This is a genomic window from Vibrio sp. B7, from assembly GCF_963888765.1.
Lineage (GTDB): Bacteria > Pseudomonadota > Gammaproteobacteria > Enterobacterales > Vibrionaceae > Vibrio > Vibrio anguillarum.
Genome location: NZ_CAWPKR010000036.1, coordinates 173,015 through 227,500, shown reverse-complemented (window position 1 = coordinate 227,500; position 54,486 = coordinate 173,015). Strand labels below are relative to the sequence as shown.

70 protein-coding genes (2 of these 70 only partly in view) are annotated in these 54,486 nt (G+C 45.0%); 17 read left to right on the top strand and 53 right to left on the bottom strand.

Annotated features, from left to right (window positions below):
* A protein-coding gene (tkt, locus tag AACV32_RS13455) for a transketolase (RefSeq protein ID WP_306690528.1) crosses the window boundary here: on the top strand, nt 1-162 show its 3' end. It extends 1,833 nt beyond the left edge of the window; 162 of the gene's 1,995 nt are visible here — the last part of the coding sequence; its start codon lies off the left edge, out of view; the stop codon is at nt 160-162.
* Nucleotides 163-275: 113 nt separating this feature from the next.
* Here tkt and AACV32_RS13450 read toward each other — a convergent pair whose 3' ends face one another.
* On the bottom strand, nt 276-893 hold the full coding sequence (locus AACV32_RS13450) for an OmpA family protein (protein WP_013867846.1): 618 nt from the start codon (nt 891-893) through the stop codon (nt 276-278).
* 154 nt (nt 894-1,047) lie between these two features.
* Here AACV32_RS13450 and AACV32_RS13445 point away from each other — a divergent pair, with 154 nt between their 5' ends.
* Both AACV32_RS13445 and AACV32_RS13440 read left to right on the top strand, forming a co-directional pair.
* The gene (locus AACV32_RS13445) at nt 1,048-1,674 is read left to right on the top strand and encodes a thioredoxin domain-containing protein (RefSeq protein ID WP_170895269.1); all 627 of its coding nucleotides are present in this window, start codon (nt 1,048-1,050) and stop codon (nt 1,672-1,674) included.
* Nucleotides 1,675-1,693: 19 nt separating this feature from the next.
* Entirely contained in the window at nt 1,694-2,167 is a 474-nt protein-coding gene (locus AACV32_RS13440; RefSeq protein WP_017046439.1) for an FKBP-type peptidyl-prolyl cis-trans isomerase, read from the top strand.
* Nucleotides 2,168-2,194: 27 nt separating this feature from the next.
* Here the strand turns inward: AACV32_RS13440 and AACV32_RS13435 are convergent, their stop codons facing one another.
* A complete protein-coding gene (locus tag AACV32_RS13435; RefSeq protein ID WP_017046438.1) occupies nt 2,195-2,800 on the bottom strand; it encodes a beta-phosphoglucomutase family hydrolase in 606 nt (201 codons plus the stop codon).
* Between the two features lie 194 nt (nt 2,801-2,994).
* Between AACV32_RS13435 and AACV32_RS13430 the strand changes: the two genes are divergently transcribed.
* Complete coding sequence (locus AACV32_RS13430) at nt 2,995-4,767, top strand: methyl-accepting chemotaxis protein (RefSeq protein ID WP_170895268.1); 1,773 nt, start codon at nt 2,995-2,997, stop codon at nt 4,765-4,767.
* A gap of 96 nt (nt 4,768-4,863) precedes the next feature.
* On the opposite strand, the gene AACV32_RS13425 is transcribed toward AACV32_RS13430, so the two are convergent.
* From AACV32_RS13425 to AACV32_RS13305, 27 genes are all read right to left on the bottom strand, one after another.
* Nucleotides 4,864-5,433 carry a YceI family protein gene (locus tag AACV32_RS13425; protein ID WP_013867851.1) on the bottom strand — a complete coding sequence of 190 codons (570 nt, stop codon included), beginning with the start codon at nt 5,431-5,433 and terminating at the stop codon, nt 4,864-4,866.
* Complete coding sequence (locus AACV32_RS13420) at nt 5,430-5,969, bottom strand: cytochrome b (protein WP_170895267.1); 540 nt, start codon at nt 5,967-5,969, stop codon at nt 5,430-5,432. The genes AACV32_RS13425 and AACV32_RS13420 overlap by 4 nt, the downstream gene beginning before the upstream one ends.
* 1,087 nt (nt 5,970-7,056) lie before the next feature.
* Nucleotides 7,057-7,254 (bottom strand): hypothetical protein, encoded by a 198-nt coding sequence (locus tag AACV32_RS13415; protein WP_094164595.1) that lies wholly within the window; start codon nt 7,252-7,254, stop codon nt 7,057-7,059.
* A complete protein-coding gene (locus tag AACV32_RS13410; RefSeq protein ID WP_170895266.1) occupies nt 7,254-8,846 on the bottom strand; it encodes a hypothetical protein in 1,593 nt (530 codons plus the stop codon). Before AACV32_RS13410 ends, AACV32_RS13415 begins: the two co-directional genes overlap by 1 nt.
* A complete protein-coding gene (locus AACV32_RS13405) occupies nt 8,843-9,316 on the bottom strand; it encodes a baseplate complex protein (RefSeq protein ID WP_170895265.1) in 474 nt (157 codons plus the stop codon). The genes AACV32_RS13410 and AACV32_RS13405 overlap by 4 nt, the downstream gene beginning before the upstream one ends.
* A 10-nt stretch (nt 9,317-9,326) precedes the next feature.
* Nucleotides 9,327-10,214 (bottom strand): hypothetical protein, encoded by an 888-nt coding sequence (locus AACV32_RS13400; protein WP_170895264.1) that lies wholly within the window; start codon nt 10,212-10,214, stop codon nt 9,327-9,329.
* Nucleotides 10,215-10,217: 3 nt separating this feature from the next.
* Nucleotides 10,218-10,742, bottom strand: coding sequence for a phage tail protein (locus tag AACV32_RS13395; protein ID WP_249339498.1), 525 nt, complete (start codon nt 10,740-10,742; stop codon nt 10,218-10,220).
* Nucleotides 10,742-12,721, bottom strand: a complete 1,980-nt coding sequence (locus AACV32_RS13390) for a phage tail-collar fiber domain-containing protein (protein WP_249339497.1) — start codon at nt 12,719-12,721, stop codon at nt 10,742-10,744. The genes AACV32_RS13395 and AACV32_RS13390 overlap by 1 nt, the downstream gene beginning before the upstream one ends.
* Nucleotides 12,718-13,374 (bottom strand): phage tail protein, encoded by a 657-nt coding sequence (locus AACV32_RS13385; RefSeq protein ID WP_170895263.1) that lies wholly within the window; start codon nt 13,372-13,374, stop codon nt 12,718-12,720. Before AACV32_RS13385 ends, AACV32_RS13390 begins: the two co-directional genes overlap by 4 nt.
* Entirely contained in the window at nt 13,374-14,579 is a 1,206-nt protein-coding gene (locus AACV32_RS13380; RefSeq protein WP_170895262.1) for a baseplate J/gp47 family protein, read from the bottom strand. The genes AACV32_RS13385 and AACV32_RS13380 overlap by 1 nt, the downstream gene beginning before the upstream one ends.
* The gene (locus AACV32_RS13375) at nt 14,572-14,910 is read right to left on the bottom strand and encodes a DUF2590 family protein (RefSeq protein ID WP_170895261.1); all 339 of its coding nucleotides are present in this window, start codon (nt 14,908-14,910) and stop codon (nt 14,572-14,574) included. The genes AACV32_RS13380 and AACV32_RS13375 overlap by 8 nt, the downstream gene beginning before the upstream one ends.
* Nucleotides 14,900-16,888, bottom strand: a complete 1,989-nt coding sequence (locus AACV32_RS13370) for a phage tail tape measure protein (RefSeq protein WP_249339496.1) — start codon at nt 16,886-16,888, stop codon at nt 14,900-14,902. Before AACV32_RS13370 ends, AACV32_RS13375 begins: the two co-directional genes overlap by 11 nt.
* A 16-nt stretch (nt 16,889-16,904) precedes the next feature.
* Nucleotides 16,905-17,039, bottom strand: a complete 135-nt coding sequence (locus AACV32_RS17820) for a DUF6890 family protein (protein WP_445285788.1) — start codon at nt 17,037-17,039, stop codon at nt 16,905-16,907.
* Between the two features lie 50 nt (nt 17,040-17,089).
* On the bottom strand, nt 17,090-17,371 hold the full coding sequence (locus AACV32_RS13365) for a putative phage tail assembly chaperone (RefSeq protein ID WP_170895260.1): 282 nt from the start codon (nt 17,369-17,371) through the stop codon (nt 17,090-17,092).
* Nucleotides 17,368-17,670, bottom strand: coding sequence for an Rz1-like lysis system protein LysC (lysC, locus tag AACV32_RS17815; RefSeq protein ID WP_306690508.1), 303 nt, complete (start codon nt 17,668-17,670; stop codon nt 17,368-17,370). Before lysC ends, AACV32_RS13365 begins: the two co-directional genes overlap by 4 nt.
* The gene (locus AACV32_RS13360) at nt 17,579-17,920 is read right to left on the bottom strand and encodes a hypothetical protein (RefSeq protein ID WP_170895259.1); all 342 of its coding nucleotides are present in this window, start codon (nt 17,918-17,920) and stop codon (nt 17,579-17,581) included. Before AACV32_RS13360 ends, lysC begins: the two co-directional genes overlap by 92 nt.
* Nucleotides 17,895-18,485 (bottom strand): lysozyme, encoded by a 591-nt coding sequence (locus AACV32_RS13355; RefSeq protein WP_170895258.1) that lies wholly within the window; start codon nt 18,483-18,485, stop codon nt 17,895-17,897. The genes AACV32_RS13360 and AACV32_RS13355 overlap by 26 nt, the downstream gene beginning before the upstream one ends.
* A complete protein-coding gene (locus AACV32_RS13350) occupies nt 18,472-18,681 on the bottom strand; it encodes an HP1 family phage holin (RefSeq protein WP_094150658.1) in 210 nt (69 codons plus the stop codon). The genes AACV32_RS13355 and AACV32_RS13350 overlap by 14 nt, the downstream gene beginning before the upstream one ends.
* Nucleotides 18,682-18,686: 5 nt before the next feature.
* Entirely contained in the window at nt 18,687-18,890 is a 204-nt protein-coding gene (locus tag AACV32_RS13345; RefSeq protein ID WP_148636139.1) for a TraR/DksA C4-type zinc finger protein, read from the bottom strand.
* Nucleotides 18,891-18,898: 8 nt separating this feature from the next.
* Nucleotides 18,899-19,351, bottom strand: a complete 453-nt coding sequence (locus AACV32_RS13340) for a phage protein (RefSeq protein WP_170895257.1) — start codon at nt 19,349-19,351, stop codon at nt 18,899-18,901.
* Nucleotides 19,348-20,451, bottom strand: coding sequence for a DUF2586 domain-containing protein (locus tag AACV32_RS13335; RefSeq protein ID WP_170895256.1), 1,104 nt, complete (start codon nt 20,449-20,451; stop codon nt 19,348-19,350). The genes AACV32_RS13340 and AACV32_RS13335 overlap by 4 nt, the downstream gene beginning before the upstream one ends.
* Before the next feature lies 1 nt (nt 20,452).
* Nucleotides 20,453-21,133 carry a phage virion morphogenesis protein gene (locus AACV32_RS13330; RefSeq protein ID WP_170895255.1) on the bottom strand — a complete coding sequence of 227 codons (681 nt, stop codon included), beginning with the start codon at nt 21,131-21,133 and terminating at the stop codon, nt 20,453-20,455.
* The gene (locus AACV32_RS13325; RefSeq protein WP_170895254.1) at nt 21,130-21,612 is read right to left on the bottom strand and encodes a phage tail protein; all 483 of its coding nucleotides are present in this window, start codon (nt 21,610-21,612) and stop codon (nt 21,130-21,132) included. The genes AACV32_RS13330 and AACV32_RS13325 overlap by 4 nt, the downstream gene beginning before the upstream one ends.
* Complete coding sequence (locus AACV32_RS13320; protein ID WP_170895253.1) at nt 21,609-22,070, bottom strand: head completion/stabilization protein; 462 nt, start codon at nt 22,068-22,070, stop codon at nt 21,609-21,611. The genes AACV32_RS13325 and AACV32_RS13320 overlap by 4 nt, the downstream gene beginning before the upstream one ends.
* A 110-nt stretch (nt 22,071-22,180) precedes the next feature.
* Nucleotides 22,181-22,897: a phage terminase small subunit gene (gene gpM, locus AACV32_RS13315; protein ID WP_170895252.1), complete on the bottom strand. Its 717-nt coding sequence runs from the start codon at nt 22,895-22,897 to the stop codon at nt 22,181-22,183.
* Between the two features lie 14 nt (nt 22,898-22,911).
* A complete protein-coding gene (locus AACV32_RS13310; protein ID WP_170895251.1) occupies nt 22,912-23,928 on the bottom strand; it encodes a phage major capsid protein, P2 family in 1,017 nt (338 codons plus the stop codon).
* A 2-nt stretch (nt 23,929-23,930) separates the two neighbouring features.
* Complete coding sequence (locus AACV32_RS13305; RefSeq protein WP_170895250.1) at nt 23,931-24,839, bottom strand: GPO family capsid scaffolding protein; 909 nt, start codon at nt 24,837-24,839, stop codon at nt 23,931-23,933.
* A gap of 170 nt (nt 24,840-25,009) precedes the next feature.
* On the opposite strand from AACV32_RS13305, the gene AACV32_RS13300 reads away from it, so the two are divergent.
* From AACV32_RS13300 to AACV32_RS13275, 6 genes are all read left to right on the top strand, one after another.
* Nucleotides 25,010-26,824, top strand: coding sequence for a terminase large subunit domain-containing protein (locus tag AACV32_RS13300; RefSeq protein WP_170895249.1), 1,815 nt, complete (start codon nt 25,010-25,012; stop codon nt 26,822-26,824).
* Nucleotides 26,821-27,864, top strand: a complete 1,044-nt coding sequence (locus AACV32_RS13295; RefSeq protein ID WP_249339495.1) for a phage portal protein — start codon at nt 26,821-26,823, stop codon at nt 27,862-27,864. The genes AACV32_RS13300 and AACV32_RS13295 overlap by 4 nt, the downstream gene beginning before the upstream one ends.
* A gap of 27 nt (nt 27,865-27,891) precedes the next feature.
* Nucleotides 27,892-28,269: a hypothetical protein gene (locus AACV32_RS13290; protein WP_148636128.1), complete on the top strand. Its 378-nt coding sequence runs from the start codon at nt 27,892-27,894 to the stop codon at nt 28,267-28,269.
* A gap of 23 nt (nt 28,270-28,292) precedes the next feature.
* A complete protein-coding gene (locus AACV32_RS13285; RefSeq protein WP_170895247.1) occupies nt 28,293-28,910 on the top strand; it encodes a hypothetical protein in 618 nt (205 codons plus the stop codon).
* Nucleotides 28,910-29,200, top strand: coding sequence for a hypothetical protein (locus AACV32_RS13280; RefSeq protein WP_170895246.1), 291 nt, complete (start codon nt 28,910-28,912; stop codon nt 29,198-29,200). Before AACV32_RS13285 ends, AACV32_RS13280 begins: the two co-directional genes overlap by 1 nt.
* 90 nt (nt 29,201-29,290) lie before the next feature.
* Nucleotides 29,291-29,542, top strand: coding sequence for an ogr/Delta-like zinc finger family protein (locus AACV32_RS13275; RefSeq protein WP_094150695.1), 252 nt, complete (start codon nt 29,291-29,293; stop codon nt 29,540-29,542).
* Nucleotides 29,543-29,552: 10 nt separating this feature from the next.
* Here the strand turns inward: AACV32_RS13275 and AACV32_RS13270 are convergent, their stop codons facing one another.
* Entirely contained in the window at nt 29,553-29,804 is a 252-nt protein-coding gene (locus AACV32_RS13270) for a hypothetical protein (RefSeq protein ID WP_094150697.1), read from the bottom strand.
* 237 nt (nt 29,805-30,041) lie between these two features.
* On the opposite strand from AACV32_RS13270, the gene AACV32_RS13265 reads away from it, so the two are divergent.
* A complete protein-coding gene (locus tag AACV32_RS13265; RefSeq protein ID WP_170895245.1) occupies nt 30,042-30,374 on the top strand; it encodes a helix-turn-helix domain-containing protein in 333 nt (110 codons plus the stop codon).
* 31 nt (nt 30,375-30,405) lie between these two features.
* On the opposite strand, the gene AACV32_RS13260 is transcribed toward AACV32_RS13265, so the two are convergent.
* The 14 genes from AACV32_RS13260 to AACV32_RS13195 form a co-directional block, all read right to left on the bottom strand.
* Nucleotides 30,406-30,798, bottom strand: a complete 393-nt coding sequence (locus AACV32_RS13260) for a hypothetical protein (RefSeq protein ID WP_170895244.1) — start codon at nt 30,796-30,798, stop codon at nt 30,406-30,408.
* Nucleotides 30,798-31,073 (bottom strand): hypothetical protein, encoded by a 276-nt coding sequence (locus tag AACV32_RS13255; protein WP_170895243.1) that lies wholly within the window; start codon nt 31,071-31,073, stop codon nt 30,798-30,800. The genes AACV32_RS13260 and AACV32_RS13255 overlap by 1 nt, the downstream gene beginning before the upstream one ends.
* A 2-nt stretch (nt 31,074-31,075) precedes the next feature.
* Nucleotides 31,076-31,288 (bottom strand): hypothetical protein, encoded by a 213-nt coding sequence (locus AACV32_RS13250; RefSeq protein WP_094149793.1) that lies wholly within the window; start codon nt 31,286-31,288, stop codon nt 31,076-31,078.
* A gap of 12 nt (nt 31,289-31,300) precedes the next feature.
* A complete protein-coding gene (locus AACV32_RS13245) occupies nt 31,301-34,255 on the bottom strand; it encodes a replication endonuclease (RefSeq protein WP_170895242.1) in 2,955 nt (984 codons plus the stop codon).
* Nucleotides 34,252-35,085 (bottom strand): DNA adenine methylase, encoded by an 834-nt coding sequence (locus AACV32_RS13240; RefSeq protein ID WP_170895241.1) that lies wholly within the window; start codon nt 35,083-35,085, stop codon nt 34,252-34,254. The genes AACV32_RS13245 and AACV32_RS13240 overlap by 4 nt, the downstream gene beginning before the upstream one ends.
* Nucleotides 35,086-35,185: 100 nt before the next feature.
* Entirely contained in the window at nt 35,186-35,716 is a 531-nt protein-coding gene (locus AACV32_RS13235; RefSeq protein WP_170895240.1) for a DNA methyltransferase, read from the bottom strand.
* A complete protein-coding gene (locus tag AACV32_RS13230; RefSeq protein WP_272870180.1) occupies nt 35,713-35,847 on the bottom strand; it encodes a hypothetical protein in 135 nt (44 codons plus the stop codon). The genes AACV32_RS13235 and AACV32_RS13230 overlap by 4 nt, the downstream gene beginning before the upstream one ends.
* Before the next feature lies 1 nt (nt 35,848).
* Entirely contained in the window at nt 35,849-36,121 is a 273-nt protein-coding gene (locus AACV32_RS13225; RefSeq protein ID WP_170895239.1) for a hypothetical protein, read from the bottom strand.
* 1 nt (nt 36,122) lies between these two features.
* Nucleotides 36,123-36,527, bottom strand: coding sequence for a hypothetical protein (locus AACV32_RS13220; protein ID WP_170895238.1), 405 nt, complete (start codon nt 36,525-36,527; stop codon nt 36,123-36,125).
* On the bottom strand, nt 36,527-36,817 hold the full coding sequence (locus AACV32_RS13215) for a hypothetical protein (protein WP_170895237.1): 291 nt from the start codon (nt 36,815-36,817) through the stop codon (nt 36,527-36,529). Before AACV32_RS13215 ends, AACV32_RS13220 begins: the two co-directional genes overlap by 1 nt.
* The gene (locus AACV32_RS13210; RefSeq protein ID WP_170895236.1) at nt 36,814-37,440 is read right to left on the bottom strand and encodes a hypothetical protein; all 627 of its coding nucleotides are present in this window, start codon (nt 37,438-37,440) and stop codon (nt 36,814-36,816) included. The genes AACV32_RS13215 and AACV32_RS13210 overlap by 4 nt, the downstream gene beginning before the upstream one ends.
* A 109-nt stretch (nt 37,441-37,549) precedes the next feature.
* Entirely contained in the window at nt 37,550-37,834 is a 285-nt protein-coding gene (locus AACV32_RS13205) for a hypothetical protein (RefSeq protein ID WP_170895235.1), read from the bottom strand.
* Between the two features lie 11 nt (nt 37,835-37,845).
* Nucleotides 37,846-38,388, bottom strand: a complete 543-nt coding sequence (locus tag AACV32_RS13200; protein ID WP_170895234.1) for a phage regulatory CII family protein — start codon at nt 38,386-38,388, stop codon at nt 37,846-37,848.
* 114 nt (nt 38,389-38,502) lie between these two features.
* Nucleotides 38,503-38,703, bottom strand: coding sequence for a Rha family transcriptional regulator (locus AACV32_RS13195; protein ID WP_094149797.1), 201 nt, complete (start codon nt 38,701-38,703; stop codon nt 38,503-38,505).
* Between the two features lie 158 nt (nt 38,704-38,861).
* Here AACV32_RS13195 and AACV32_RS13190 point away from each other — a divergent pair, with 158 nt between their 5' ends.
* The 6 genes from AACV32_RS13190 to AACV32_RS13165 all read left to right on the top strand — a co-directional run bounded on the left by AACV32_RS13190 (nt 38,862) and on the right by AACV32_RS13165 (nt 43,863).
* Nucleotides 38,862-39,515 carry a phage repressor protein CI gene (locus tag AACV32_RS13190; protein ID WP_170895233.1) on the top strand — a complete coding sequence of 218 codons (654 nt, stop codon included), beginning with the start codon at nt 38,862-38,864 and terminating at the stop codon, nt 39,513-39,515.
* 24 nt (nt 39,516-39,539) lie between these two features.
* Nucleotides 39,540-40,439 carry an NAD-dependent DNA ligase gene (locus AACV32_RS13185; RefSeq protein ID WP_094151804.1) on the top strand — a complete coding sequence of 300 codons (900 nt, stop codon included), beginning with the start codon at nt 39,540-39,542 and terminating at the stop codon, nt 40,437-40,439.
* Nucleotides 40,440-40,448: 9 nt separating this feature from the next.
* Complete coding sequence (locus AACV32_RS13180; RefSeq protein WP_170895232.1) at nt 40,449-40,928, top strand: hypothetical protein; 480 nt, start codon at nt 40,449-40,451, stop codon at nt 40,926-40,928.
* Between the two features lie 11 nt (nt 40,929-40,939).
* On the top strand, nt 40,940-42,016 hold the full coding sequence (locus AACV32_RS13175; protein WP_170895231.1) for a phage integrase: 1,077 nt from the start codon (nt 40,940-40,942) through the stop codon (nt 42,014-42,016).
* 153 nt (nt 42,017-42,169) lie between these two features.
* A complete protein-coding gene (locus tag AACV32_RS13170; protein WP_026029124.1) occupies nt 42,170-42,805 on the top strand; it encodes a hypothetical protein in 636 nt (211 codons plus the stop codon).
* 266 nt (nt 42,806-43,071) lie between these two features.
* On the top strand, nt 43,072-43,863 hold the full coding sequence (locus AACV32_RS13165) for an EAL domain-containing protein (RefSeq protein WP_013867855.1): 792 nt from the start codon (nt 43,072-43,074) through the stop codon (nt 43,861-43,863).
* 117 nt (nt 43,864-43,980) lie between these two features.
* Here the strand turns inward: AACV32_RS13165 and AACV32_RS13160 are convergent, their stop codons facing one another.
* The 9 genes from AACV32_RS13160 to nrdD all read right to left on the bottom strand — a co-directional run.
* Entirely contained in the window at nt 43,981-45,573 is a 1,593-nt protein-coding gene (locus tag AACV32_RS13160) for an ABC transporter ATP-binding protein (RefSeq protein ID WP_013867856.1), read from the bottom strand.
* Entirely contained in the window at nt 45,570-46,613 is a 1,044-nt protein-coding gene (locus tag AACV32_RS13155; protein WP_017046433.1) for an ABC transporter permease, read from the bottom strand. Before AACV32_RS13155 ends, AACV32_RS13160 begins: the two co-directional genes overlap by 4 nt.
* Complete coding sequence (locus AACV32_RS13150) at nt 46,610-47,695, bottom strand: microcin C ABC transporter permease YejB (protein ID WP_017049590.1); 1,086 nt, start codon at nt 47,693-47,695, stop codon at nt 46,610-46,612. Before AACV32_RS13150 ends, AACV32_RS13155 begins: the two co-directional genes overlap by 4 nt.
* Before the next feature lie 9 nt (nt 47,696-47,704).
* A complete protein-coding gene (locus tag AACV32_RS13145) occupies nt 47,705-49,522 on the bottom strand; it encodes an extracellular solute-binding protein (protein ID WP_249339494.1) in 1,818 nt (605 codons plus the stop codon).
* A 251-nt stretch (nt 49,523-49,773) separates the two neighbouring features.
* Complete coding sequence (locus AACV32_RS13140) at nt 49,774-50,721, bottom strand: exopolyphosphatase (protein WP_038148427.1); 948 nt, start codon at nt 50,719-50,721, stop codon at nt 49,774-49,776.
* A gap of 314 nt (nt 50,722-51,035) precedes the next feature.
* A complete protein-coding gene (locus AACV32_RS13135; RefSeq protein ID WP_017049593.1) occupies nt 51,036-51,656 on the bottom strand; it encodes an ATP-dependent zinc protease family protein in 621 nt (206 codons plus the stop codon).
* 28 nt (nt 51,657-51,684) lie between these two features.
* Nucleotides 51,685-52,866, bottom strand: coding sequence for an amino acid aminotransferase (locus tag AACV32_RS13130; RefSeq protein ID WP_170895229.1), 1,182 nt, complete (start codon nt 52,864-52,866; stop codon nt 51,685-51,687).
* Between the two features lie 62 nt (nt 52,867-52,928).
* A complete protein-coding gene (gene nrdG / locus AACV32_RS13125) occupies nt 52,929-53,396 on the bottom strand; it encodes an anaerobic ribonucleoside-triphosphate reductase-activating protein (protein ID WP_017049595.1) in 468 nt (155 codons plus the stop codon).
* A 23-nt stretch (nt 53,397-53,419) separates the two neighbouring features.
* A protein-coding gene (gene nrdD, locus AACV32_RS13120; protein ID WP_026028505.1) for an anaerobic ribonucleoside-triphosphate reductase crosses the window boundary here: on the bottom strand, nt 53,420-54,486 show its 3' portion. It continues 1,054 nt past the right edge of the window; the window shows 1,067 of its 2,121 coding nt (coding positions 1,055-2,121); its start codon lies beyond the right edge, outside the window; it ends in the stop codon at nt 53,420-53,422.

Genomic DNA, 54,486 nt, shown 5'->3' with positions numbered 1-54,486 from the left:
GAAGCAGGTATCGCGGATTTCTGGTACAAGTACGTTGGTTTTGGCGGCAAGATCATCGGTATGACTACCTTTGGTGAGTCAGCACCGGCGGATCAACTGTTCAAAATGTTCGGCTTTACGACTGAAAACGTGGTGAAACAAGCACAAGAACTGCTTGCTTAAGTCTTCTTATTTTTAATGCAAAAGCCCAGCGAGTCATTCGCTGGGCTTTTTTGAGCTTGTCGCGTGTGAAAAGAGATACATCACTTAAAAGGCATGCCACCAAAAGGCATAACTTAATTATTGGAAACAATAAATAACACTTCCACACGACGGTTACATGCTTTACCTGCATTGGTTTTATTCGTACAAGCCGGAACGTATTCACCATATCCACGGGTAAAAATAGAGTCCATCGCCACATTACTTTTCACTAAAGTGTTCTTTACCGCTTTCGCTCGACGTTCAGACAAACCATCATTAAAAGTTGGCGCTCCACTACTGTCCGTATGGCCATCAATCACAATATCAATACCGGGTTCTGAGGCTAAATAACGTCCCATCATAGTAAGCCAGTCACCAGAACCAGAGGAGACGGTGGACGAGCCCGTTTCAAATTTCACCGTATCTTTCAATTTAACCATAATGTGGTTACCCGGGAGAACCTCGTAATCAACGCCATTCTTCAATAAAAAACTTTGCAAAGAATCATAACTACTCACGCGCTGCTGTCCCATCGGGCCTTGAACACCTGTTGAAGCAATCTTCGGCGCATAGCCCCATTCAGGGTAGAGCACGTCAAAATCACCTTTTGGCGCTGCATCCAATAGATTGTCGCTAAACATCCGATCTGCGGTGGCTAATGTTCCACACCCCGTTAACAACATCAATAACGGTAAGGCTAAATACTTCATTCAAGCATCACTCCATTCTCTTACTACCTAAACTGTATCGGCCAAGACTGTAAAACTTTATATATATTTGGTAGCAATTTCGTCGTTGTTTCTGTTTTCCTTGTCACGGTAAGCCGTTAGAATTCAAGTATTCTTTTTTAACTCAATACTCGTTATGAAAAAAAACACACGCTATTGGTTGGCTCTCATCACAACACTACTGATTCTAGCAGGCTGCGGTGACAACACTACGCCACAAAAAGGGAAACAATATGATGAGCTTCCCGTAAGTCTTGCAACATACCGCCTGCCAGCCGTCACGGAAGTGTTTTCGCTGACTTGCGGACACTGTCGTTCAATGGAAAAGGTCATCCCAGAGCTAGAGAAAATAACAGGCGAAACATTTGGTAAACTGCATGTCACCTTTAACGAAGGCGCACAGATTGGAGCCATGATTTACTATTCAGCCGTGATGCAACTGGGAGCAATTCCCGATCATGCCATGATGGAACAGCTATTTTCGGTCGTGCAAATGGATCAAGAAGTAACGTTAAGTGAGCGTAAAGAAGCGATTGATTTGGCCTTCAGCCAGCGAGGGCTAATCAGCCCGTATTCGTTAGATGATGAGCAGCAAAAACAGTTATTCCAAGAGATTCAGCTCGCTGATGATATTTCAGTAAAAGGCCAAATCAATGCCGTTCCAACCTTTATTGTGAAAGGCAAATATTTAGTCATCACCTCCGGTCATAAAGATGTAGCAGATATCGCGAATACCATCTCATATTTATTGACTCACCCCTAATCCACAAGGCTTTAAAAATATGTCTAAATTTGTATTTCCAATTATTATTTTTTTACTGGCTGGCTTTTTTATCTATCGTACGTGGAATAACCACAAAATTGCCGATGAAAATTTTGCTAAAGGCCAAGCGTTTTTGGCTGAAAATACTCAGCAAGATGGCGTGATAACAACCGAAAGTGGCCTACAATATCTCGTACTCCAACAAGGTACTGGCACCGTTCATCCGAAAGCCAACAGTCGTGTAAAAGTGCATTATCACGGTACTTTACTTGACGGTTCGGTGTTTGATAGCTCGGTTGAACGTAACGACCCGATTGTGTTTGGTTTGAAGCAGGTGATTCAAGGCTGGCAGGAAGGCCTACAACTGATGGTGGAAGGACAAAAAATGCGCCTGTTCATACCCAGTAATTTAGGTTATGGCAAAAGTGGCAGCGGCCCTATCCCACCGGCATCCGTACTAATTTTTGATGTGGAATTAATTGAAATCCAGTAAAGCGGTGTTGAGCCGCATTACGCGGCTCTATTCTTGAGAAGGGACTGGATAAAACACCAGTTTTCCTTCCTCTACCATCACACAATCCATTCCTCCAGCGTGAGCGGCTTGTTTACCCAAATGAGTATCTTCAAACACCACACAATGCTTAGGTTCGAGATCTAATAAAAAGGCTGCACGCAAAAATGTATCTGGATTCGGTTTATGGTTTTCAACATCAGACGCCGTTACTACAGCATCAAAGCGATTTAATAGCCCAGACTTTTTAAGCAATGCGAGTGCACTTTGCCTTTGGCTTCCAGTCCCAATCGCAAGCTTCTTTTTACCATAAAACTGCTCAACAACTTCATGAGTACAAGAAATTACCTCGCCACTATTTTCGATAGAAGAAAATGCCGCCATTTTAAATTGAGCGACCAGCTCTGGCACCAATTTGAGATCGTGCAGCTTATTGATTTGTGAAACGATTTTAGCGCTAGGCATGCCACCTAAACTGTGCAACCACTGTTCTGAGAATGGGAAGCGAAAATGTTGCGCTGTTTTTGACCAAGCCTCTAAATGCGCTGGCATGGTGTCAAGCAACGTACCATCCATATCAAAAATAAGTCCTTGGTAATTTTCTAATTCAATCATGTTTACAGAGCGCCTCTAACAAATTCTATGGGAATCAACAAAATAAAAGTTCCAATATTGTGTCACGATAATGAATGTAATTTATATTTTTACGTTCATTGATATACGCTTCATTTAATCCTAACATTCTAATTAAACATACTAATAATTACATTTTCATCAATTATTGTCATTTTACTTAGGTGTATAATCTCATGAGTATCAAACAAAAATTATATTCACTGGGTGCTATTGCGGTTATCGGGGTTCTGGTAATGTTAGCCACTACCACACATTTTTCCCAAACCACCGAAACGCTCAATCAAGCCATTAACTTAGTCGATAAACTTGAAATTAGACTGCTCAATTTGCGGCGCAATGAGAAAGATTTTCTTCTGCGAAGCGACGTGAAATACCTTGAAACCTTTAAAAAAAACAGCACTCTTTTTTTAGATCTGGAACAGCAACTTTCCCTCATTCTGTTAGATCGAGATCTCCCCTCTAGTAGCCAACTCCGACAAGATCTTTTGGCTTATAAACAAGGTTTTGAAAAATTGGTGCAGGCTTATAGCCTATACGGATTAAATGAAAAATCCGGCCTTTTAGCCACTTATTTACAAGCATTGGAAACCATAAAACCTAATGCTGATGATGCATTACTTTTAGAGCTGATGGCGTTTGATCAAAGCGTGCACGTTGGAGAGCTGCAAAACAGCGCAGTGACTAACCGTTTTCCGGCATTAGCACAGGCCGCCCAACAGCTTGTCGATCAGAAAAAAGTGATTGGTTTGAAATATAATCAAGGGCTACTTGGTGAAGTACGTAACCTTTCTCATAATGTTGAACAACAGTTTGTTACCTTTTCTGAAGTGTTAAATAAAGAGATTACAAGTATTGAGCAAGAACTTAACTATGTGAAACAAGGGCTCAGTGCGTTAGTGATCGTGCTAATCCTTGGCTTTATTCTCCAAATAGCGCGCTCCATTAACGTGCAAGTGAGTAAGTTGTTGTCAGTGATGCAAATGATTTCAAACAGCAACAACATCAGTTTGCGTGTTGAACTGACTGGCCGCAACGAGTTGGTATCGATCGCAACTTATTTTAATACCTTACTCGATAAGTTCGAAACTCTTATCGCTGGCTCTCAAACAAAGTCTCACCAGCTATCGAACAGTACATCAAGTATGCATAACGAATTAGAAGATGTGATTGAACAGTTTCACGTTCAGGCTGACCACACCACGACAATGGCAACGGCCGTTCAAGAAATGGTGTCCACCATCAGCGAAATTTCAGAAAGTACCAGTGTAGCGGTAGAAGGTGTACACAAAGCCGCGCACAATGCTCAGCAAGGGCGTTTGGTGGTGGAATCAACGGTAAAAAATGTCGATGAACTCTCACGAACATTGGAAAAAAGTCAAATCTCCATCGCCTCATTGAACAAGCATGTCGAACAAATTGGCGGTGCTGTTAACATCATTCAAGGTATCGCAGAGCAGACCAATTTACTGGCATTAAATGCCGCGATTGAAGCCGCTCGCGCCGGAGAACAAGGCAGAGGCTTTGCTGTGGTCGCCGATGAAGTCCGCGCACTTGCCAGCCGCACGCATCAGTCAACGGAAGAGATCACCAATGTCGTTTCTGCAATTCAAAGCCAAATGAGCACCGTTGTCACTGATATTGCACAATGCAACACTCAAGGCCATGCGACGCTAACGGCTTCAGGAGAACTGGATAATAGTTTACGTCAGATTCTCTCTGACATGGAAATGATACAAAGTAACTCTGAGCGAATCGCCTCTGCAATTGAAGAACAAGGCATTGTGATGAACCAAGTCAGTGAATCGATCACCGAACTTAACTCTATCTCTGATAATAATATGCACTCAGCCAAACAGTGTTTGATTGAAGTCGATATCGTTTCCAAGCAAGCAAACGACATGGACAACGCGGTCGCCGAATTCCAGACTCAGAAATCCGTCAGTTAGCCAATGTATAGAGATAAAATATAGCGAGAGTTAGTGAAAAGGGTCTAGAGTTAGACCCTTTTATTCATGTTTGCTTAAAGCATAACAAGATGTGGATTACTTTTGTATTCCTTCAACATAGAGTTCCATATCGACATAGCTTGAAGCGCCCATTACTGCAATATTGAAATCCGCGAGTTCGATACGTGTTGTCCCCGAAAAACCAGCGCGTTGGCCACCCCATGGGTCTTTACCTGCACCAATAAATTCTGCATCAATAGTAATGGGTTTGGTTTGACCATGCAGAGTAAGATCACCGAGCACTTCTAGTTTACCATTCCCTTTATCAACCACTTGAGTACTGGTAAACGTGGCTTGTGAATATTTTGATGCATCAATGAAATCAGCACTACGAATATGTTTATCACGTTCAGCATGGTTACTGTCCAAGCTGCGAGTATCCACATTAACTTTCACTTTTGAGCTTGCAAGGTCGTTAGGATCGTAGGAAAACTCACCATCAAACTTGTTAAAGCGGCCCTTGGTAAAGCTATAACCAAGATGGCTGACTTTAAAGTTAATTGAAGCATGCGCACCTTTGGTATCTATAACATAGTCAGCAGCGTTTGCACCTAGCGGCATGAGTGTTGCGAAAGCCAATCCAGTAGCAAGTAACGTTTTCTTCATTTAGAAGCTCCTATCATTTTTCGTAGTGTATCGTCTTTATCAATAAAATGGTGCTTGAGTGCGGCAACAGCGTGCACGCCTGCTAAAATAATCAGCGTCCAAGCTGCGTAAAAGTGAACCGTACCAGAGAGATCGGCTTGTCCTTCAAACAACAAGCCCATACTTGGTACAGTAAACCAATTGAAAACATCAATCCCTCGGCCATCTTCTGTTGAGATCAAATAGCCTGATACAAACAGCGTCATCAATAATAAATACATTAATCCGTGCGCCGCTTTAGCCGCAATGTGCTCATAGTGGCCGCCACCAATGGCAGGAGAGACACTCACCAACTTCCATAGTATGCGGAACAGGGTGACCGCGAGCAGCAACAAACCGACAGATTTATGCCAATGTGGCGCGGTGTTATACCATTGACTGTAATAGGTTAACTCAACCATCCAGATCCCAGCACCAAACATACCGATGATAACGAGTGCGGATAACCAATGGATAAGACGCGTGACTAAGTTGTAATTTTTAACTTCAGTTGTCATAAATTTTCTAAACCAGCAAGTGAAACAGCAACAAAGTGAATTGAATCTATATTCTAGCCTAAATTATTAACACAGTATTTACCATACTTTACATTGTGGACATACTTTAGTACTGATTGAGTTATTCGAAAAAACTGAAGGAACTTATTGTGGATATAGATAACCACGACTTAGGCTCAAACAACTTGAAACAACGGTAGCTTCAAATCATAAGGGTTTAACACCTGTAGAATGCTCGTATTAGAAGAATAGTGTGAAAGATCAAGAACTCGCCATTTGCTGCTCGTGCTTGTTGATAACTGTGGTAATCTTGTTTGGCTTTATTAAAGGAGAACAACGAGTTGCTACTGGACATTATCGAGCAAAACAAAAAACATAATTAAAAATCAACAGGTTATTTACTAACGACTTATCTAATGGCGATGAAGTGGCGACAGATTTATTTTTGCTTACTCTCTTTTATGCTTTTCTATGATTCAACGGAATCGCGCTTTTCGTCTTGCTTTTTTACTTGCGCCCTGCCCTATTTTTAGTTCGTCCGTCATGAACAAAATTGAAAAAATGTTTTCCCATGCAAAATGGGCTTGAGCCCTTGCGGCGTTTGGCTTTGCCTACACAAAAAGAGATCTTCGATTTACTAAACAGATCATCAAAAACCCTCACGGAAAATAAAACAAACTTTGAATTTCAATAGGTTAAAAATCAACACGCGATCTTTTGAGATCGTTGTTTTTTCAATTTACTGAAAATAATTTCATTTATTGAAATTTTTAAACGCCCTTTTTACCCTTATTTTCTGCCTCTTTCCAACACCGCAAGCCCCTTGCTATATAAGGCTTGGCGGTATGGTTTGCCCTTTTCGCTACGGCCTGATTTTTCGCAACTCAAAAACTGTAAAAAAAGTGATCGAAAAAGCGCGCAGGCGGGTGTAGAGGAGCGCGGATTCCGTCCGCGAGAGACTCCTTTACGTGGCGCTGTGCTGCCTGTTTCGGCTGTGGGTGCGTGATACGCGTTTTAGGTTGGTGCGGACATAAAGAAACGCAGCCGACTGGCTGCGTGTGTTGTGGTGGGTTTGGTGGCTAGTGTTTTATAGAATTGACCACTGCCCTGCAGAGCTGCCACTTGTTACGTTCGCTTTAGCATCTCTGTTAATCACTGTTTTCATCGCAGCCGCTATCGCTTCCATAAACGCATCGTTCATTTGATGGTCACCTTTAGTGATGAACCCTCTTGCCTCAAGTTCTTTGATTAACTCTGCTTTAGTCGCTTCTAATGTGACTGCCATTATTTACCTGCCTTAACTGTTGCCGATAAGTCTGAATGCGGCTTGCCTGTGAATGCGCAGATACAATCACCTTGCACTACGCCTTTGCCGCCGTTCATTGTGATTAAGTCAGCGGTAAAGCGCATGTTCTTTGCCGATGCTTCCCAGTCTTTCTCTATCACTTCTAGTCTGTTGCCCATTACTTTTAGTTTGTCGTCTTGCGCTATGACAATGTTTCTTAGCTTACCGATCACTTGAATCATTTCGCCTGCCGTGGCTATGTGCATGTTGCTTAGGCTTCCTAGCTCGATGTTATCACCTGCTAATAACTCAATGGCTCCCAGTGCTTCGATTAGCTTTTTGCCTATGATGTTCTCTTTGCTGTGTTCGTCTACGCTTATGCTGTGTTGACCAAACTCGGCTTGGTATCTATCTGCCTTATCATGCTTTGCAAATGCGGCTTGGGTTTGGCTTTGGTCGGTTTTCTCTGTGGTGTTGCCTGCGGCATCAACACGGCGGCTTACTTCTTCGCGTTGCTGTTGAAGTTGTTCACCTGGTGTTATTGTTGGCAGCGCATATTCACGACCGTACATGCCGCGAATGATTGGCCTATCGTTGCGGCCATAGGCGAAAGCGATTTCTACTAGAGTTCCCTCAAGCGGGTACGCTAACAAGCCTGACTCATGGCCGCTCATGTTAACCGGCAGCGGAACCGACCGATAAACCGGAACGCTGACATCTGGCATCATGTTTTCATCTAAAACTTGAACGTCGATTGCGTAACGTGGCCGGAATGGGTCAGCGGTTTGCCCTACTTTTGCGGTGTCTCTTACTGCTTCTACTCTGCCAAATTTTGGCAAATGATAGCCTGCGGCCAGCTCTGGAAAGCTGTCTAATGTTTCACGCTTTTTTGCTGGCACTTCATTTTGTGATGAAAGCCAGTGCGCGGTCATTTCATCATCAAACAGTTCGATTTTTGTGATGCGATTGCCATTGACGGTTCGACCGGGTCGAATCATCGGGAACGGTACGAATGTAAAGCTGTTCGCGTTTTGCCTTGTGCTGAATTCGCTTGGCACTGACATTGGCTTGTTGTAGAAGTGGCTGTCTTGATATGAACCAAAATAGATTTGTTGGTCTACGTCTTGGAACCACACGCAATCATCAATATTGAATGCTTTGGCGATTTGCTCTAAACATTGATAGCCGTCACCTTGGCTAACGAAATTCGGGATCACCGCTTTGGTGTATTCCGCTTCGGGTAGTTTGAATTCTAAGCCCGTGAGATCACTTAACCGCTTGAGAATGTCTGCAATGGTTGGGTGTTCAATGCTCACCGTCCAACGTTGACTTAAAATACCTGCGTATTCCTTGACGACTATTTTTTGATAGCCATTTGGCGCAGGTTGTATTTTTTCGATGAACCCTTCAAACCATGGCGCGGTATTTTCTTGATAGCCGATATCAAAGCGCACCGCTTGGTTTTCTGCCAATGGCTGTTTTGATTTGATGACAAACACGGCTTTACTGCCAAGCGACAATTTTAAGCTGACTTTGTTACTTGATAGCACTACTTCTTCGTTAGCAATAAACAGGCGCTTGCTTAACTTCATTTTGCTACCTCGTTATTGGCATCAAGCGCTTGCTGTAGCCGTGTATTTTCGCGTTGCTCTGGCTTTGTTTGGTCTTTTGCGCGTTGTTCTTTTTGCTCTGCTACGCTGTTGTGTTCACGCAGTTTGAATGACACCCGCCACGCCAGCGGGTTTTCTTGCTGTACTGCTGAGAATTTACCAACGAATTTCACGTTGCGAACTTTGAAGGCGTTGGCCACATCGTTGACGACTCGGTAAATTTTGCGATCACCGTTTTCGTCTTTGGCGTTGCTCATGCTTTCTAGCAAAGTCAGCTTTTCTAGGTCACGAAATGCAATTAAGCCCGAAATATCAAGCATGGCGGCTTTTTCGCCTTGCTCGGCATCGTCTGTGAATGATGATTGGCCTGACATGTCTTGGCTTTTGAATTCTCGCTCAAAGCTGACCAGCACGTTTTTAATGCCGAAGGTTATGCCGTCTAGTGCGAACATAGGCTAACTCCTAACAAAGTAAGTCCTCAAAAAATGCCAGATGGCGATCACTTAACATCACACTGGCTAAGGTATGTTGATGATTATTGGGTGCGCCCGCTTGAACTAATTGTGTTGCGATGCTTTCTGGCGTTCCGCTGAGTGCGAATGAATACACGCTGCCTTTTAGCTTCTTGAGTGCGTTTATCTGTGCGCTGACTTCACTCAGCTTTTCACTGCGCTTGGCGGCTAATGCGCTGAGTTTGCCGATCACATTCGTGCTGTCACTGGCCAGTGATTCAAGGGTGGCGATTTGCGAACCTTGCAGCGCTAAGTAGTCACGCAACGGGGTGGCGTTGATATTTGCCGATGGCTTAAAGCGTGGCTGAATAATGGCCGCAGGCTGTTGAAACTTGTCGCGTTCATTGGTTGTCATGGCTTGCGCTTGCCTTGCCACTTGGCACCAATCCGGCAGGTTAAAGACACTGACTAGTTCGGAGAGTTGGCTTGCAAAACTCGTCATGCTTGATGCAGTTACCATGATTGCTACGGCGTAAATTTGGCCTTTTGGCCTATGGGTGTCGGAAAGGTCACGCAGTTTGTTAGCTATTATTTTTACGGCGGTTTGCGGGTTTAAGTACGCACCTGAATCTAACTTGCTGCCCACTTGGAATTGATATGGGCCAACTGTTAGCACTGTGCCGTGATTAAGTAGCGATTGCAGATCACCCCGCAACCCAAGCAGTGCTTGCGCCTCAGCACTTAATGAGTGACGCCCGAAATTGGCGTCACTGTTGAGTGGTGTTAAGCGGCTAACCGCCCCATTCATTACCGTGCCGACTTGGCTTGTGACCGCCTCGGCACTGGTTTGAATGGTTTGGGCGCTAGTTGACCATGTTAGCGATGAAGTTTGCCACATGGTTTAGGCCTCTGGCGGGGTTGGCCAAGGGTTTTCAGATCGTATCTTTAGATACAGCGCGTTAGCTTGTAGTCGATATTCTTCTGCTTTTTCTTCGTCACCTTCAATGTCTAGAATGCGCTTGCCTTCGTTAGCAAGACGATCAACATCAAGATAAAGATAAGCGCGCTTATCAGTCACTTGCTGCACTTGCGCTTGATACTGATTTTGTAAGTTCGTTACCCAAGAGTCATCAATCCATTCATCAAATCGAGTTTTTGGATCGTCTAGCGTGTAGTCGTCAGTCACTAGCGTTTTATCATCAAACTCTTTTTTCTTTGTGCAGTCTACTTTTAGATATGCTGTGACTTTTCCGGTGTAAATAATTAGCTCGCCATCTTTTACAAATGCCTTTCGTCCGTCCATTTTTGCGGCTAGAGCGGCGTTGTACTGCTGCTCTGTTATTTCGATTGCGCCGTCACAATATTCAAACATTAACGCATCGTCAAAAGCGAAAAACGTCTGCAATGGAGATTCTTGATTATCCATTAGTAAATCCTCTTATATAAAGGTTGAATAACACCAAAAACTTGGACTCTATCAGCCGTAGGAACGACTGAAGATAAATCGAAGTCAATACGGTTTTTCTTTGCTTCTTGTGCGAAAGTTTCACCAGCTTGTACTGATACTTGCGACGAAGAAGAAAAAACCCCCGTAGCGCCAGATGGGTTAGATTTGTCAGAACCAATAAATGCCCCCGTGAAGTTACGCATAGCATCAGGGATAATCACGCCATAAGTCAGCCCCGGAGTCGGCATTGCTCCCATTGTATTGAGCATGAAAATTTGCTGTCCGTTGAGTGGTGACAGCGTAGAGTTGACGGTCATTTTCACAACTAAATTTGGAGCTGTTCCTGAAATCACTTTGTTATTGAGAAGGCTACCATTGTAAGCATCATCAGCAGTAAGCTTTACAAAGCGAAAGCGCGGGTCATCGGTAGGCGGTGGTGTGTCGAATGCCATTTCAGCGCCAATTGGAATTGAAGCATATTCTTTGTTAAAAGAAACGGCATTAGCAGACTCTTCATCACTCACATCCGGCCAAACTCCGGGAAGTTCGCTACAGCCTACGAATTTGTGTGCTCCGCGGGGGATTCCTAGTTCTATTAATTTTGTAAAATTAATAGAAACTCTTGCTGTCACGCCGTCGGGTCTTTGGGCTACTCCAACACCGTGGGTTGATGCTGGGCCAATAGTTGCTTTGAATACTCTGTTATCGGGCAATTTAATGCCAAAAAATGAATTAACATCTGCAATTAAATCCACATAATAATAACCACCATCGGCGGATAACACTTCATTATCTTTTGCAAAGTTTATTACCTCCTGACCCAACCCAACAAAATAACCAAGCGCAATTTCGGCCCCCGAAGGATAATCCCTCGGCGTCGCATCTGGCAATGGATGCCCAGCTCTGCCCGGTATATTCCAGTTTTGATTGCCTTTGAGGCGGTTTTCGACTTGGTTTAATGCCCATACTGGCTTCCAGTGTGACCAATCTGTGTCTGTTGACGGATTAACAGCGCCGCCGTTGTTTGGGCCGCTGGGTTGGACGGCAACATAGCGTTGGTCGCTGACTAACGCTTGATAACCCGCTGCGTAATTTACAAATGCAGACCACGGTTGTTTTAGTGCTTCCAACCCACCTTTAACCCGCCAATCAACCACTGAACCATTGGCATTAATTCCGGCGAGCTTTGCCACATAGTGCTTACGGCCTGCGGCGTCTACATAGTCATTTAATTGAGTGGTTGAGACTTTAATCGTTAGCGTGTTTTCCCATGCTGACAATGCGGTGCCGTCTCGAACGACATCGATATAAATTCCGTTTGGTTTGGTCGTGATGGTTTGCAGCACTTCGCCGGAAAGTACGGCGCGCAGGCCACCAACGTAGACAACCCCCGGTGTGATTTTGTATTTGTTCGGGTCGGCTTGCTGGGTTACGTCGAAGCCGTCTACAAATGCGGTGTGGCCGTAGTTGTCTAGGCAGGCTAGGCGCAAATCTTCATCCATGCCTTTTAATCGGGCTTGGTAGTCAATTTGCCATGTGGCTGCATCAACTGTAATGCCTGCAATTTGCGCTGCACCTGTATATTGCTGCATTAGGCTTTTAGTGCTTGCCGCACCGGATTCTTTAGTTTCGGTGGCTTTGTGTACAACCATGCCACACGAATTCTGAACATTCTTATCACGCATATAGATTGCGTTAAATGTAAACTCTGGCGCAGACCCCGGAATAACTACTGAATAAACTAAAGCGTTTTCGCCTAGCTTACCTTCCTGATCAATATTTTGTTGGTAAACCCATAAAGACACATCTGGCAGTCCTTGATTACGATCAATTGGCTGGCTCGGGTCTAGGTCTGGGATGTACGCAAAAATCATCTCGTTCATGTCTGGCCCTTGGCCAATACTAATCTGATTTTGCAGATATTTTTCAAACTGAAGTGGAATGGCCGTTTGGCTCATGAGTTACCCCCCAATGTGGCGATAAATAATTGTTGATGGTGCTCAATAGACTGAGGATTAAACTCCACAATTGTCACCTCTTCTGATTTTGCGTAGTAGATAGCTGAACTATGGCTAAACTCTCCATGCTGTATGCTTATCTCGCTTGGGTATGTCACTTGGAAGCGATAGCGGCGGCAGGTTCTGCCGTATTGTTCGATCAGCACTTGCACTAGTTTGCTGTTCTGTGAAATGGCGCTGTCGGTTAGTTCGATGGTGCACACGTCCCACTCGATCACATCTTCACGTTCTTTGAATGACACAATGGCGATGCCTAAGCGCTCAAAAATACGCTTAAATCCTGCCACGCTGCCTGCATCTTTCGCGTTGATGGCCGCGAACTTTACGCGCTTGCGAAATAGCGAAAGCGGTTCGTTTTCAAAGCGGGTTATGTCTCTATCCCACGCCATTAAATTAAGCAGGGATTCGCTGCAGGTTAGCGCGTCCATTTGGCGCAATGGGAATAACAGCCAAGCGCGAACCATTAGCCAAAAACTGAACACTCCTTTCGACAGAAAGTGCGGCTCTTTGAGTTCTTCGGCGGTTGTGCTGCCGTCTTGCCACCATGGGATCACCACCTCTGGCAGTTCTGGCGCGTTGTTGGGTTCGCTCATTACTCGGCCTCGATAACGGAAAGTGATTGTAAGCGTGGCTGCGCAAGTAGGCTCACGATGTCTTTTTGCACTTCACCATCCACGGTGATTCGTACTGATTCGACTTCAAGCATGTTGTTGTGAATTTCGGTACCCAGTTCTGACACGCTAAAGCGGCTTTGCGGCCGTGCTCTGGTCATTTCTTGGTAGGCTTCGGTTTCACGGAACGCGGCGCGAATTCTGTCTTCGACTTCTAGCAGTTCGTTAATTTTTGCCATTTCACTGGTGTTGTTCTTGAACACGACTTCAGCAATGACGACATGCTGAGTTTCATACATCGCTTTGCATGTCAGCACGTCACCGTGGCCGTGGTGTCCTTGCGCCATGATGTGATCATTTAACTGGTCAAGTATGGGCTGTGGCGTTGGCCCCACTTCCATGACAATTAATGCGTTGGCGGTGGCGGGTGTGATGTGGCCTGTGTTTTCAAAGTAGATGTTGTCACTACGAATACCCGCCACGCTTGAAATGATGGAGCGATACACATCATCAATGTGCCATTGGCCGGAACTGGTGAAGGCGTTTTGTAGGCGCAGCGCTAATTCTTCGTCGGTTTCTGGGTTTGCACCTAATGTGGTTATCCATTCGGGCTCGTTCACAGCGGCAATGATGCCGGGGATTTCTTTTTGGATGATGTTGAAATAGCCCGCTGGCAGGTTGTAGGCTTGGCCCTCGCCCACGGCTTCGGTTAATACTTTGCCCGTTGCTTCACCTGCGTTTATCACGGTTTCTTCCAGCACTGCCACTTCATAAACCACGCCGTTAATGGGCAGGGTTTGGATGATGGCTCCGGCTTCTACGGTGACGGCATCGGCGGCATTGGCTTTGGTTAGTGTGATATAGCCTTGGGTTTTTACCGCGCCTTTGGGCGTGATGTTGTATTCCCATGCTTTTAGTTCTAATGCCCAACGCTGCGCGGTGCCAACGAACATGTTGGGCATAACGTAACCCGCGAGCAACACACGAATTAACCAAACACAAGGCGTAACCACGGCGGCGCGAACCCAACGCCAGAACGGTGACATTTTAGAGTCGTTAGAGACTTCACTGCCTGCGCCTGTGACTTCGGTTTTTAGTTTGGCTTCGAACTCGTCTTCAGTAACCGGCACATCTGACTGAGCCAGAATGTCGATAAAGTCGGCGGTTGGTCTTTTACCGTTACTCATTTACGGGTACCTCGATGTTGATAGTGCCGCTGTAGTCGTAGGCTTGCGCGGTGAGTGTGATGTCACCTGCGTTCTGTTCGGTGGCGACTGCGGTACCGGGGATAATGCGCGTATCGCTTTCGGCTTTTTGTTCGATTTGTACTAACACGTCAGCGCGTAGCACTGGGTTGCGTTCTGCAATTAACTTGCGCGCTAGGCCGCTTTCCATGATGTCGTGCTTTACGTCTTGGGCAATGCTGTATAAGTCGCTGCACTTTTGCGGCTGTTGGCCTGCGTCCATTTGCCAACCGCCGTCGATCACTTTGATGTCGACATATCTTTTATCCGGCATCTAAGTCTCTCTTTTCTTCGACGTCTTCAAATGAGAAACCGTTAGTCGTCGTCACATAAATATCGCCATAATTTCTGCTATTCACGGTTTGACGGCTTTGGGTGCTGTTGAGGTTTTGCACCATCGCAGGGTTTAGCGCGGGCGCGTTCTGTGGGTTTTTGTAGTCAATGACGGATGTGTCAGCGTTGGTCACATCAATCGAATTAGATAAAGTTCCGCTGACTTCTGGGATGTCTTTAAGATCACTAACACCAAGGTCAAAGTTAATATCAATGCCGGGGATTTTATTGATTAGTTGTAAGAACTGCTCTAACGCCATCATGACTAACTTGATTGGCATTAAAATGCCCTGAAAAACAGTGCCAATGATGAAACCCACCATTTGTCCTGCGCTTGCGAAAGAGCTTAAACTTTCTGAAGCAGCATCAATCGGAGTCAGTAACTTCACAACCCAATCAAACACCCAACCGATAGCGCTACCTATTAACTTGAATGCTAAAATTAGCGGTTCAAATAATGTCGCAACGCCTGAAGCTTCAATAAACCCGCTAATAAAGCCATCTAAAAAAGCCCCTATGTAATCTTTAAAAACCCAAATGGCGGCGGCGGCCGCAATGATTCCAGCGACTATCCATGTGATAGGGTTTGCCCAAAACGCCGCGTTCAGTAGCCACGTTTTCAATGTGAGCATTTGAGTTGCCGCACCTAACACTTTTAGCGAACTACTCAAACCAAGCATGGTCACGGCCCAGCCGCCGGACATCATTTTAGCGATACCCATTACGAGCGAGAGCGAAGCCACCACACCGCCTAGCGATAGCGCACCGATAGCGGCATAACCGAGGTATTCTGTTAGCAGTGGGTATTCACTGGTTAATGAAGTGAGCCACATCAAATGGTCGGCAATACTTCCAGCAACAGCATTGTAGGCAGGCAACACGTAGCTGAATGCGGCGGCACGAATAGCAAACCATGATGCTTCAAGCCGTTGCGATTGGTCGGTCATGGCTGCGGCCATTTTTAAAGCAGTATCCATGGATGAGTTTTTATCCAACTCAACAATACTATTACCTAGGGATGCCGTTTTATCTTGTAAGTTTTGGATTAACTTAACTGCTTCACCAGAGCCAAAGGCTGTAAACAAAACATCATATTGATCATCCGAAGATAAATGGCCTGTATTTTTTTTAATTGATTCAAGTATGTCTACCATCGGTAGCATCTTTCCGTATGAATCAAAAAATGATAACCCTAATTTCTTTTGAGCTTTGACTGCACCGCCAATGAATGCTGTATATTTTGTCGCCGCCTCTCCGCCTCCCATAGTAGCGGACAGCATACCTAAAACTGACATTTGCTCCGCCATGTCCACGCCCATAGCCGTAGCCGAAGAACCTAAGGAGCTAAATGCTTGAGACATTTTATTACCATCAGTCTTAAACATCTGAACGGCTTGCGCTGTCATTCCGGTAACACGCTCAACCCAATTAGAATTACCTAAGTTAGCGGCGTCTTTTTCGAAAATACCATACATAGTACCCATGTAATCCGTAATGGTTGCGGTATCAGCTTTTGTTGCAGCGGCTAAAATTGCGGAGCTTTTAGTAAAATCAGAAAGCTCCGTTCCTTTTAATCCCGCAATTGCAGATTGAATCTCATAAGCTGCACCAACAAACTCTGTAGATGATTTCCCGTACTCTCCTGAAAAATCTAAAGCTGTCTTTTTTAAATGCTCTAGAGTATCAGCAGCTACATTTAGCGATTTCACCTCACCAATTTTACGGTTGATTTCAATAGCGGGCATTAATGCGTTTTGAATGGCGAAACCTGTTGCAACTAAACCTGCTCCACCTGTCACCATGTCTTGCATGCCGCTTTTACCGACATTCATGGCTCCTTGGATTTCTTTGGTGATGCCCTGCAATGGTTTGGTGATTTGGTCAATCAAACCTATTTGCATGAGTAGTTTTTCATTCATCAGCGTTTAACCATTCTCAATGTTTAAAAAGTTTTGCTATTGCTGTGCCTACGGCTATTTCCATGCGCTCTTTTTCGTGCTTATCAAGCCACAAGGCGCGGGCTAGGTTTTGCGGGTCATCATCTTCGTTTGGGAAGTAATAACGCCGCAGGGCGAACGCTTGTTCTAAGCCGTTTTGTTCAATGCGTTCGACCTTGCTTTTTAGTTTTTTAGCGTGATGGTGATGCCGCCTTTTGAGGCTTCATGCACTTTGCTATGCAGCTCTACCGCTAAACCCGGAACGGTGTTTAATAGTTCAACCAGTTCACCTTTTTTCTCACTTTCAACGGTGCGTTCTAAGTAAGTGCGCGCTGGTGCCACTTTGTTATCTGGCATGACTTCGTTGGTGTAGTTGTTTGCATCGTTCACGGTGGGTTTGAAAATGAATTCAAGGCCGTTGATTTCTACAGTGACGGGTTTGGTTGCGAATGCAGCTTTGCTCATTGTGTTTCTCTCTCTGTTTGTTGTTCGTGCTGTGCACGCCAATTTAAATAGTCTTCAATTTGTGTATGGCACTCGGTGAGTGCGTGTTTTAGTTTTGGAATGTCTTCGCTTACCACTTCTGGCCATGTGCCGATGATTGGCGGCTTATGGCAAGGAACTAACATTCCCGCAGGTGGCAATTTGATGATCACCTGCGTTGAAACGGTTTCAGTAGGGCTCGCGCAAGCGGTCAGTAACAGCACTAGGAATATGGCATTCAACGTTTGCCAACTGGGCTTTAAGTGTTGCCATGTCTGCATTGAGCTTTTCCTCTGCTTGTATCTGTTGCCGCTTGCGCTGCACTAACAGTTGGTTGGTTTGTTCGGCTTCGCCCTTTAGGAGCCCGATGGTTTTTAAGTTGCTTTGGTTATCCGCTTGGGCTTTCGTTAGCTGTTCGTTCAATGCGGTTTGTTTGATTTGGCTTGCGTCTAGCTTTAGCCATAACACCCAAACTGCGACAAGCAAGGCGGCAACGCTTAGGTATTTAATCCACTTCCATGCAGCGAGCATATTCAAGCCCTCGCCTGTTAATTAAACCGGGCAACTTTTTACCACCGCCATACACCCACTTTGGCAGCTCAGCGCAAGCGGCCTGGTAGTTACCTGCAATGGCGTAGCTATAAATTCGCGTGGCGCTGTGGTTTGGGTTGCGCCTAAACCGTTCGCACCCTGTATTGAACGCGAACGAGGTAAGCGCATCGAACTGGCCTTGTGTCATGGGCTTGCCGGATGTGTTTTCCACTTGGCTAATGCAGCGCTCTGCCTCTTGCAGGTTTTTCACCCAATCTTTTGCGACTTGATCAAGGCTTACGGGCTTAGGTGGTACGCCGTGCGTGTTACCAATGCCGTTAGTGACTAGGCCGCTTGGGCAGTTGTACGGGTCTAAACGGCACCCTTCCGCATTGCCTGTCATTTCCAGCGCTTTAGGGCTAATGCGCAGTTCACCTAGGCTCTGCCCTTCGATCACTACTTGACCAACGGGTTTGATGAATTCGTCACCGTAAATGGCTGCGCCGCCAGTGACTAAGCCGATCACCGCTGCGACTGAGCAAATGATTTTGTTAGCTAACTTCATTGAGAAATACTCCTTTTTCTCTGGCGATTTTCTGCATGGCTCTTTTGTGCCAAACGTTAGCCAGTAGCGCCCCCACACCGATCAAAATCGATACGAGGAAGTACCATTGTTCTAGTGTCATGGAACTTAATAAAACGCCCGTTCCTGACATGAAATACGCGATATAACTTGTAAGCCTGTCGTACCAATCTGACATTTGATTCACTCCTGCTCGGCTTGGCATGGGGTGCAATATTGGCACCCTTTTATTTCTTCCTGCCTCGCTTTTGGTATTGGGTCGCCACATTCACGGCAATGTGTCCGGCTTGGCAAATGGGTATTTTGCATTGCCCTTGCCAGTTGGTTGGCCAATGCCATTTGTTGGAATTTGGCGACCGCTTTATCAGCATCATCAATTGCGTCCATGGTTGTCCTTAGCTGATTAGGCCGCGTGTATCTTCTGGAGTGAGATACGGCACGCCATTGATGCGAACAAACAGCGGGCTAGTAACAAAGCCTTTGAGTTTGCGAGTTGATTTATCGGCGCTTTCTGGGTCAATACCGATGATGTCGGACAGCACGAACTTGACACCGAACAGTTCGATTTTGTCTTCGTCTACGCCGTTGTTGGCGTAAAACAACATATCGTCGGGTTTGATGCCTCGGTAACTGCCTGCGGCTTTCGCGGCTTTGTGTACTTTTTTGAACTGACTAAGGTCGAGTTCTAGCTCTACATCACAGCCGACTTTTCCATCTACATAGTCGTCGGTGATTCCACGCGTATAAGCGACTTGCGATTCATCGTTAATAGTGGCGGTCGCGCTTTTTACGTGCACAAACTCACCGAACAATGTTGTGTCGAAGCTCTTTCCTGAGAAACGGCTCATGATGTTGCCCCCTGTTTAATTGAAATGGCGATGGTGATTTTTACGGGGCATTCGTAGGGTTGAACGCTCATGTAAATTTCTACTTCTTCAGTGCTTACCCACTTGATATCGATGTCGCCATCTTCAGGCGGGTAGATTTCACCCGGCACACCCTTTAGGGCCATTTGGCGTAAGTCTTGCGTGAAGTAGAGTTTTGCCGCGGCGATGCTGCCTGGCGTTGAGTTCAATGTTCGATCACCGATTCGAGCGATACCGCGAATGCGAACTTTACGGGCGGCTTTCATGGCGACGCGAATGTGGCGAATGTCTTGGTAGTCACCACCGGGCACATCAAGCGTGCGGCCAGTTGTCCAATATTGACCGGGGTAATCCGGATACCACATTGGCACGGCGATGCGGTTTGATTCCAAAGCGCGCAGGGTGGCTAAGTCTAACGTTTTGCCTGCGCTGTCTTTGGCTAGCTCGGTATTGCCTAATACGCTGCCTGTTTGAACACGTGCGGGTGAGTCGGCTAGTGATACTTCTTGGTTGGCTAAACGGCCTGCGTATTTGCCAAGGGTGGTGCCATCAGCATGGACGTTTGGCACAACGGTGATGTATTCGCTTGCCACGTCTTTGGGGATGTTAACAATAGCGGCTAACCACTGTTCCCATGTTTGTTCTGCGGTGACGGCTGGCAGTTGGCAGATCACCCCAACTTCACGGCCTAACTGGTTTTTCAGCTCGGTGCGAACGGTGATGGCATCTTCAATCATGGCTTTGGTTTCGCAGTCGAAGCCAAGCACAATCATTTCAAAGCTGGATACTTCGTTAGCTTTGTGAATGGCGTCTTGCCAGCTGTCGGCCTCGTCTAAGATCATCACGCCCGCTGTCCATTCACTTTTGCCGTTAAGTTGGGCGGCGGTGATGGTGGCTAACCCTTCTGGGTTGGCGGCGGCGAGTTTATCGGCTAGGTCGGTGGTTGAGTCGACCATAATTAGGTTACGCTCTGCCCCTTGCGGAACGGTGCCGTAAATAACGAAGAGAAAGTGATATTCAACCCCGGCAATGGGGCCGTTCATCAAGTTCAAGATTTTTATAATAACGGTTGGCCATGCCATGTTAGTTGCTCCTGTTTCGTTGCATTTCGCGTTTGATGATCATTGCCACTCGTTTAGGGCTAACGCCTATCAATCGCCGTTCTGGTACTTCAACATCCCAATATTCGGCTGGGTCTCTCTCCCTCAGCTTTCTGATTTGATAACTCGCTCTACCGACTGTAAGGTTTTGAGTTATCCACTTAATTGTTGGTTTTCTACCTTTCTTACCTTTTTTACTGCCCTTTTCCGGCGGCATCCGGTAACCCAATTCACGAAGTAACTTGGCTTGAATTCGTGTCGCTGGGTCGTCCTTGTTGTGCTCTGAACCATCTTTTTTCTTTTTTTTATTTTCGATTAACTTGGCCTTAACACTGCTTTTCTGCCGATTCCCAAAGTGATGGCGGTAAGCGACATATCCCGAAAAACCCAACCAACCAACTATCAATTCTCTGTTGTTATTTTGTTGGCGAAATTTAACTTTGCGCTGCAAGCCCTTCATCATTTTGGCTTTTCCACGTTTACGCTTTTTCCAGTGGTTTCCTTCTGGAGTTCTCTGCTCTCGAATATTTTTCTTAGTCGCTTTGGTTTGATATTTACCTAACGAATTAAGAATTCGTTTCCGCTGCTGTGGCTTGAGTGTTAACAAATCAAGAGTTTCACGAATCCTAAGCAAGCTTTTGGTATCAGCCTTAACCGTTATCATCTGATCACCACGTCACGTAGGTGTTCTGCCACCCAAATTTCGTACTGGGCTATTTTCCAGCGCTTGCCTTGCCAGTAGATATTTCCTTCAAGGTCTTCAACGACTTTGATGGGTTCTTCAAACATGACTTGGATGATCACTTCTGCGCTGCTTTCGTCTTCGACTACCACGTCAATGCTTGGGTCTTTGAGTTCGCCTAGTTGTTCTTCTCGTTCTTGGTCGTAATCCATGAGCCATGCGCCAACGTTGGCGAACAGTACCGCAGGGTCGTATTTCTTGAATGGAAGGCGGTCTATGTAGAATTCAGCCATGTAGCGTTGCTGCGCGATGTCGATGCCGTTGCCCATATTGCGCGGCATTAACACAAGCTCGATGTCGCTCATTTCAACTTCTAAGCGTTTGGCTATTTGCTCGCCTAAGCATTTATCGATGTGCAGCTTTAGCGCGCGCATTTTCTGGCCGACTTGGTATGTGCTCATATCAGCTCCATTGATGAGCGTTTTAGCCCTTGCATGTGGCGGATGATTCGCGCGGATTCGGCTAGCAGTTCGTTTTTGATTTCGGCACTGCGTTCTGCCAAGTGATCACCTTCTTTTTTCTGGTGAACGGTTGAGAAATCTGGCAGTAGGTCGGCTTTTGCTCGAGCAAAGACAGCGGCTTGATATTGAATGACGACGCGGTTTTTATTGCCGATGTACGGGAACGCTTTGATTTCTTCGGCGTTGTTGATGCCCTCGGCCATGTAGCTGGCTTTGAGCATTTCCAGTTCAAGGTTGACGGATGCAATAGCATTGGCGACAGCGTGTGCGATGCGTTCATCGTCTTGCGCGGCGGGTGTTCCTCGCATGCGCTCAAAATCACCGGCATTGACGTTTGGCCAAAAACCATCGTTAGTGATTTCGGTTTCTTGGTAGCTGTCGTTTGATGCTGTGAACATTCTTCACCCTTTTCAAATAAGTGCGCCTCTAGCCACTGGGTCGACGGTTAACAATGAACCACAAAGGTTATTGCAACCTCGCCAGCCGAGGCGCGGCGGCGTAGGAGTCTTTAAAGCTTGCCGTCTTGAATGGCACGAATGCGCATGTCAATTTGGCCTATTTTGGTTTTCACTCCGCACTTGCTGTGCACTTCGTGTGCTTTCAGCAACAGCGCTTTGGCTTTTTCAAGTTGTTCAATGGTGCCGACTTGGCTTGGTTGCGGTTCGCCTTTGCTGTTAAGCAGCAACCCGTAACCTGCGAACTTGAGCCATTCTGCATAGAGCTTTTCAGGTATTACCCACTCTTCTTTCCAAAGCTTTTCAAATACGGTGCTGAAATATGGGTCTACTGAGTTGCAAAATGATTGTTGGTTGGTTGCCCACTCCAACACTTCACGAGCAATGAACGTAGGCCATGTGCACTTGAAGTTTTCCGGCGTTGGCAGTTCTCGCTCAATGGCTTTTTCAACCCATGCCAAAGCGGTATCAAAATCACTGGTATCGACTAACCACACGATCAAGTCGGTGAAGATTGGGTTTTGATAGCGTTCGCCTGCTTCCAAGTACGCTTCTGCCACTGGCTTGTATTTGGGAATAAGCACTTCGCGTTTGTGGTTTACCTTCTGCGCGATTTGAACAAAGCTTTTTAGGGCTTTTTTGTCTTGCTCAAATTCGATTAAGCGAAGGTGTAAGCTGTCCAAACTTGCAGTGGCATCGTGCGCCACTGCGTGGTTGGTTTGCTTGGCTTTTAACAGTGCATCGCGCTGCTGTTTAAGTGGGCTAACCATGTTCAATCACCTTTCTAGGCTGCGGGTGCTTCGGCGATAGTGACCGATTCGATAGCCGCGAACTTATCTAAATCACCCACGGCATAACCTTCCATGCGTAAGTAGGAGTTTTCGAATTGCTTGCGGTCTTCTTCGTTCTTCGCTTTGCGCCACTGGGTGCCTTTTTGCGTAAGCACTTGCAGGTTTTTCAAGCTTGTTACCCACATTGCATCGGCTGGGAAGAATGGCGGCGTGTACGCTGTCATACCTGCGATTGATTTCGCCAACTGCTGGGCGGCTTTGTGCTCGGTCGGTTTATCAGCCGCTTGTAGTAAGCGGTGCTGTTCGAACGTCACTAAGTCGGTACCCACAATGACGACCAAATCAGGTGATGATTGATGCACTTCGTGGATCACGTTGCGTTTTAAGTCGTTCGCTAGTGCATCCAAGTTTTTGTAAGAACCTGCAGTGGCTCCGGTTGGGTCGAGAATGGCAGAGGCAAGTACTTGCTCGGCTTTTTTCTCTTTTGCGAGTTTTAGCCAACCTTTGTTGACATCTTGGCCGAGTGGGTTTGCTTCTGGGTCGGTAGTTTCGGCAATTGAAGTGCCGTTGAAGCCAATTTTTAATACGTCTAACGCGACGTTACGCGTCATGGCGGCGTTCATTAGCTTGGTGAACTCGCCCACGTTGCCGGAGTTCGCCCACTGGGTGAGTAGTTCCCACGTAATGGTTGCGCACGAGTCGGTTTCTGCTAGCTGGTAAGTGTTGCCACCGATGCCTAACGCAGCTCGGAAGCGTTCACCTTTTTTACGACCAGTCAGTAGTTTGCCTGTGCCGACATCAACGACTTGGCCTTGAATTTGGTCTACCGACAGCATGGAGATCATTTTCAAGAATGAATCTGATTCCATAATCGCTTGACGTAGCTTGGTTTCGATAGGTGGCGCAATAGAGAATTTATTGGTTACGTCCACACCTTCGACAGCGGCAGCTTTAGCAACGGCAAAGCTATATAGCTGTAAGAATTTAACGGCTTGATTACTTAGGCTCATTATTACAATGCCTCCACTGTTAGGTCGCCTGCGCCTTCTTCTGCCGGACGTTGGCCACCCGTTTCACCAGATAACGCGTTGAATTTGGTTTCCAGTTCACCGAATTTCTGATCAAAGCCGTTGAATTTTTCAGTGAGATCACCAAGCGGTTTTAGTTGCTTGGTCAGCTCTGCGCTGAATAGCTTCATCGGGTCTTGTTCTTCTGGTGTTTCTGGCTCTTTCGGTTGCAGTTTTAGCGCAGAGAATTTGGTTTCAATCTCATTGCCAATTTCTATTTTTAGATTGCTAAAATATTCTTTCAGCAAGGCTTTTAGTTCGTCGGTCACTTCTGTGTCCCCTTGTTCCGGTTCTGGTGTTTGCTCTGGCGAGCTTGCGCCAGATTGGAAAAAGTTTTTGCACATGGCGAAGAATTTAGAAAAGTCATGCGGTTGATTTGTGTAAAAACCGCTTAGGTCGATTTCTTCTAAAGCGTCCGCTTGTAAGGCGGTTTCTTCACCTTTGCGGCGTGAGAATTTGAGTTGCGTTGTACCTGTGGATGCTGGGGAGTCAGTCGCAGCTAGGCCCATTAAATAACACCGCCCCTCGCCCTTGTAATCGGGATCTGGTTCTATCGAGGTAAAGAGCTTTTGCCCTTCTTTGTTTGCATCAAGCAGGTACTGGTTGGCGGTAATTTTGGCGAATAGGCGTAATTTGTCGTCTAACACTTCGGCTTTTAGTTCTTCAACTACGCCCCAGTTCTTACCTTCAAACGGAGCCCATGAACTACGCCAGTGTTCAGGCCAAACAAGTGCGGTGTATTCGTCTTTTGAATACAGCGCGGCCATGTCGTTTATCCATGGCTTGGTAATTTTGCGGCCGTCTATGGTGCTGCCTTCGGTGGCGATGACAACCCAATCACTGGTTTTTGGCATAGTTATTGGTACCCGTTTTTGCGTTATTACTTCGATTTGTGGCAAACATACGCCTTTGATTTCGTGCTTTCAGCTTGTTTAGTTCGGGTGAATTCGGATATGAGCAAAACTGGAATTTCGAGGAATTTTGGTAGGCGAATCATGGGGTTTTGGCGGCGTATTATTCGGGCATGGCATACTCCCCTGAAATACGACAAGCCGCCCGAGCCCTTTATTTAAAGGCTTGGACGCCAAGCGAAATCGCTACTGAATTGAAGCTAGGTAATGAACGAATTGTTTATTATTGGGCTGATAAATTCGGTTGGCGCGATATGTTGCGCGAACAAACGGTTGATGAAGCTATTTCAAACCGTATTCAAACGCTGCTTGAACTTCAAGAGCCCACCAAGAACCAGCTTGATATGCTGGATAGGCTTATCGGCCACCATGCGAAGCTGAAGAAACAGCGCGCACTTGAAAAGCAGCAAGGTGATCAACCGTTAAATAATGAAAGTGGTAAGCCCGATTCTAGCCGTGGTAAACAAAACGGCCATTCGCACGGCAATAGTGGTAAAGGTTCTGGCCACAATGGCAAACTTCCTGAAAAGCGTGGTAAGAAACAGAAGAATGATGTTAGCGAACTAACGGAAGAATGCTTCAAGCTTTGGCATGATTCGCTGTTTAAATATCAAATTGTGATGCGTGAAAACTTGCATCAGCGTATTCGTAATATTCTTAAATCTCGCCAGATTGGTGCTACTTATTACTTTAGCGGTGAAGCGTTAGAAAACGCGATTCTCACTGGCGATAATCAAATATTCCTTTCGGCTTCTCGCGCTCAAGCGGAAGTGTTCCGGCGCTACATTATTGCGATAGCGAAAGAGTTTTTAGACCTGGAGTTATCCGGCAACCCGATCACCCTATCGAATGGTGCTGAACTGCATTTCCTTTCTACTAATGGCAAAACAGCGCAGAGTTACCACGGCCATGTGTACGTTGATGAATATTTCTGGATAGGCAAGTTTGATGAGTTGAATAAAGTTGCTTCGGCGATGGCGACTCATAAGAAATGGCGTAAGACGTACTTTTCTACCCCTTCGACCAAAATGCACCAAGCCTACCCGTTTTGGACGGGTGATAAATGGCGCGGTGGCAAAGATACCCGCAAGAATATTGAATTCCCCACGTTTGAAGAGTACCGCGACGGTGGCCGTTTATGCCCAGATAGGCAATGGCGCTATGTGGTTACGATTGTGGATGCGGCGAACGGCGGCTGTGAGCTGTTTGATATTGATGAACTGCGCGAAGAGTACAGCGAAACCGACTTCGATAACTTGTTTATGTGCGTGTTCGTTGACGGTGCAAGTTCTATCTTCCAGTTCAACAAGATCACCAAATGCATGGTGGATGTGGCGCACTGGCAGGACTTCGACCCACGCAAGGCGCGACCATTTGGCAACCGCGAGGTGTGGCTAGGCTATGACCCTTCTCGGTCACGCGATAATGCTGTGTTGATGGTGGTTGCACCGCCGATTTTGGAAGGTGAAAAGTTCCGTGTGCTTGAGAAACATTCTTGGCGCGGCTTGAGCTTTCAACACCAAGCGAGCGAAATAAGCAAAGTGTTTAAGCGTTACAACGTTACTTATTTAGGTATTGATGTAACGGGCATTGGTGCAGGGGTTTATGACCTGCTGCATAAAAAGCACCCACGCGAGGCGGTGGCGATTCATTATTCCAATGAAAACAAAAACCGCCTTGTAATGAAAATGATTGATGTAATTGACGGTGAGCGTTTGCAGTTTGATGCCGAATATAAAGAAACGGCAATGGCTTTCATGGCGATTAAGCGCATGTCGACTAATAGCGGCAATATGATGACGTTCAAAGCCGACCGAAGTGAACTGGTTGGCCATGCGGATGACTTCTGGGCGCTTTCGCATGCGTTGGTGAACGAGCCGCTTGATTACAACAACCCCACTAAATCGACATGGCAGATGGCAGCATGACCGAACAAAACACGACACACCACGTAATCAATAAAGAAGACGGCGAAAAGTCTTCCATGGTTGAGTTTTCCGCTATTCCTGAATCTGTCGATAGCAGCAATTGGATGACTCAATATTGTGAGCTGATGTACAACGATGGCGACAACTATTGGGAGCCGCCCATTTCTTTAAAGGGCTTGGCTGACATTGCGAATGCTAACGCTTATCAAGGTTCTATTTTGAAAGCGCGCGCCAATTATGTTTCTGCACGGCTTATCAGTGGCGGCAATATTGCCGATCACTTAATGAATCGGGCATGTTGGGATTACTTCGGTTTTGGTATGTGTGCCTTTTTGATTTTACGCAATGGCTTTAAACAGCCGATTGGTTTGCACCCGTTACCCATGATGCACATGCGCAAGCGCAAGAACGGCGACTTTGTGCAGTTGTTACGCGACTACGAGTTTAAAGACTATCGCGCGGAAGATGTTATTTTCATTAGTCAATACGACCCACAGCAGCAAGTTTATGGTTTACCGGATTACCTAGGCAGCTTGCAAAGCAGTTTATTGAATAAAGACGCAACGATGTTTAGGCGCGCGTACTACAAGAACGGCGCACACATGGGTTATATCTTCTATTCGACTGACCCGAACTTAAGCGCAGATGATGAACAAGCGATTAAAGATGCGATGCGTAATTCACGCGGCCCCGGTAACTTTCGCAGCATGTATGTGAACATCCCCAATGGTAAAGAGAAAGGCATTCAGTTGATTCCTGTCGGTGACATTGCGACTAAAGATGAGTTTGAGCGCATCAAGAATATTACTGCGCAGGATATTTTTATTGGCAATCGCTTTCCCAACGGACAAGGCGGCATGACAACACAAGTGGGCGCAAATGTGCCTGACCCAATGAAGGTGAGCACGGTTTACGATAAATGCGAAGTGGTACCCGTTTGTAAGCTGTTTATGAAGGCGGTAAACGAGCACCCAGAAATCAGCAAGTACAAGCATTTGCACTTGAATTTTGATTTAACGATTGGTTACGACGCGGCTTAATTTTTAGCAATGAACGGAGATAGTGTAATGAACTTGGTTAATTCTTCTAATGGTCAATCTCGGGTGGTTTCTCATGGCTTATCTAAAGCGTTTGAGACAACTATCCCGATCACTGAACTGACGGAAAAGAAATATATTTTTTGTCAGCATGGCAGCAATGGCCGTGTATTTTTGGTTCCCAAGCTAAACGGCGTACCTGTTGCGGCCACTGGCGGCGTGGTTGTTACGGCTCGGCTTGGTGGTGTTGATGAAGCCATTCCCAGCGGTGAAGTTGATTTAGCACAATGCTTTCCCGCAGCTTATGAGAAACCACGTTGGGGTGGCCTTGCTTCCCACGTTGGCGTAATTGCGGCGGGTGAAATTACGGGCGCGGATGAGATTACGTTTATTGTGGAGCGTTACTAATGCGTGATTTTCCTGATGATGAGGTGATCACTGCGGTTGGCGCATCTTCTGGTTTGCGTGGTTTCCCTTTTGATGAGAGCTTGTATTTAAAGCCAAGGTTCGCCCCGTTTTTTGATGGTTTAGCGCAATATGTTCAGTTGAGCGAAGCTATTGTTATTCCGTCGAACGTTGATTTTTATATTGAAGTTAAAATGAGTGGCCTTTCGAATAATTCTTATCAATCTATTTTTTCTGGGCCGACGATCGATAACTTCTATCGAACTTTACCAGGTGGAGAAGGCATTCAATCTTATGCGGGTTCTTATGCTATCACTTGGTCAACATCCGACTTTGACGCTTCCAAAACTCAAACTTACGCTTTGCGCAGAGTTAATAATGTTTTGTCCATAGTCATTGACGGCGAATCAAAATCAAGCCGAAGCAACTCAACTCAACAAGTTGTTTTCGATCGCTTGATGCGAGCTTGGACAACTTCTTCGTACTCTTCAGGAACCCTCGATCACTTTAAGGTTTCTATTGGTGGCACTTTAACGAACTTGATTGAGTTCAACCAAAAAAACCAAGCGGTTCAAGTGCCATCGGTTGGCTCGATAAGCGCGATGATAATAAATCACACGGATGCGATGTGGAGGAACGTCTAATGCTTTATCAGATTTATGCGTATTTAACTGATGCGAGTTGGCATCAATTTGCTCAGCCTCTTTTCCCTGATGCGATTGATGTTGCGGGTTATCGTCTTTGTGTTTTCACTAACCGCGATACGCCTTTTTTGAAAACCTTCGCTTCTGAGCATGGTTTTATTGCTCAGCGGCTTAGTGTTGAGCAGACGATTAAAGCGATGGAAGGCGAAGAGGCTGGCCCGTTCGTGTGCGACTTGGAGATCGCCAAGGCAATCAAGCAACATTTTGAGCCAGATATTCAGAATTATTAATGCTCACATAACACTCTTGCGGAAACTGTACAAAAACACAGCTTATTGACGTATTATTACTGAGTCAGTCAATTAGCTAGGTTTTTGTTTATGCGCGTAATATGCCCAGAGTGCGGATGTAAAAGCCGTATCCACAAGTCGAATAGAATCACCGATAGCCATGCGGATTTATATTGTTCATGCAGTGACCCGGAATGCGGCCATTCTTTTGTTATGAACCTTTCCTACAGCCACACGCTTAGCCCTTCTGCTAAGACAACAAGCCAACTTGCGTTTACTTTGATGAAAGCCTTGCCACCGGAACAGCGGCAAGAACTCAAGCAGCAACTTTCTATGTTGTAGCTTTTTGCTATTACACTTTAAACACTGGGCTTTGTGATTCTGCGGCCATCTCCATAATACTGGTGATGGCCGTTAGCTTTTCTGGTGTGATGGTTCCTTTGCTGTCGGCGATGATTAAGCCTGTTAAATAGGCTCCTGCTTTTTTTGTTGCTTCCGTTGCTTCGCTTACCGACATAGCGTCGATCACTAATTCTAATGCTGCAAGATGTATGCTTTTTTTCTGCGTTATCTTTGCAGCACTAATGGTTTCTAGTTCAGCCATTTAGCCTCCAACCTGACGTGATATACTGTATATTAATACAGTACTTTTTTAGTAACAAATTTATTTATGTGATTTATCGCCTATACTGAACATGGCGATTTGTATCTAGCCGGGGCGAACTATAAATATTCTAATGCTTTGGTATTGCGATCTGCTTCAACGTTCATTTCAACCTAACCTTAGTTGGCATTTATACCGTACATAACCGCCATATGTGGCGATTACGCAGGGGATTTTATGCCAAAACAAACCCGCCAAATTGACCCTATCATGTTGTTTTTTATTCAAGAACGACTGAGACAGCGCAAAACGCAGCGTGTTTTAAGCCGCCTTTCGGGTATTGATTACCGTATGCTTCAACGCCTTGAGCAAGGTGAACGGGTTGTGGATATTGTGCAGATTCGGCGGCTATGTGATGCGCTGAATATTCCGCTTTCTCATCTTTCTTTGTATGAAGGTTATTCAAGTGATGAGCAGGCAATGATTCGGTCATTACCTGCTGAGATTCGTGATCAGCTGTTGAGCTTGGTTGGCGCGATAAGTAAGGAACTGGATAAGCTGAGTGTGTGATAAAACCCACCGAGCGGTGGGTTTTGGGTTGTTACTTGACCGACTCACGCAGGCACTTCACTGACTCAACATTGCTCAAATCTGCAATGTACAAACTCCATCTTTTATGCAACGAAAAACTCATAGATATGCTTCTTGCTCTATTACTCATATCACCGGACGTGATAACAATTGAATGACCGCTATAACCCGCTGTCATTTGCCCTTCTGTTGAACGGAAATCAATTCTCTTACAACAACTACTCAACCCTCTTAAATTGATTCCTGAGTACTCACTAAACATATTTTTTAATACCCAGACATCGACGAATGGCAAGTTCTCTTTATCTAGTATTACATGTAATTTTTCATCTTCTCCGATACTGACAAAGAAAGTCACGATGAATTCCATCGCGTTAACTAGGCTCTTCATTGATTTTTCCATCACATCACCTCTTCCACTTCATAAACTTCAACATTGAGCCAGTGCTGAATGTTTTTGTTTTCATTGAGTACCCAATGCCATTTGGGCTCGGCTAGGTGTTTGGGTAGTTTGATGACTTTTTTTGTTGCGCCATCATTGGCGACTACTTTCTTTGGCTTTTCTAACACGGTAAAGCTGAAGTTCACTTCGTCGAACGTGACGGTTTCACCGTCTAGGTCTTCAAATGAATAAGCCGCTTGATGTGCGTGGTATGTTTTTCCGGTGGTTAGTTGCATGGTTATTTCCCTATTTTGGTTAATACACTGAACATCGCCGCGGCTTGCATTTTTACGGCCATGCTGTTTTCTATCCGTGAAGTGAGGTTTTTTAATACCAATAATTTTTCGAAATCGCTTAGCTCTGCACTCGCGGCGAACGCTTCAAACTTTTCTTCTAACTGACTTGAAACCACATCAACGGTTTCTTGGTCTATTTCATGGTTTTGTTTCATATTTTTAAGCTCCTACGCTAATGGCCAGTCTTCTATCATTTCTTTGTACTCACTCCAGCTTGTTGCGGCAGGAACGTCGTGGGCAAAGATAGATAAATCCGGTTGTGGGTAATCATCATCTTCCGTCAGTTGAATAACTTCCGGCTCTGGCTCGGCTTTCTCGCCTAGCCAACTCAAATCAGGCTTAAATTCATTGCGGTATACAATTTGGTCAGGCCGTCTTTCGCCATCGCCAATGTGCAGCTTGACGCTTTTCTCTTCCGTTACCCTTAACCAGCGCCCTTTCAACAGGTTTTGCCTGAAACTTTCGGTTAAATCATGCTCATTTATTAACCGACTTATTTCATATTCAACTAACGGGCTTAACTCTATATCGTGATCACTATTAACCTGTTCGCTTTGGGGCCGCGTACAGTTATTGACAGAACTCCGAGAGGCGGCAGAGCCGCCAGAAAGAGCAAGAGCCCCCGCTTCAGCTTGGTTTGTCTCATTTGGCTTCAGGCGTTTGCGGCTGATTTTCCACGTGTTTGGGTTCTCAGTTGGTTTGAAAACTTCATACTCTTTTTCAATGCGAGTTTTAGTGGTGGGCTTTTTGGTGATAGTCCAATTCTTAACGCGGGTTTTTACCATCACGCCGGAAGCGTCGAACCCTTCTAGCTTGCGCACGGTTTCGCCATGTGGTGAGGCAAACGGCAACTCTAAATAAACGTTCTTCACTGTTAAGTCTTTGCGCGGCACAAACGGGCCACCTTGGCCCATGATGTAACCTTGAAAATCCCCTTTGTCGGCGGCTTCCATGGCAGCTACGGCGCTGCCGTTTTGGTTCTCTAAACTCGGTTGATAGTTTTCGCTTAGCATCACGAACAGGCGCTTTGCATCAAAACGCTTTTTATCTTTCAATAGAGCATCTGGAATGGGCGGGCCGACAAACTTCTTGTTTGGCTTGCGCTCCATTTCTTTGTAGATCTCTAACATTTCGTCACGCGATAGCTGAGTCAGGTAATCCATAAAGCTGGATTTATCTAAATTGGCGTAGCGGCGCAGCTCGCGGTAAGTCGTCACTGGCGCACCGCCGAAGAACTGGAACTGGCGAATAGCCCAGCGTGATTTCCACGCACAGACGTTTTTCGCCATGTCTTTCACGCTTTTGCCCGTTTCATCTGAAACGAGATCATCCATTGCGTAACCATCAATATTTTTAGCAATGTATTTGGCGATATAGCCTGTGGCTGTGCCTTGGCTTGGGTCGATGAATTTCACATCACAACGGGCTTTGTAATTGATGTTCAGTGACGTGACTTGGTTTTGCATCGTCGCCACTTTGACTTGCTCGGGTATTTCAATTTCTGGGCGCAGGTCAGCCAGCGCGCATGGGTAATGCTTGGCATAAAGTTTGGTCGGCACCTTGAAGCGGTTGGCCTTTTCGATTCTTTCTTGATACGACAGCACGTAGCTTTGCGCGCTGTAGTTAACCGGGTAATAAAGCTCGGCTTTGTCGAATAGCTCCATCGCTTCGGCTTTTACTGCATAACGAATGAAGATGTCGGAAACTCTTAGCGCGTCTTGCGGCCTTACCCACAACAACAAATGCCAGTGCGGTGTGCCGTCATGGTGTGGCTCGGCCACGCGCAGGCCAAACCAACGAATTTCCTCACGCCCAAGTTTTGCGCGAATGCGTTGCCATACGTTGTTTAAGTAGTCTTGGGTTTGCTTTGGGCTTGCACCGTTCCAGTGGCTAATAAAACCACCGTTTTGATAATTGTTGTGGTATTTGCCCGGCGCGGTGAGCGTAAGGAACATGCCTTGCAGGTTGAGCAAGTTACCGATGTCTTCATAGCCACGGCAGCGCGCCATCAATTCATGGCGCAGAATGGCAGGGTTAGAAATGCTTTTTAGTACCATGCCCATGAGTTCGGCTTCTTCGCCTGTTTCTTCTTCAAACAGCATGCCGTTTTTGATGAATTCCCAATTCTTCTCTTTTTGCTCTTTGTGTTCGCGCAGACAATCCCACGAGCAGTAAGCCGATGCACGTTTAGACACTTGCCCCATAGCAATGGCAAGGTGTTCACGCATGATTTTACGCACACGCACTAAGCGATTGAGTATCCACTTTTCATCGCTCATTTTTAGAATGTCGGTCGTGGCTGATAGTGGAGTTTGCTTCTTGTATTTGCGCGCTGGCTTAATGCCAAGCGATCGCACGAACTGGGCAAGCAGTTCGTAAACGATGATTAATGCGGCGTCCACTTCTTCACCCGTTTCTTGTTGATGCTGTTCCATGATCACGCTTTTCTTTTTGTTGATGATGCAGGAAAGCTTGAATGCCATGTCTTTGAGCTCGTCACGCTCAAGCTCTGCAATGATGCGCTCTTTGCTTGGCTTGGCGTTTTGTTCGATACGGTCAAAATCAAAGCCGATTTGCTTTGGTTGCGGCTGTTGAAAATCGCTTTGCTCAAGGTCGTTTTCTTCACTGAGCAAAGTGATTTTGTGTGTGGTGGGCAGTTGGCTGTATTGGGCCAGCACTAAGCGAACGCGCGCTCGTGCGGGTTCCATCTTTTCACGTAGGAAGGTGTTAGCTTCGCGGTTGCCCTCTTTTTTGAAGATGGCAAGGTAGCGGTTAACGAAGTATTTGGTTAAATAATCTGGCAGGTCAGCAAAGTAGCTTCTGTACCATTCAAAATCTTGCTTGTTGGCTTCGTAGAGTTTGCGCTCGATAACGCTGAGGTTTTCTGGCTCTTTGTTGAAGCTAAGCGGCTGCGCGATATGAATGGATTGTGCCGGGGCGTTTTTGTTGCGCGACCATTCAAGAAAGAGTTGGTTTGCTCTTTCTTGTTCATATTCGCTTATTTCAAGTGCGCGAAGTTCGTCGACATCAACGTCTTGATACCAAGAAATCAGGCGCTCACTTTGGGTTAACCCTTTTTCGTGATCGCGCCTGCTTTTTTTGGTGGCGTAGGTGGTGGTCAAAATGGTATCTCGTCATTCAGTGCTTGTTGACACGATGGCGAAATCCATAAGCATTCGACACGCTTACCAGTTCCGCGACCAGCAGAAATTCGAGCGCTCTTTTCTTCTTTTCGCCAACTGGCCAGATAATCGTTATAAAGCTCAGAGTCATAACCTGAAATGATGACCATTCCTTTAAGCTCAAGAGTCGATTTCAATAATGATTCGTGATCTTGAGCGGTCATTTCATGCTGGTAATATCGATTGCCTTTGACTCTGCTTTCTGGCACATATGGCGGATCGAGATATTGAAGAGTTTCTTCACCGTCATGCTTCCTCATGACCTCGATAGCTGGCTTATGCTCGACAAGCACCGATTGAAGTCTCTTGCACACTAATGAGAGATTGTCTGGATATCTTTGCCATAAATGCATTGCAGTGGCGTATTGACGCTTAGTATCAGTTCTGAACCCAGTAGTACCACCTGTCGCTGCAGCAGAGCCGAAGCCCATAGTTGCACGGACAACCATCCGGCGCGCTTTTTCTAATGGCTCATCACACGGCTCGAATGCCAACTCAAAATCCTTTCGAGAATATGGAGTCAATGCACATAACTCTCTTAGCTGCAGGTTTTGTTCTGGGCAGCGAAGAACCTTGAACAGATTAACTACATCATCATCGAGATCGTTATACACCTCGGCATATGACTGCGGCTTCTGAATTAAAACTCCTGCAGCTCCACCGAAAGGTTCTACATAGCACTTATGCTTAGGGAAGTGAGAAATAACCCAAGGAGCAAGGCGGAATTTAGCGCCGTGATAGCGCATTATTGGAGATGTAATTTTGGTCATGCTGCCTCCTCACGCTTTTGATTAACTGGCATGCCGCAGCTTGGGCAGGTGGTGTCGCTTTCTTTGATCACCGATGGGCAGTGTGGGCATAGGGTTTCTTTCATACTTCCCCCGAAATGATGTGACTTAAAGCTTGCGGAATGTTGAAACGGTTTCCGTAATCCCAAATGAACCATGAGTATTCGCAGGAATCTGAACGCCCCCTAACAAAGCGTGGTCTTGGGATAATGATTGGCGTTTTATTTGGGAACCCCACTTCAGCCCAAAACGGAACCCTTTTTATTGAACCCAAAAAGTTAACGCGCTGTAGGTATGCCATTGTTCCGTTCGGTGCTAACTCACTTAAGCTTTTGCGAATAAACTCTTCTGTCAGTGAAAATGGTGGATTAGTGATGATCACATCTTGCTTACCGAAATCAGTGGTTAGGTAATCAACGCCCATTTCTATTTCTGCGTATGATTTTTGTGATAGTGGTAAATCAACCTTTTCGAAGATCGCCCCTGTCCCATAACATGGCTCTAGAAACGTATCGGTTTCACGAAGGGTTAACTTTGCTAGTAATGCGTCAACCACCTCTGTCGGTGTTGGATACAATTCACTAGGCTCCACTTTTCCGTTTGTTGAGCTCATTTTTTCTGTTCCTTCGATAATTGACGACAAACCACACAAACGTTGAAACCGTGCTTGTCTTTTTCAACAAGCAGGTCATTAACGACGCGGTGGCAGTGACGGCAAATACAGTGCGTGGCTTGGTTGCTCATATCAGCTATTCTCCAACTCACGACCACAAAAAGGACAGTAAGAACAAAGCATTCTTACTGAATCTTTCGTGAGGTTTTTGGCTGGGGTTTTATCCTTTTTCATCTGTCGATATTCGATATTGATTTGTGGATTTACCGGAACACGATCACCCGAAAAGAAAAACGAATACCCTTCCCACGCTACTTTTAAATCCGTTGCGCCATCAGGCAGTTGTGCGATTACTCGCTCTTTAATTCTTTCTAGATTCTCGTCAAAACAGTTACATTTGCTCATATCACATTGCCTCTAAGGTTGGGTGGCCGTGGATGGGTTCGCAGTCGCGCCACCACATTTGCATTGATGCGTGTTGGCTTGTGCTGCGGTTGCAGGCGGAAACAAAGAAAAGGGCGCGGATTGCGCCTAGGGCTTGGTGTGACATATCGCTGTCTGTGGATTGGTTGAAAACAACAATCCAAAAGCACCACCAAGCGGTGATGAAGTCTTCAAGGCATAAGCCTTGTTTTGTGCCGTTAACGCTAACGAGCATGGCGCGCGTTGAATCAAGTTCGAGCATTGGCCCTTGGCTTGATTCGATAACGTTAAACACACGAAAGAACTGTTCTATTTTGCGAGTAGTGAACCCTTCATGACGCAAGATCACTTCCAGTTCTTCTTTGTGAACCGTGATGATGTTAGCCATTATTCGGCCTCCACAACGAAAGGCCCGTCTGTAACAATCAGTCCACCTTCGTCATCAAAAATGAAAGAAAGACCTTCGTACAAAACACCCGCTTCAGAAAAAAACAAATCTGCAAACTCATCAGACTTGGAGGCTTTTGAATGCAATAGATTAGATAATTCACCTAATACGGCGCTTTCTTCTCGCATAGCTTCTGAATGCTGATCGGTTAGCTCTTGGCGTTTTTGACGTGCGTTTTTCACATCGTCTAATAACTGCTTCACTGGCTTGGATACGGTTATCTTGCTCATGCTCCCACCTCAGCTTTTGCTTCAGAGGCTTCACGCGCTTCTATGATGAGTTCAGTTAATTGGCTTTCGATGTAAAGGAGTTTTTTAAGTGGGTTAGGTTCGATGTTTAAAAAGACGTGTTCATCTAATAGCCTTTCTTTTTTCGACTCTTTATCACTCCAGACTGTACTAACATCAAACGCAGAAACATCGAACGAGTTCGAACTGCCATCAAAAGCAGTAAACACTTGGATCACATCCGTATTCGCCATAGCCAGTACGTTGATGGCGTGGATAACATCGTAGATATCGCGGTTTTTCATTGCGTTCAGCGTGTTCTCAGCCATATTTTCAGCACTGCGATCATAAAAGCCGATTAGGTTTCCACGGTGATATACCGCCTCAGGCATTTTAAGACCCGCCGTTTCTAACCTGCCTATTAAATCGTGTATTCTTTCCTCTTCCTCAACACTCATTTCATAGCTTGCGCTGTGATTTGGCCAGAGAACCTTTGGTACTAAACTAGACATTGCAAACGCAATTTTGCGGTTTTCAGTTAGGGTGATTTCTTGAATTAACTTCGTTTGTTCAAGTAACGCTTTAATTTCTTTGCGTACTTCAATCGCTTGCTCTAATTCACTCATTTTCAAAGCTCCTACGCTTATCGATGTAAAAAAAGCCCTCCCTCAATCCGAAGAAATCGAGAGGGCAAAGACGCCTTGGCTAGGCTTGGGTATTTCGTTTAAAACTGGGTTACGACCAACGGTCTAAAATGCGCTGCGCTTTCATATCTAGGCGGTTGATTTCTTGCGCGATGAGCGATCGCTTCATTTGCGTTGTGTCTTCGCTGTTGGCTTTTTCGATCAGCTCTGCGCGTTTTTTGCGTAATGGTTCAAGCAGTTTTTCGCGCAGCTCTCCACGAACGCGCTGTAGGCAAGCTAGCCCCTTTTGCTTTTGCGTAGCGTTCAGGCTGTGGTGCGGCATGTCCGGGCAAGGTTGGTGACATGCGGTTTCAAAGTTTTGGATTGCAACTGACATGGTGGTTTCTCCTATGCTAAGCCGGGGATGGCTGCACCGTTCATCACGAAATCAACACCCATGCTGAGCAAAGGTGATACGCCTGTGGTGCGTTTTTCTAAATCGGATATCAACAAAACGAGGTTGCCAAGCGCCGCTTGGGCGGTGGCTAAGGTTTTGCGTTTTTGGCTGCGCGGGTAGCGGTGTTCGTGGCTAAGTGCTAACACGCTGCCAGAAAGTTGGCCCGTAAGGTTCGAGTGTTCAAGGATGCGTTCAACAAGGCTTTTCGCTTGTTCTTCCACGGGTACCGATGCCGTTACCACGCCCAAATCACCCAGCAAGGTGTTTAGGATGCTGTAATCACCCGACTCTTTGCACAGCAAAGCCAGTTCTACAGGGTTGAGTACGTGCGGTTGCTCTGGGTTGAGCTTGTTCCGCAACATGGTTCCGCTTTTTATGCCAATGCGTTTGGCGAGCGATTCCATGTTGTGGTTAACGGCGAAATCACAACAAACAGCGTTGTAAGATTGCTGTTTGCGTTCACGTAATTCGCACATGGTTGTGTTTGCGTCCATGTTCGACAATCTCCTAAGCGAAGAACGGCGGCACGAAAATGACGACAAGTGCGAACACGTGTAGCCATTTCGGGCAGTGGGTTTTAGTGGGTACAAGGGAAGAAAGGCGCATGGTTAAACCTGTTGTAGCGCGGCTTCTTCAGCCCACTTAACCATGTTGACCAACACTAAACGTTGGGTGCCTTGTTTTTCGCGGATAGGGATGTCGCCGTCAGACAACAACTTATCGAAAGTGCGTGGTTTAATGCCTGTGCGGCGTAGAAACTCTGCTTTTGTGACGTATGCAGCATCAACTGCTATCTGTACGCTTGCCATGGTGATATCCTTAACGGTTGAATTAGAGCGGTTCTTTGCGAGAAACGGCGCTTTAATGTTGAACACACAAGGATTATTGATCACGATTGAGTTCAAATCAAACTCAAAACAGAACAATTTGAATTTATTTGTGATCAGATTCAAAAAGACAGGGCTATATGGACGCAAAAAAACCAATTCTTCCATACGAATATTTGAAGGGTAATGAATTCGTTGAGAAGCTGAAGGACGTTTTAAACTGTAGATCTCATCAGGAACTTGCGGATATTCTCAACGTACCTAAATCTACGTTTAGCACATGGAGCAAACACGACCGGACCTCACATGAGCTCATGGTTAGACTTCATTTGAAACTTGGAATACCGATTAAAGAACTTGCTTTGAGTTCAGACGACACAAGCGAACTTGGTGCGGTTGGTGATTTACGCGCAAGCTATAGCATTCCAAGCAGTTCCTCTTTTTTAAACCCGCAGCATTCAACTGTGATTCTAAAAAGCTTTTGCCTTTCAAATGGTCAGCTTTTGGATACAGGCGAAATCCCCTATGCGGTGCGCATCTTCAACAGTTGGAACCTTGATTCGTTAACCACGATAGAAATCGAAACGAACGATGGCCGCTTTCTTGTAGATAAAAATCAGAATGATGCGGTAAGTGGTGAATACCTAATTGATATGAATGGCCGAATGTCGATCAACCATATTCAAAGGCTTCCTAATAAACTCGCCGTTGTGTTCGGCAATGCCACCGTAGAAGTGGCAGAGGAAGATATAAAAGTCATTGGCCGCGTAGCCGTGACATTAAAGAAAAACTAATTATTAACTTGGCTAGGTGAATATATGACGGACTCACACTTATTGGACGAACATGGTCAACCCAGATTTTTTGGCTTTAACAATAAACGCAATAAAGAAAAAGCATTGAAAGCGCTTCAAGGAATTCTTTCAGGCGTTAGTGCCGATAGGGTTTTAAATAGTACTGAAGTACTTTTCTTAGATACTTGGCTGCGCACCGACTCCCCTATTAAAAACGATGGTGACTTTCTCGATTTAAGAGATTTAATTGAGGATATATTAGAAGACGGTGTCATTGAACCTGATGAATTAGAAGACCTACACAATTTGATTAATGATGTTCTGACTTATGGTTTCAAGGATGGCTTGCAAACTGACGGAATGATTAATCAACTTCTTGGCTTCTTACAAGGCTTAACGGCTGACGACACTCTCAATGATAAGGAAATATTAGCCCTCAAACGACTGATTGAATCGAATGATGATGTTATATCTTCTTGGCCCGGCGATGTCATTCATGAGCGTTTAATTCAGGTACTTGAAGATGGCATCATTGACGATCAAGAAAAGCAAGAATTGCTAGTCATGTTTAAATCTATCTGCGGTCAACAATTTACTGATTCTGGCTGTGCTGAATGTTTCGCTACAGATTACTTTTCTGATGATATTGAGCTTGAATCGGTTAATGGCTTACGTGTTTGTTTTACTGGTAAGTTTTTTTCTGGCAATAGAAAACATATCGAAAGCCAAGCTAAAACTAACGGTGTATTAGTCTGCTCTGGTGTCAATAGAGATTTGGATATTCTTGTTATTGGTTCTATGGCAAGCAGAGACTGGATTCACACTAGTCACGGCAGAAAAATTGAATCAGTAATTAATAATCGCCGCACTGGTTTTAAAACACATATTGTCACTGAAAAAGCTTGGCTTTCGCTTATTTGCTAGGGGTTCTACATGCAATACAAATTTATCTTATTACTATCTTCGGCGTTTTTATTTGGATGCGGCGATAACAATTCCACACCTGACTTTAAGGTAAACGCTACTACTGCGACTAATTTTCCTTATACGTTAAAAAATCAGCCTGCTGTATCAGTAGCCATAAAACAGGATGGAGATAACTTTTGTGAAGTTACTCTATTTAGAAACAATGTCCGCGAGGGCTATTCCGCTACGCTTTCTCAAAAAAGCTCTGGCGAACTCAGTTCTAGTTGCTATTGGAAAGGCGCATATTTCACTCAATCATCTAAACATCCGACAATTGCTCAAATTACGGTTGAATCTCTAGATGAAAAGACACAAACAGCGGTACTTAAAACAACGCTAAAACTAGTGAACAACAAAACCTTGAAAGACTACTTTGAATTGAAAGATATTCAATTTTCTATTTCAGGCGATCAGTATGTGAACTTAACAACCATGCCAAGCAATTAACGATTCACATAATGTCAGTTCGCAACTTAAAAGACGGCAGCAAAAAACCTTGGCTTTGTGAGTGCTACCCACAAGGCCGCAATGGTAAACGCGTTCGTAAACGCTTCGCCACTAAAGGTGAAGCGAATGCTTATGAAAACTTTGTGATGCGCGAAGTGGATGATAAGCCGTGGATGGGTGGAAAAGCTGACCGCCGCAGTTTGTTAGATATGATTGATTTGTGGCAAGAACGCCACGGCCAATCATTGGCGAACGCCAAGCAAACCTATAACCGCTTGATGGTTATCTGCAATGGTTTGGGTGACCCATTTTATTCTAAACTAACCGCGAATATGTTTACTGAATACCGCAGTAAACGCATTGCCGGGGAAGTTGCGGATTTAAATGGCAAGAAAACAGCGGTTTCATTTAGTACATGCAATCACGAACAAGCCATTTTCAATTCTATGATCAGTGAACTGCAAAGTATGGGGGAATGGAAAGGTGAAAACCCGCTGGCAAATGTTCGACAGTTCAAGCTGCATGAAACTGAAATGGATTTTTTATCGATTGATGAAATTCAAAGTTTGATTGCAGCAGCAGAAAACCATTCACACCCTGACTTACACAAGTTCATTAAGTTATGTTTAGCAACTGGCGGCAGGTTCAGAGAAGTAGCGCGCTTAACGGGTTCACAAATCAATAGCTATGACGCATTCCATAATAATGGTGATGCGATTAAAAAGCACACGGTGACGTTTACGCAAACAAAGGGCAAGAAAAATAGAACAGTTCCGATCGGCAAGGAAGAGTTTGAACTGATTTACACTGGCGACCATGGCCCCTTATTCAGTATCAGCTATGCCACGGTTCAACGCTTCATTGCAGCTCAAGTGCCAAGGCTAAACCGCCAAGCCGCGCACGTTCTTCGCCACACTTATGCTTCATACTTCATGATGAACCGAGGCAATATTATTACGTTACAACGCATCTTAGGTCACAGTGATATTAAGTTAACCATGCGCTATTCGCACCTATCACCTGACCACTTAGAAGAGGCAGTAAACAAAAGCCCAATAGCCATGCTACGCAACAAAAATGGCGACTAACCGCCGCCAAAAAGTGGCGACAAAATGGCGGCGCATTTTATTTATATGTGCGAATATATGCGGATATTTGCAGTTTGATGTTTTTTAACTCATTGAATTAAAGCCACCAAGCCAAGCAAGGCAAGGTTTCAAAGGTATCGGAGAAAATACGAATTGTTACTGGACATACTCACGCAAAGCGTCAACGAATTTCAAGCTGACTGCCTAAAACTTTGTGAAAAGCACTACCCCACCATACACAACCAAGGAATGAGTGAACATCACTTAGGACTGGCTTTTGCTCGCAGGTTGGCTCGTACACTCAGTGAATTTGGGCACCCATGCCACTATTCTGTTATTGAATCAATCCCTCAGCGAGACATGCCACACCATTACAGAGTGAGCAGTGATGCCGGAACGGTATGGATCCTGACTCACCATATGGTCAGTGCAGGTAAAACCTGTCGAGAAAAGTTGATGCAAGACATTGCGCAGTGGAAATATGAGTACGCTTACGCGATTCAACCGAATGATTTACTGTTATTACTGACCGATCACTGGATCAGTCGTAGCCAAAAAAGTCGCGAGTTACTTCATTGGTGGACAGGGCAATTACCCGATGAAATAGATCAATACCTCGCACAAGGTATCACACTGTATGAAAGTGACTCATTGCTAACTCAATCTTTAGAGAACCGTTTTCAAATTAGCCCTTGTTATATTAAATTTAGCCATCCTTTAAAACGCTCTAAAAACCAGCAACTAGTCCGAAAGTACATTCAATTATATGCCGTATTACAATGGGCGTAACGTAAACAAACCGCCCTCATTTTCTTCCAAGTTCTAGATTTTATATTACCCTCTTCATTGGGCTAGCACACACTCAATCAATTGAACCTGCCACATCACATTCACTAAATAATTCAATATTTGTGACGCTGTTTTGACAACCCACAAATTTTCATCTTAGCCAAAGGTACAATTGACAAAGGTCAAGGTGAGTCAATAATATAGCATGGCATATTGGCGCTCGGATGCTTCAAGCAAAAATTAATGATTAGGATGTCGAAAATTGTATGCTTTTAACTAACAAAACTCAGTTTTCAAAATGCATGTCTCTGGATTCCGATGGCCAGTTTATTGCTCATTACCAGCATCTTGTGCTGCGAAGCGTTTTCCAGCCGATATTCTCGCGGGATAACCGTATTGTGGGCGTTGAAGCCCTAGTGAGAATAACCGCCAATGGCAGCACGACCATTCGCCCCGATTGTTTTTTCCATTCCGACACTATTAATCCCATCGACAAACTTAACGTAGAAAGACTCAGCCGAGTTATCCACATCCGAAACTATGCCCTTTCCGAATATCGTCAATGCCAATTATTTCTAAATTTACTGCCTGTCGCGGGTGAATTGTTTGCCATCAGCGACATCAACAAAGCATTGCTATGCGATCGCCTCAAAGAACTGCATATAGAACATAATCAACTGGTCATGGAATTGATTGAAATCGATTCAGAAAATGAAAGCAAGCTGCAATGCGCAACGCAAAGTCTGGCTGCAAATGGTTTTAAAATTGCCATTGATGATTTTGGTACTCAAGCCTCAACACCACAACGGGTTAATTTGGTGACGCCTGATATCATCAAATTTGATCGAAGCTTATTACTCAAATATATGCAAGGTGATTGTGACCCACTTATGGATGGCATTACCCTTGCGAAACAGAATGGTTCCAATACCGTTGTAGAAGGCATCGAAACCCAAGCGCAACTCGAAGCAATGCAAAAACTCGATATTGATATGTTTCAAGGCTATTTTTTAGCCATGCCGGAAGCGATAGTACCAGCCATTAAGATGGCCATTTAATCGCGATATTCTTTACATTCGCGATAGCGCCCCAACTTTACCGCTACTTTCAATATTCACTCACTGTTTTCCTAGCGACAACATCACGTTATTTAACTGTATGACATAGCGTGATGTTTAATAAGAAAAGGAAATAAGCTCTTGGGTATAAGGGTGCTGAGGATTGAGAAACAGCTGTTGCGTTTCCCCTTGCTCAACGACTTCACCCTGTTTCATCACCATAGTGTAATGGCATAATGATTTCACCACATGTAAATCATGGCTAATGAACAAGTACGTTAACCCATATTTTTGTTGCAGCGATTTAAGCAAATCCAACACTTGCGCTTGAATCGTACGATCTAAAGAAGAAGTTGGTTCATCAAGTAAAATGAACTCAGGTTTAAGCACCAATGCCCGAGCAATCGCGATACGTTGTCGTTGCCCACCAGAAAACTCATTGGGATAACGGTATCGAGTGGCCGGGTCGAGTTCAACTTCTCGCATCACATCACAAATCATTCGTTCAACAGTTTGTCGATCATAACGGCTATGAACCTCTAACCCTTCACCAATAATCTGCGCCACCGACATTCTCGGATTCAGTGCTGAAAATGGATCTTGAAAAACGACTTGCATCTTGCTGCGATAAGGTAACATAGCTTTCCTATCTAACCCTTGCAGCTCATTATTGTCGTAACAAATCGAGCCTTCCGAATGGACTAATTTTAGTATCGCCATACCAGTGGTCGATTTACCCGAACCGCTCTCGCCAACAATTCCTAATGAATGTCCTCTTTTAAGCTTAAACTGCATGTCGGTGACAGCTTTAATATGCGAGACCGTGCGCTTGAATAAGCCGCCAGTGATGGGAAACCAGACTTTGAGATGCTGAAGCTGCACTAGAATTGGGTTGTCAGGGTTTACGTCAACGGGCAAACCTCGAGGATCGGATTCAATCAATTTTTTGGTATAAGAGTGAGAGGGTGATGAGAACAGCGTTTTGGCATCATTGACCTCGATCACTTGCCCATTTTGCATCACTGCAACGCGATCAGCGATACGCTTAACAATACTGAGATCATGAGTAATGAACAACATGGCCATACCCAGTTCTTGTTGCAGGTTTTTAAGTAGATCTAATATTTGCGCCTGCACAGAAACATCAAGCGCAGTGGTCGGCTCATCAGCAATCAGTAATTCAGGCTCATTGATCAAAGCCATCGCAATCATGACTCGCTGGCGTTCTCCCCCAGAAAGTTCATGTGGATAAGCATTAATCTTAATTTCTGGCGATCGAATACCCACTTTTTCTAACCATGCAATGGCCAACTGACGTGCTTTGCTGCTTTTTAGTCCTCGATGAATCTCCACAACTTCGATTAACTGTTTACCAACTTTGTGCAGAGGGTTGAGTGAGACCATTGGCTCTTGGAAAATCATACCAATCCGCCCACCTCGTATACCTCTTAATTGCCTCTCGCTACAGTTCAACGTATTGATACCATCAAAAAAGATCTCCCCTTGCAAATAGTGGGCAGCACTTTTCGGTAACAACTTCAAAATGGCATTCGCCGTCACTGATTTACCAGAACCACTTTCCCCCACCAGAGCTAAGGTTTCCCCTGCGGAGAGAGAAAGTGACACTGCTTTAATCACAGGTTCAACATTGTCTTTTTGACCAAACCCGACCGAAAGATTTTGGATAGAGAGTACGGTTTTACTCATCATCTTCTCCCTGTCGAATGCGGGTCAAAAGCATCGCGTACCGCTTCGCCGATAAAGACCAATAATGTCAGCATTAACGAGAGCACCACAAATGCTGAAATACCTAACCATGGAGCTTGTAAATTGGCTTTCCCTTGCGCCAATAATTCGCCCAAAGAGGGCGAGCCGACTGGCAAGCCAAAACCGAGAAAATCTAAGGATGTTAAAGTCGTAACTGAGCCTGAAAGAATAAAGGGCATCATGGTTAAAGAAGCCACCATCGCGTTAGGTAGCATGTGGCGAAGCATAATGCGGCGATCACTCACACCCATCGCTTGCGCAGCCCGCACATAATCAAAATTACGACAGCGTAAAAACTCCGCTCTCACCACGCCCACTAAACTCATCCAACTAAAAAGCACCATAATACCAAGCAACCACCAAAAATTCGGTTCGACGAAACTCGATAAAATGATCAGCAGAAAAAGCGTTGGCATCCCTGACCAAACTTCAATAAAACGTTGCCCAAGTAAATCAAGCCAACCGCCATAATAACCTTGAGTGGCACCAACGATAACGCCTATCACTGACGAGACGAGTGTTAATACAAAGCCAAACAAAACCGAAATACGAAACCCGTAAATAATACGAGCCAGCACATCGCGCCCTTTATCATCAGTACCAAGCCAGTTCACTGAATCTGGTGCTGACGGCACTGCATTATTGATATTAAAGTTGATGGTGTCGTAACTAAATGGGATCAATGGCCAAACAATAAAGCCTTTTTGTTCAATCAGATCGATGACGTAAGGATCGGTATAATCCGCTTCGGTTTCAAACTCACCACCAAAACGAGTTTCTGCATATTGTTGAAAGGTGGGGAAAAACCACTGCTGATCGTACTCAACCAAAAGGGGTTTATCATTTGCAATCAGCTCAGCAAATAGGCTCACCACAAATAAAAGCGTAAACAACCATAGTGAATAAAAACCGCGCCGATTGGACTTAAAACCGTGCCAGCGCAATACGTTTAATGGGTTGGACAGCCTTTTTTTTACCATCATGAACGAGCCTCAAAGTCGATTCGAGGATCAACCCAAATATAGGTCAAATCGGAAATGATGCTGAGGACTAATCCAAGTAACGTCATGATGTATAAAGAACTAAACACTACAGGATAATCCCGTTGAATGGTCGATTCAAAACCAAGTAGCCCTATACCTTCCAGTGAAAACATCACTTCAATCAGCATCGAACCGGTGAAAAATATGCTGATAAAAGCACTCGGAAAACCGGCAATAATAATCAGCATCGCATTACGAAAAACGTGCTGATAAAGAATACGTCCTTCATCCAGTCCTTTTGCTCGAGCCGTCACCACATACTGTTTGTTGATCTCATCAAGAAATGAGTTTTTCGTTAGCATACTCAAAGTGGCAAACCCGCCGATCACCATTGCAAAGATGGGCAAAGCCAAATGCCAAAAATAGTTGCCAATTTGTTGATACCAAGTCAGATCAGCAAAATTATTTGATACTAAACCACGCAGTGGGAACCAACTGAAATAATTTCCGCTGGCAAAAATAATGATCAAAATGATCGCAAATAAGAAGCCAGGAATGGCGTAACCTATAATGACCACCGCGCTTGACCATACATCAAACCTTGAACCGTGGTGAATGGCTTTTAAAATACCGAGAGGAATGGAGATAAGGTAGATGATCAGCGTACTCCACAGCCCTAAAGAGATCGAAACGGGTAAACGCTCAGTGATCAAATCAATAACATTGCCCCCTTTGAATAAGCTGTCACCAAAATTAAAGGTTGCGTAATTTTTTAGCATTTCAAAATAACGGACATGAAGAGGCTTATCGAAACCAAACTGTTTTTTTATCGCTTCGACTACCTCGGGATCTAAACCTCGGGAACCTTTATATCCTCCAGTGTTAACCGACAGCGACATATCCACCTCTTGGCCGCCTCCAGTAAATCGCTCCATAATTCCGTCACCATGCCCTTCCATTTGTGCAATCGCTTGCTCAACTGGGCCTCCGGGGGCAATTTGGATGATAAAAAAATTAATGGTAATAATCGCCCACAGCGTGGGCACAACGAGCAGCAATCGGCGGAAAATATAAGCAGTCATTGCATCCTCTTAACGGCGTTTTTCTGGTAGCAATTGCGCTTTCTGCTCCGAAACCCACCAAGTATCAAGACCAATATCATATTTTGGCATCACACTAGGGCGCTCGAATTTGTCCCAAGTTGCGATACGATATTGGCTCAGATACCACTGTGGGATCAGATAAAAATTCCATTGTAGAACGCGATCTAATGCTCGGCCTAAAGGCAATAATTTTTCTGGATGCTCTTGATTGGCGGCAATTTGTTCAGTGAGGAAGTCGACAACTGGGTCTGCCACTCCAGCACGATTGTACGTGGAATCGATGTAGTTTGAATTCCAGATAATCAACAAGTTAGGACTTGGGTAAGGATTCGCCGCATAGGCCGACGAAAGCATGTCAAAATCTCTATCGCGCAAACGCTTAAGATATTGTGTGGTATCCACTGAGCGAATCTTCATCTCGATACCAAGCTTTTTTAGATTTTTTTGCAAAGGAATAGCAATGCGTTCCGTGGTCGGACTGTAGATCAATAACTCAAACTCAAACGCTTTACCCGTTTCTTTATGGGTCATCACTTTATCTTTCAGCTCCCACCCCGCCTCTTTGAGCAATTGAAAAGCGACTCGTAGTTGTTGACGAATACGACCAGACCCATCCGTCACTGGTGGTTGGTATTCTTGGGTAAAAACACGTTCTGGGATCTTATCTTTTAGTGGTGTAAGAATAGTAAGTTCATCAGTAGAGGGAAGACCTTTCGCTTCATACTCTGTGTTTTGAAAATAGCTACGCGTTCGTGAATATTGATCGTAGAACATATTTTTGTTCATCCATTCAAAATCCATCGCATAGGTCAAAGCCTCGCGCACTTTCGGATCACTAAACACTTCTCGTTGAATATTAAATACAAAACCTTGGGTTGAAGCTGGGCTATTATGCGCGATCGCTTCTTTCTTGATGAATCCTTTATCAAAGTTCAATCCAGTGTATGAGCTGGCCCAAAACTTCGCCGAACTCTCTTGGCGAATATCAAATTCCCCAGCTTTAAATGCCTCAAGCATTACGGTATCGTCGCGGTAATAGTCGTATTGGATCTGCTTGAAATTATGCCGCCCAATGTTGACTGGTAAGTTGGCAGCCCAATAATCTTTCTGCAACTCATAAGTGACACTCTGCCCAGTTTGATAACGTACGACTTTGTAAGGACCGCTGCCGACTGGCGGTTCATTTAATGGTTCTGCTAAGTTTTTATCCTGCCAATAGTGCTTAGGCAACACTTGAGTTGATTGAGCCAAACTAAAAAGCTTTTCTCTATTAGGTTCTGACATCTCAATACGAACCGTTAAAGGATGGATCGCCGTTACCGATTTAACCGCTTTGTAAAACAGTCGATATTGAGGCACTCCTTCTGTCATGAACTTGTTGAACGTAAACTCAACATCTTGCGCGGTGATCGGTTTACCGTCTTGAAAACGTGCGTTCGGGTTGATATCTAGTTCTAGCCACGAATAGTCATCAGAATAACGAACTTTAGAAGCAATCAATGGATAATAGGTATCAATTTCGTCGCTGGGCGCAAACATCAGTGAATCATAAAGCTCACCACTGCCTGCCGCCGGAGCGCCTCGGGAAGCAAAGCGGTTAAAATTGTCGTAAGTACCTACCTCGCCATAAGTTACTTTTCCGTACTTAGGTGCGCTTGGATTAACATAATCGAAATGAGAAAAATTGGCGGGATATTTGGCTTGCCCAACGCCGGATAATGTTGTGGTTTCTACAACATCCGCAGTCGCCAAAGCACTCATCAGCAGCACAGTCACACCTAACAGCGTAGGCTTAATTTTTCTCATACTAGAATCCTTCCATTGATAACTTCGCGACATTCCATCGGTGTAAACTATTAATAATTCAGTCACTTGGGTAAGTATAGAGAAAAATAAGATTTACGAAACCCCAAGCTGCAATTATAACGAAACAACTTGGCATTGCTGGTAAGTGGTGCGTCGCAATAAGAATTGGTAACTTTGTGGTTTTAGGAACGAAACGTATAGAAAACGCCGCGATGAGATAAAAAGCCCTGCCATGCAGGGCTTCATCGGCTTTAACCATCTGTGGTAATTTGGCTGATCAGCTCTTTTTCTACCTGCTCGGCCATTTCAAGAGCAATTTGGCACGTTCCAGCCGCTTGATGGCCTCCACCACCATATTTGAGCATTAATCCGCCCACATTGGTTTTCGAGCCACGATCAAAAATAGATTTCCCCGTAGCAAACACGATATTTTGCTTCTGAAAGCCCCACATTTTGTGAATCGAGATATTACACTGGGGAAATAAGGCATAAATGATAAACCGATTCCCCGCGTAAATAATTTCTTCGCCCGTCAAATCAAGAATGACAAGGTTTTTATAGACTTTGGCACAACGTTGAATCTGCTGTTTAGATAGAATTTCATGCTCACGGTACAAAGTAACTCGCTCTTGAACGTCCGGCAGAGCAAGAATCTCAGCAATGGAGTGGTTCGCACAGTAGTCGATAAGATCCATCATTAACTGATAATTGGAGATACGAAATTCATGGAAGCGCCCTAAACCTGTTCTTGCATCCATCAGGAAATTCAGTAAATTCCATCCCGCAGAATCAAGCACTTCATCCCGAGTAAACTGCGCGGAGTCACCTTTGTCGACAGCAATCAGCATCTCTTGCCACTGAGAGGGAAACGTATCCAGTCCGCCATAATATTGCCATACTACATGCGCGGCAGACGGCGCGTTTGGATCAATAATATGATTCGGCCTTTCACCTTGATTGCGAATAGTTTCCGATAGGTGATGATCAAAAATTAAGTGAGCATTAGCGACATAAGGCAGGTTAGTGACAATGTCACGCTCAGTTGTCGTCACCTTCCCATCTTGCATATCCTTTGGGTGAACAAATACGATCTCGTCAATTAGGTTGAGTTTTTTGAGCAACACGGCACAAACCAGCCCATCAAAATCGCTGCGTGTCACTAATCTAAATTTACTTTCAGCTTGTTGATGCTCAGACATAGACAATTTCCTTATTAGCAGTCATATCACTGCTCGGCGTGGGTTTAAGCAGTGTTTTGTATATCAGATCCTGAGTTAACACCTTTTAGGTTTACCAATGCAGGTGGTATGTTTTCATTTTAGACGCCATCGTCTTTTTAACAAACTTAACACAATGGTTTTCAAACATTATTCAACACAGCGCATCATTTTATTGAGCAAATATCGAATAAAGTAATGAGGAATGAAGACTGCTGTTACAACTAGGGAATTGAAGGTAAGAAAAAGCCAGCAACAAGTGCTGGCTGTTAAGTTGAGCTAAGAAGGAGGTATCTCTATTTACGTTTATCCTGCACGTACTTTCGGCTCACATCAACAAGCGCTACATCTTTAAAGAAACTACGACCAAGTAACAGTGGGTAAGTGAGATGTGTACGATCGGCAAGCGTAAATTCGGTTCTCTCTTTGAGATCACCAATTTCAATCCAAGCGACAACGACCGCACGTCTTTGTGTCCCCTCTGCACTGGATTGCCGAATTCTGACCCAGCGTTCAACAGGTAAACTTATCTCATCACTTTTGATGTCATCGTGTTCAATCCTGAACTTGACCCAATCATTTCCATCGCGTTCAAAAGCAACAACATCCACGGCACTAATTGAAGAGGTGGCCGCCCCGGTATCGATACGCGCTTTGAAGCTTTCGTTCAAACTCGGCACATAAACCCACTCTTTTTCGCCCAAAATAAGCTTACCATCAGAGGTTTTTTTGGCCTTCACCACCACTGGCTCTTTCGAGGGTTTTTCAACCGGTTTTTGTGCCTCAGTATTTTGTTGTTTTGGCTCTTCAACTTTTGGCTTTTGCTCTGGTTGTGTTGAGGTTTGCTTTAGCGTACTACATGCCATCAAACCAGTACTCAACATTAAAAGAGCAATAAGTTTCAAGTGTTGTTTCATTGACCCACCTAATCAAACTGATAAATATTTAAGAGACATTCACTATGGCTTGAGCAACATACGGAATATGTTGTTCTGATAAGCCTGCAATGTTAATTCGGCCATCACCTACCCCATAGATTCCATATTGATCACGTAGCTGAGCCATCTGTTCTGGAGTAAAGCCTAGCACAGTAAACATCCCTTTGTGACTTTCGATAAAATCGAATTGTGAAGTATTGTGCTGATTTCTCAAATAATTACACAAGGTTTGACGCAGGTTTAACAAACGCTGCTGCATTTCACTTAACTCTTGCTTCCAAATCGCGGTTAATGCTTGATTTTGTAAAATAGTTTTCACCAGTGCAGCACCATGATCGGGCGGCATAGTATAGGTCGAACGGGCTAACGTTAGTAATTTACCTTTTGCATTCGCTACATCTTGTGCGTTTTTACCGACAACAATCGCGGCGCCAGTTCGTTCTCGGTAGAGACCAAAGTTCTTTGAACAAGAGGTGGTGATCAACATCTCTTCGGCGTTGTTTGCCATAAAACGCAGCCCTTTCACATCCTCTTCAAGACCTTCACCAAACCCTTGGTAGGCAACATCAACAAAAGGGATGAAGCCATTTTTCTGCGCAAGACTGGTGATCGCTTGCCATGCGGCGAAATCAATATCCGCGCCAGTTGGGTTATGGCAGCAACCATGGATAAGCACCACATCTTTTGGCCCTGCTTGCGATAAATCATCAAGCATCCGTGCAGTATCGACTTGCTTAGTCTCGCGACAGAAGTAAGAATAATATTTCACTTTTAAACCCGCCGCTTCCATCACAGGTTTATGATTGACGTAACTTGGGTCAGTAATCCACACCGTCGTTTCTGGTTGTGCTACGTGCATTAAGTCACCGAGCATACGCAGCGCACCGCTTGCTCCGGGCGTTTGAATCGCAGCCACACGATCAAGCACTGAAGTGCCAGACAATAATAAGTTCACCATGCTTTGGTTAAACTCTTCACACCCAGCAAGTCCAACATACGATTTAGTGGTTTGTGTGGCAATCACGTGCTCTTGCGCTTTGGCAATAGCGCGCATAATCGGCGTCTCTCCTTGGCTATTACGATAAACGCCAATGCCTAGGTCAACTTTTTCGCTGCGAAGATCGTTGCGGTATGCAACCGATAATGAAAGTATTGGATCGAGTGTTGGTGTTGGTAAATGTGAAAACATGAAGGTCACAACCCTTTGAAATTCAAGTAATGACCTTCAAGTTAGCACTAGATACATAATTTTTACAGTTTAAATTGATGGATTATTTGATTGGCACTGCCTCGCCATTCTAAGCTTGGATCGGCTTTATCCTGTTCAAATTTTCCATCAATCAAGACATCAACATATTCAATGACTTGTCTTTGAGCATCACTGAGTTCGTTTAGGGTATATCCCGTCCATAACCAGATATCTTTCCCCACACATTCAGTCTTTACTCGTTTAACCAACGGCAAAATAGAAGCAAGGTTTTGCGGGTGTAAGGGATCGCCACCCGACAAGGATAAGCCTCGGCGCTTGATGCGCGTGTCGTTCAAATCGGTGATGATCTGCTGCTCTAGTTGCTCATTGTAAGTGTGGCCAGAATGCAGCGACCAAGTCCCTTTGTTGTAACATCCTTTGCACTGATGTTCACAGCCGGAGACGAACAGCGTACAACGCGTCCCCGGGCCATTCACAACATCAATCGGATGGTATTGGTGATAATTCATGCCAGCAGGTTACTCACTATCACTTACAAGTGTTTAACGCGACGTTTAACTTCTTCTTGTTTACCGAAGTTAAACGGACGAGCATCTGGGCTGCCAAGGTAGCCACACACGCGGCGGGTTACGGAGACTTTGGATGAGTCGTGATTACCACATTTAGGACAGGTAAACCCTTTACTCGTACACTCAAATTCGCCAGTAAAACCGCATTCATAGCACTCATCAATTGGCGTATTGGTCCCATAATAAGGAACACGGCTATAACTGTAATCCCAAACGTTTTCAAGCGCTTCTATGTTTTTCTGCATATTCGGGAACTCTCCATAACAGATAAAACCACCACTTGAAACCTCTGGATATGGCATCTCAAAATCAATCTTATCGTATGGATTAACTTTCTTTTGCACATCCAAATGGAAGCTATTGGTGTAATAACCTTTATCCGTTACGCCTTCAATCACACCAAATTCTTTGGTGTCGATACGGCAGAAACGGCTGCAGAGATTCTCACTTGGCGTACCGTACAAACTGAATGCGTAACCGGTTTCTTCCGCCCATTGGTTAACGGCCCCTTTCAGGTATTTAATAATATCTAACGCGCGATCTCGCAGTTCACTATCATCATAAACATGTGTATCACTGCCATAGAGTGCAGTAATGGTTTCGTGCACACCGATGTAGCCCAAAGAGATAGATGCTCGGCCATTTTTGAATATATCGGCAATAGAATCATCGGCTTTTAAACGAACACCACATGCCCCTTCCATATACAAAATAGGTGCGACGCGTGCTTTGACTTTTTCAAGGCGGCTGATGCGAGTTTCTAAAGCACGGCGAGCCAGTTTTAATTTTTTATCGAGTAATGTGTAGAACTGTTCAATATTTCGGCCCGCTTTCAGCGCGATACGAGGTAAATTGAGACTGACTACCCCCAAATTATTCCGCCCTTCGTGAATCAGCTCACCACCTTCTTCATAGGTATTTAAGAAGCTGCGGCAACCCATTGGGGTTTTGAATGAACCAGTAACTTCAACTACTTTGTCGTAGTTGAGAATATCCGGGTACATGCGTTTGGTCGCACACTCTAATGCGA

Bases quoted from the DNA above. Each gene is read 5' to 3' on its own strand.
- AACV32_RS13210 (WP_170895236.1), bottom strand. From the start codon at position 37,440: ATGAGTGAATTAGAGCAAGCGATTGAAGTACGCAAAGAAATTAAAGCG.
- AACV32_RS13270 (WP_094150697.1), bottom strand. From the start codon at position 29,804: ATGGCTGAACTAGAAACCATTAGTGCTGCAAAGATAACGCAGAAAAAA.
- AACV32_RS13415 (WP_094164595.1), bottom strand. From the start codon at position 7,254: ATGGCAGTCACATTAGAAGCGACTAAAGCAGAGTTAATCAAAGAACTT.
- AACV32_RS13450 (WP_013867846.1), bottom strand. From the start codon at position 893: ATGAAGTATTTAGCCTTACCGTTATTGATGTTGTTAACGGGGTGTGGA.
- AACV32_RS13180 (WP_170895232.1), top strand. From the start codon at position 40,449: ATGCAATACAAATTTATCTTATTACTATCTTCGGCGTTTTTATTTGGA.
- AACV32_RS13190 (WP_170895233.1), top strand. From the start codon at position 38,862: ATGGACGCAAAAAAACCAATTCTTCCATACGAATATTTGAAGGGTAAT.
- AACV32_RS13215 (WP_170895237.1), bottom strand. From the start codon at position 36,817: ATGAGCAAGATAACCGTATCCAAGCCAGTGAAGCAGTTATTAGACGAT.
- AACV32_RS13225 (WP_170895239.1), bottom strand. From the start codon at position 36,121: ATGAGCAAATGTAACTGTTTTGACGAGAATCTAGAAAGAATTAAAGAG.
- AACV32_RS13295 (WP_249339495.1), top strand. From the start codon at position 26,821: ATGACCGAACAAAACACGACACACCACGTAATCAATAAAGAAGACGGC.
- AACV32_RS13130 (WP_170895229.1), bottom strand. From the start codon at position 52,866: ATGTTTTCACATTTACCAACACCAACACTCGATCCAATACTTTCATTA.
- AACV32_RS13240 (WP_170895241.1), bottom strand. From the start codon at position 35,085: ATGACCAAAATTACATCTCCAATAATGCGCTATCACGGCGCTAAATTC.
- AACV32_RS13380 (WP_170895262.1), bottom strand. From the start codon at position 14,579: ATGAGTAACGGTAAAAGACCAACCGCCGACTTTATCGACATTCTGGCT.
- AACV32_RS13280 (WP_170895246.1), top strand. From the start codon at position 28,910: ATGCTTTATCAGATTTATGCGTATTTAACTGATGCGAGTTGGCATCAA.
- AACV32_RS13385 (WP_170895263.1), bottom strand. From the start codon at position 13,374: ATGAGCGAACCCAACAACGCGCCAGAACTGCCAGAGGTGGTGATCCCA.
- AACV32_RS13335 (WP_170895256.1), bottom strand. From the start codon at position 20,451: ATGGCATGGCCAACCGTTATTATAAAAATCTTGAACTTGATGAACGGC.
- AACV32_RS13440 (WP_017046439.1), top strand. From the start codon at position 1,694: ATGTCTAAATTTGTATTTCCAATTATTATTTTTTTACTGGCTGGCTTT.
- AACV32_RS13350 (WP_094150658.1), bottom strand. From the start codon at position 18,681: ATGTCAGATTGGTACGACAGGCTTACAAGTTATATCGCGTATTTCATG.
- AACV32_RS13400 (WP_170895264.1), bottom strand. From the start codon at position 10,214: ATGTGGCAAACTTCATCGCTAACATGGTCAACTAGCGCCCAAACCATT.
- AACV32_RS13260 (WP_170895244.1), bottom strand. From the start codon at position 30,798: ATGGAAAAATCAATGAAGAGCCTAGTTAACGCGATGGAATTCATCGTG.
- AACV32_RS13390 (WP_249339497.1), bottom strand. From the start codon at position 12,721: ATGAGCCAAACGGCCATTCCACTTCAGTTTGAAAAATATCTGCAAAAT.
- AACV32_RS13195 (WP_094149797.1), bottom strand. From the start codon at position 38,703: ATGGCAAGCGTACAGATAGCAGTTGATGCTGCATACGTCACAAAAGCA.
- AACV32_RS13135 (WP_017049593.1), bottom strand. From the start codon at position 51,656: ATGAAACAACACTTGAAACTTATTGCTCTTTTAATGTTGAGTACTGGT.
- AACV32_RS13255 (WP_170895243.1), bottom strand. From the start codon at position 31,073: ATGCAACTAACCACCGGAAAAACATACCACGCACATCAAGCGGCTTAT.
- AACV32_RS13395 (WP_249339498.1), bottom strand. From the start codon at position 10,742: ATGGATAATCAAGAATCTCCATTGCAGACGTTTTTCGCTTTTGACGAT.
- AACV32_RS13220 (WP_170895238.1), bottom strand. From the start codon at position 36,527: ATGGCTAACATCATCACGGTTCACAAAGAAGAACTGGAAGTGATCTTG.
- AACV32_RS13435 (WP_017046438.1), bottom strand. From the start codon at position 2,800: ATGATTGAATTAGAAAATTACCAAGGACTTATTTTTGATATGGATGGT.
- AACV32_RS13230 (WP_272870180.1), bottom strand. From the start codon at position 35,847: ATGAGCAACCAAGCCACGCACTGTATTTGCCGTCACTGCCACCGCGTC.
- AACV32_RS13375 (WP_170895261.1), bottom strand. From the start codon at position 14,910: ATGCCGGATAAAAGATATGTCGACATCAAAGTGATCGACGGCGGTTGG.
- lysC (WP_306690508.1), bottom strand. From the start codon at position 17,670: ATGCAGACATGGCAACACTTAAAGCCCAGTTGGCAAACGTTGAATGCC.
- AACV32_RS13410 (WP_170895266.1), bottom strand. From the start codon at position 8,846: ATGAAGTTAAGCAAGCGCCTGTTTATTGCTAACGAAGAAGTAGTGCTA.
- AACV32_RS13360 (WP_170895259.1), bottom strand. From the start codon at position 17,920: ATGCTCGCTGCATGGAAGTGGATTAAATACCTAAGCGTTGCCGCCTTG.
- AACV32_RS13355 (WP_170895258.1), bottom strand. From the start codon at position 18,485: ATGAAGTTAGCTAACAAAATCATTTGCTCAGTCGCAGCGGTGATCGGC.
- AACV32_RS13420 (WP_170895267.1), bottom strand. From the start codon at position 5,969: ATGACAACTGAAGTTAAAAATTACAACTTAGTCACGCGTCTTATCCAT.
- AACV32_RS13370 (WP_249339496.1), bottom strand. From the start codon at position 16,888: ATGAATGAAAAACTACTCATGCAAATAGGTTTGATTGACCAAATCACC.
- AACV32_RS13205 (WP_170895235.1), bottom strand. From the start codon at position 37,834: ATGTCAGTTGCAATCCAAAACTTTGAAACCGCATGTCACCAACCTTGC.
- AACV32_RS13345 (WP_148636139.1), bottom strand. From the start codon at position 18,890: ATGGACGCAATTGATGATGCTGATAAAGCGGTCGCCAAATTCCAACAA.
- AACV32_RS13155 (WP_017046433.1), bottom strand. From the start codon at position 46,613: ATGATGGTAAAAAAAAGGCTGTCCAACCCATTAAACGTATTGCGCTGG.
- AACV32_RS13250 (WP_094149793.1), bottom strand. From the start codon at position 31,288: ATGAAACAAAACCATGAAATAGACCAAGAAACCGTTGATGTGGTTTCA.
- AACV32_RS13310 (WP_170895251.1), bottom strand. From the start codon at position 23,928: ATGAGCCTAAGTAATCAAGCCGTTAAATTCTTACAGCTATATAGCTTT.
- AACV32_RS13340 (WP_170895257.1), bottom strand. From the start codon at position 19,351: ATGAGCCGTTTCTCAGGAAAGAGCTTCGACACAACATTGTTCGGTGAG.
- AACV32_RS13365 (WP_170895260.1), bottom strand. From the start codon at position 17,371: ATGAGCAAAGCTGCATTCGCAACCAAACCCGTCACTGTAGAAATCAAC.
- AACV32_RS13300 (WP_170895249.1), top strand. From the start codon at position 25,010: ATGGCATACTCCCCTGAAATACGACAAGCCGCCCGAGCCCTTTATTTA.
- AACV32_RS13405 (WP_170895265.1), bottom strand. From the start codon at position 9,316: ATGTTCGCACTAGACGGCATAACCTTCGGCATTAAAAACGTGCTGGTC.
- AACV32_RS13325 (WP_170895254.1), bottom strand. From the start codon at position 21,612: ATGAGCACATACCAAGTCGGCCAGAAAATGCGCGCGCTAAAGCTGCAC.
- AACV32_RS13145 (WP_249339494.1), bottom strand. From the start codon at position 49,522: ATGAGAAAAATTAAGCCTACGCTGTTAGGTGTGACTGTGCTGCTGATG.
- AACV32_RS13200 (WP_170895234.1), bottom strand. From the start codon at position 38,388: ATGGACGCAAACACAACCATGTGCGAATTACGTGAACGCAAACAGCAA.
- nrdG (WP_017049595.1), bottom strand. From the start codon at position 53,396: ATGAATTATCACCAATACCATCCGATTGATGTTGTGAATGGCCCGGGG.
- AACV32_RS13160 (WP_013867856.1), bottom strand. From the start codon at position 45,573: ATGATGAGTAAAACCGTACTCTCTATCCAAAATCTTTCGGTCGGGTTT.
- AACV32_RS13425 (WP_013867851.1), bottom strand. From the start codon at position 5,433: ATGAAGAAAACGTTACTTGCTACTGGATTGGCTTTCGCAACACTCATG.
- AACV32_RS13320 (WP_170895253.1), bottom strand. From the start codon at position 22,070: ATGTTCACAGCATCAAACGACAGCTACCAAGAAACCGAAATCACTAAC.
- AACV32_RS13265 (WP_170895245.1), top strand. From the start codon at position 30,042: ATGCCAAAACAAACCCGCCAAATTGACCCTATCATGTTGTTTTTTATT.
- AACV32_RS13165 (WP_013867855.1), top strand. From the start codon at position 43,072: ATGCTTTTAACTAACAAAACTCAGTTTTCAAAATGCATGTCTCTGGAT.
- AACV32_RS13150 (WP_017049590.1), bottom strand. From the start codon at position 47,695: ATGACTGCTTATATTTTCCGCCGATTGCTGCTCGTTGTGCCCACGCTG.
- AACV32_RS13175 (WP_170895231.1), top strand. From the start codon at position 40,940: ATGTCAGTTCGCAACTTAAAAGACGGCAGCAAAAAACCTTGGCTTTGT.
- AACV32_RS13275 (WP_094150695.1), top strand. From the start codon at position 29,291: ATGCGCGTAATATGCCCAGAGTGCGGATGTAAAAGCCGTATCCACAAG.
- gpM (WP_170895252.1), bottom strand. From the start codon at position 22,897: ATGGTTAGCCCACTTAAACAGCAGCGCGATGCACTGTTAAAAGCCAAG.
- AACV32_RS13140 (WP_038148427.1), bottom strand. From the start codon at position 50,721: ATGTCTGAGCATCAACAAGCTGAAAGTAAATTTAGATTAGTGACACGC.
- AACV32_RS13235 (WP_170895240.1), bottom strand. From the start codon at position 35,716: ATGAGCTCAACAAACGGAAAAGTGGAGCCTAGTGAATTGTATCCAACA.
- AACV32_RS13185 (WP_094151804.1), top strand. From the start codon at position 39,540: ATGACGGACTCACACTTATTGGACGAACATGGTCAACCCAGATTTTTT.
- AACV32_RS13305 (WP_170895250.1), bottom strand. From the start codon at position 24,839: ATGCCAAAAACCAGTGATTGGGTTGTCATCGCCACCGAAGGCAGCACC.
- AACV32_RS13330 (WP_170895255.1), bottom strand. From the start codon at position 21,133: ATGATAACGGTTAAGGCTGATACCAAAAGCTTGCTTAGGATTCGTGAA.
- AACV32_RS13290 (WP_148636128.1), top strand. From the start codon at position 27,892: ATGAACTTGGTTAATTCTTCTAATGGTCAATCTCGGGTGGTTTCTCAT.
- AACV32_RS13430 (WP_170895268.1), top strand. From the start codon at position 2,995: ATGAGTATCAAACAAAAATTATATTCACTGGGTGCTATTGCGGTTATC.
- AACV32_RS13445 (WP_170895269.1), top strand. From the start codon at position 1,048: ATGAAAAAAAACACACGCTATTGGTTGGCTCTCATCACAACACTACTG.